The following is a 57,671-nucleotide window of genomic DNA, read 5'->3' on the forward strand; positions in this document are numbered from 1 at the left end:
GGCAGGTCAGCAGGTCCGGCTGCAGCGCAGCCATTAGAGCCAGCGGATCATGCAGCGGCGCACTGTTGATGAGATAGTTAGCTTCCCGGTAAAAATTAAAATAAAATGCCAGTGACTCATCCATGAATTGAATGATGTCTTTGCACTCCGGCCGCCCGAACCGCTTGAGAAGTTCCAGATGTTCTGTAGTAATACGAGTCTTCAGCGTAACGTCCAGTCCAACCATCAGCACCGGCAGCCCTGCAGTGAATACCCGGTCAGCCGCTTCGGGGTCGCCCCAAATATTAGCCTCTGCAACAGGCGTGACATTCCCTGGCTTGAAGATGGTACCGCCCATAACAGCTACCTTCTTCAGCTTGCCTGTAAGTTCAGGGTCCAGATCAAGCGCCAGCGACAGATTGGTCAAGCGTCCAAGCGTAACCAGCACAATCTCGCCCGGATGCTCATTCGCCAGTCGTACAATAAATTCTGCCGCTGTCTCGCTCACCGGGCGCTGGGTGGAAGGAGGAAGCTGAACTCCGCCGATGCCATTTTCGCCATGGACATGGGTGGAGAAGCCTGTAAGCTCACGGACCAAGGCCCGGGAAGCGCCGATGGCAACCGGAACTTCATACCCCGGATCCGCAAGCGCCAGAAGTCTGAGCGTATTGTCTGCCGCCTGGGCCACATCAATATTCCCAAAAACTGTAGTAATGCCTTCAACCACAACGCCCGGAGTCCGCAACGCGTACAGTATGGCAAGAGCATCATCAATTCCGGTATCGCAGTCTATAATCATTCGGGTTGTACTCATCGTTATAATCTCCACTCCTATTATGTCTCTCTATTTGTAGAACTTATCTACAAAAAGTCCGCCTACTCTCCTGAACATACCTGTTCCAGTGAGATTCAGCGGACCTATAAACAATCTATTCTTATTTTACATAAGGTGCAGCAGCCTGACAGAAACGCTCCAGGGCTTCAGCAAGAAGGGAACACGGACAAGCCAGATTAATGCGCAGATGGCCTTGGCCCTCTGTCCCAAATACTGAACCTTCGTTAAACGCGACCTTAGCCTCACGGTACATGAGCTTTTTCAGGCCGTCTGCATCCAGCCCGAGGGCACGGCAATCGATCCATAGCAGGTAAGTGGCTTCAGGCGTCATTGGTTTCACTTGGGGCAGATGCTCTCCAAGATAACCGATGGCATACTCCGCATTACCGCTGACGTGCTGCACCAGCTCGTCCAGCCACTCCTCGCCTTCATTGTAGGCTGCTTCTACAGCCTCAGGCGTAAAGAAAGCAGACATGTGCAGGCTGAGTGTCTTAAGCTTGTACTCAAATTTCCGTCTAAGTTCAGGATTGGAGGTTACGATGTAGGAGGTTTGCAAACCTGGCAGATTAAATGTCTTGGTCGCTGCCAGGGTGGTTAGTGTAATATCCGACAGCTCCTGCGACAAAGAAGCGAATGGAATATGCTTGTGGCCCGGCATCGCCAGATCACAATGGATTTCATCCGAGATCACGGTTACACCATACTGCAGGCATAGCTCTCCAAGACGCAGCAGCTCATCCCGCTCCCACACTCTGCCCCCCGGATTATGGGGACTGCACAGCAGCATCAGCTTGGCACCACCAGCCATCAGCTCTTCGAGCTGGACATAATCCATCACATAATGGCCGTCTTCAAGCTTCAGGGGGTTGATAGCCACCTTGCGGTCATTCATCCGGATCACATCATAAAAGGGATAATAGACCGGCGATTGCAGAATCACCTGATCTCCCGGATTGCTGAACAGTTCTACCGACAGGCTAAGCGAAGTAACGATACCGGGGGAATCGGTTATCCATTCCTTTTGGATCTTCCAGTCATGACGTCTGCGGTACCAGCCGGCAATCGCCTCTTTGTAGGAATCACTCGTCACACTATAGCCGTATATTCCCTCCTCCACGCGCCGCAGAATGGCTTCCTTCACGGCAGGCGGGCTCTCAAAATCCATATCGGCTACCCAGAGCGGAAGAATCTCCTTGTCTCCGAACAGCTTCTCGGACTGATCCCATTTGTATGAGCGGGTATTGCGGCGGTTAATGATACGGTTAAAATCGTACTTCAACTAAAATCACCCCATCCATTATTTTTGTTCATATATTGTAACATGGGGAGACGCTTCCGGCATCCCGATTCATTTTTCTGAAATTTATTGTTCTGCTATTTTACTTCCCCACCGGCGCCCTGCCAATGGCAGCGCCAACCTTCAGGAGAATCTCCTCCATTGAGCCCGGATCCAACACATCATAATCGTCAATATTCAGGCGCAGTACCGGACAGGCGCTGAATTCATTGATCCACTGGGAATAGCGGCCGTGCATGTGCTCCCAGTAGGAGACATCGGTCTGGATCTCCATCTCGCGTCCCCGTTCATGAATGCGGGACAGGATCGAGGGCAAGCTGCCTTCGATGTAGATCAGCACGTCCGGATGCGGGAAATACGGTGTCATCACCATAGCCTCATACAGGCTGGTATAGGTGTCATAGTCGGTCTTGGACATGGTACCCTGATCCGCATGCATTTTGGCAAAAATACCGGTGTCCTCATAGATCGAACGGTCCTGCACAAACCCGCCGCCCAGCTCGAACATCTTCTTCTGCTCTTTGAAACGTTCGGCCAGGAAATATATTTGCAGATGGAAGCTCCATCTTTCAAAATCATGATAGAACTTCTCCAAGTATGGATTATGGTCCACCTGCTCCAGCGAAGTCTGGAAGTTCAGACGCTCAGCCAGAGCCGCAGTCAACGTCGATTTACCGACGCCTACTGTGCCGGCTACCGTAATAATGGCGTTGTCCGGAATGTTGTATGGGTTCATTACATAAGCTCCTTTAAATGTCCGGCGATTGCGGCGAAGTCTTCCTGGTTCTCCACAAAATCGACCTGGTTTCCATCGATGGTGACAATGACGGTAGACGGCTCTGAAAGTGCCAGCGAGGCCATGGCTACATCATAATCCTCGATTAACTGCTGCAAATAAGCGGGTGCAATCTCCTCCTCGAATGAACGCCCGCGCTTTGCGATGCGTCTCAGTAAAGTATCGAGGTCGGCACGAATGTAGAGAATGATATCCGGCTTCGGAAGATCATCGGTCAGTACATGGTAGATTTCCCGGTATTTGTCCCGCTTCGTCCCCTTCAATGTACGTTCGCCAAAGATCAGATTCTTATAAATATGATAATCCGAAATGACCGCTTTTCCCTTATCTAAGTACTGGTTCACCGTATCTTCAAGCTGCTTGTAACGATTGCAGAGAAAAAACATCTCCAGCTGAAAGCTCCAGTCGTCCATATTCTGATAGAACTTGTCCAGAAAAGGATTCTCATCCACGATTTCTTTAATTACCGGAAGCTGTAGTTCACCGGACAGCATCGTGGCTAGTGTGGTTTTGCCGGCTCCGATCGGGCCCTCTACTGCAATAAAAGGTGCATGTTCCATTAACGCTGTTATCCTCCTCAAATACGGTCAATCCCGGAGTGGGCTCCAAGTAATGGATTGTAACTCCGAAGCCTGCCCAGATCCCTTAAAAAACAGACTAAATTATTGTATCACAGAGAGCTGTCCAGAAGTGTTTAAATTTCTGGAGAAACTTTTCACGCTTGCTGCGCGTCTAAACTGCAGATAATATTTTCCATTTTCTGAACATGCACCACCATATTCACTCTAATGAGATGAGGGATAACCGTATGAAAAGATGGATCATTACGCTCAGCCTGGCGCTGAGTCTGACAGCTTCCTTAAGTGTATCCTCCGCATTTGCCGAAGCTGCCCAGGACACTTCTACTGCATCCAGCATTGCTTCCTATGGCGCAGATTATTTGATCAAGACGGATGGAAGCCTGTGGGTCTGGGGCGACAGCAGGTCGGTACCGACTGAGGTACCGGGTATAGAGAATGTGCAGAGCTCGTTCAATATGCCACTCGACGGACTGTTCGCGGTGAGCCGGGATCAAACGGTCTGGAAGGTGGAGACCTCAGCATCCACTCTAGCGATGCAGTCCACCCCTCTCGAACAAATGAAGAATCTTTCGGACTATATTACTCTGGGAGATCGGACAATAGCTGTTACCGGGGATGGAAGCATTTTTAGTTCAACACATACGTACGAGAACAACCGGATGAACTCTACTGCCTTTACTCTGGAATCAGGCATTGATCAGGTGGCACAGATTGCCGGTTATTTTGAGGATAATAAGGACGGGCACTGGACGCGTTATCTCTTCCTTAAGAAGGATGGAACCGTGTGGTCCTCCTATGATAATCTTGCTACCTTTCAGCAGATTCCTGGTCTCAACGATGTCATTCAGTTGCAGAACAATTATGCACTCCGCAAAGACAAGACCGTATGGACCTGGCCGGTACAATCCCTCTATGAGCCAGACACAATGGGCGATCCGGCTATTCTTAAGCCTGTCCCATTATTTGGCCTCGCCAATATTAACAGCATCCGGTACAGCGGACATGCTCTGCTGGGCATTGACAGTAAGGCTCAGCTCTGGTTCTGGGGCCAGACGGTTACCGGGGTTTCAGACAGCACTACTTACCATAACCAGGCGGCTCCCGTCCTGTTCTCAGGCATCCAAAATGTGACCGATGCCTATATGGTTGAACGTTCTATCGTAGCGCTAACCTCAGAGCACAAGGTCTATACCGCCTCGGTTGAAGAGCAGTTGCTGTCTGCAAATGCAGAGTTCGGGCTGCTGGCATCAGATATAGAATCGATCAAGGGTGGCGGACGTTATGTGATTATGCAAAAAACAGACGGCACCCTCTGGGGCTGGGGCGTCAACAAAAATGCACAGTTCGGCAACGGGGAATATGAGTTCAACTACCATAAACCCATGCCGATGCAAAAGCCCATTTCAGTGTCGTTGAACGGCGAGCGGGTTAACCTGACGAATGGTGTGATCACACGCAGCAGCCAGAACTTTGTTCCGCTTCGTTCCCTCTTCGACAAGCTTGGCGCCAAGGTGGATTATCAGGAGAATGTTCAGGCTCTACCCGCTACCAAACCGGGAGCCACCAACTATAAAGTAGATAAAATGGTGATCATTACCCGAAACACCGCAGACAAACCGGCGCTGTCCATCACCATTAACACCGTAACCGGAGCGACATCGGTCAATAATAAAAGCGTTACACTGCCCACGCCGCCTTTTATCGTGAACGGAACGGTATATCTGCCCCTGCGGTTCATCAGTGAACAGCTGGGTGCAGTGGTGAACTGGCTGCCACAGGAAGAAACCATAGAGATCACAATGAAATAGCCCGAGCTGCGGCTGCTTTCTTCGGCTATGCTGCTGCAAAAGAGCCTCAGCCCGCCACTGAAAGTGGGGGCTGAGGCTCTTACGTGTTAGTGGTCGATAGCAGCATTCCATACCTGCTTCGTGCTGTTCATTCTCTACAGTTAGAGTTTCTTCCCGAACCGGATGCTCTTCGCTTTCAGTGATCCATACAGGCGATTCCGTAGAGTAATCAGCCATTCCGGCTCATGCTCCCACTGTTCCGATGTAGATCTGAGGATCCGGGCAAACCCGTACAGATTAACAAAACGTCGGCAAGCGGCCAATGACGGTCCATCATCTGGCAGATCATACCGGCTGGCGTAACCCTCCCCAAAGCAATCCTTCTTATGGTCCTGCTCCTCTGGTGCTACAGCTTCCAGCAAGCTGTCCAGGGCTTGCTCCATATCCACCACATACCAATGGTACATGGCATCGTCGAAATCGATGACATTAACCGCATCCTGAGTCTGATCATAAAAGACATTATCCAGCTCAAAATCATAATGGATCAGTCCGTAATTGGCCTGTGTCACCGGGATTGTGCTGAAATACTCCGCAAGCACCTCTGTCTCCGCCCATGCCGCCTTTTGTTCCGGGAATGACTTCATGACCCGGCGAATCCATTCCAGCACCTCTAGGTGTGTCCATCTTTTGCTCTGTACGGGGTTGTACTCACTGGATAGTCGATGAAGCTCCCCCAAAGCCTGACCGTAGCGGAATACCGCCTGATCATCCAGAGATACTTGGTCCATTCGTACCCCCGGGACACGCTTAAAGACTGTTGCATAATAAGTCCCCCAAGGCGTGTGCGCCTCTACAAGCTCCGAACCATCCCGGGAGGGTACGGCCTCTAGTACCCCATATCCGCGTTCACGCAGGTACGAGATGAACTCAAGCTCCGCCAGCAGATTGCTTCTGAGCTTCTCTGACTGTGGCGCGAACCGGAGTAGCTGATTCTTTCCACCATTCTCGAAAGGATATACCGCATTGGAGGAAATCCGGTAATACTGGAACAAATGCAGCGATTCCCTGTCATATGCCCAGTTTCCCAGCACCATTTCTGCTAACTCTTCATTATTGAACAAATATTTCAATTTCAGCACGCTCTGCAGCAGCTCCTTTATATCTTAAGTTTCATTCACCTTCACTGCAGCAGTTGTTCGATTAGCCCGGCGTTTCATGCCGATCACTCCTTTCCGGTTATACACTCATTTCAGGGTAACACTCTGCATCCCGCGGAGCTATGTACAGAATCGTTATAAAAATTTGTTCCGTGTCGAACCTTTTGGATCAATAACAAACAGCAAAAAGGCGTCCCAGCCGGCCTAATGGCCAGTGGAACGCCTCCAAATAATGGATTAAGACAAACGGTTGCTGAAGTCCTGGTATTCGAATTCACGGATCACTTTGAGACCCTCTTCATCATTGTAAGAAGCAATAGCCGGCAGGTTCACACCGTTGAACATATGATTCTTAACCATGGAGTAATGCGCCATATCGAGGAAAATCAGCTTGTCGCCGTACTTCAGCGGCTCCTTGAACGAATAATCTCCGATGACATCGCCCGCCAGGCAGGTCATACCGCCGAGTCTGTACGTGTACGGATACTCGCCGGGTTCACCAGCTCCGATAATTCCCGGACGGTACGGCATCGCCAGTACATCCGGCATATGGCATTCGGCCGAAGTGTCCAGGATGGCGATATCCATGCCGTTACGCATGGTATCCAGCACTGTTGCCACCAGGTATCCGGTGTTCAGTGCAACCGCCTCTCCAGGCTCCAGGTAGATCTGCACATCATAGGTTTCCTTCATATGAAGAATGCATTTGATCAGCGTATCCAAGTCATAATCGGGACGGGTAATGTGATGGCCGCCGCCGAAATTGAGCCATTTCATACCATGCAGGTATTGGCCGAACTTCTCTTCAACTACCTTGAGTGTACGCTCCAATGTATCCGAGTTCTGTTCACACATTGTATGGAAATGAAGTCCATCGATGCCGTCCAGTTCCTCCGGCCGAAAATTAGGCAGGGTCACTCCCATTCGGGAGTTATTGTAACAAGGATCGTACAGCGGCACTTCAATCTCGGAATACTCCGGATTGACGCGGATCCCGCAGCTGATATTCTTAGGCGCGTTCTGCACCCGTTCCTTGAAGCGGGCCCATTGGTCAAATGAATTGAACACAATGTGGTCCGTGTAGGTGAGTAGCTCGTCAAATTCACGGTCCATATAAGCAGGTGCATAGACATGCACCTCCTTGCCCATTTCCTCATAACCGAGTCTTGCTTCGAACAAGGAGCTGGAGGTCACGCCATGCAGATACTTGCCGACCAGCGGGTACAGCGCATGCATAGAGAAGCCTTTTTGCGCCAGAAGAATCTTGGCTCCGGTCTGCTCCTGCACGTAATTCAAAGTTTCCAGGTTCTTCGTCAGCAGACGTTCATCGACCAGATACGCGGGTGACGGCAGCTTGCTGATATCGATATCTATATCCTTCATTGCCTTACGCCCTAATCCAGCAGCGTCGGCGAGAAATCTTCTTGCCAAGGCAGCCCGTGTTTGTTAAGTGCATCCATGAATGGATCCGGATCGAATTCTTCCACGTTATATACGCCCGGTTTCTTCCAGATGCCTTTTATGATAAGCATGGCTCCGATCATCGCAGGTACGCCGGTAGTGTAGGAAATGGCTTGGGAGCCAACCTCTCTGTAGCATTCCTCATGATCGCAGACATTGTAGACATAATAAGTTTTGGGCTGGCCGTCTTTCGTGCCCTGAATGATGCAGCCGATGTTGGTTTTGCCTTTGGTTCTTGGTCCCAGGGAAGCCGGGTCAGGCAGGATAGCCTTCAGGAACTGCAAAGGAATAATCTCCTTGCCTTCGTACATAATCGGCTCAATGGAGGTCATGCCTACATTTTCAAGTACCTTGAGGTGGGTCAGATAGTTCTGCGAGAAGGTCATCCAGAAGCGGATTTTCTTCACGCCTTTGATATTGGCTGCTAGGGATTCCAGCTCTTCATGATACAGAAGGTAGATATCCTTCGGGCCGATCTCCGGGAGATCATAGACTTTCTTCTCGGACAATGGAGCCGTCTCGATCCATTCGCCATTCTCGAAGTAACGTCCATTGGCCGTGATTTCACGAATGTTGATCTCAGGATTGAAGTTGGTCGCGAACGGATAACCATGATCACCCGCGTTGGCGTCAACAATATCAATCGTATGGATTTCGTCAAAATAGTGCTTTTGCGCATAGGCCGTGAATACTCCGGTTACCCCAGGGTCAAAGCCACTGCCGAGCAGCGCAGTAATTCCGGCTTTTTCGAATCTTTCTTTGTAAGCCCATTGCCAGGAATATTCGAATTTCGCAGTATCCTGCGGTTCGTAGTTGGCGGTATCGACATAGTGCACTCCCGTTGCCAGGCAGGCATCCATAATGGTCAGGTCCTGATATGGGAGAGCGACATTAATCACGACATCCGGCTGGAAACTCTTGATCAGTTCGATGACCTCGTCCGTGTTATCTGCATCAAGCTGAGCCGTAGAAATTTTCGTCTGGCCTCCGGCCAATTTATCTTTCAGAGCATCACATTTCGCGAGGGTTCTGCTCGCTATGCAGATCTCTTCAAATACATCCGGGTTCTGGCAGCATTTATGAACAACAACGCTCGCTACACCGCCAGCGCCAATAATTAACGCTTTTCCCAAAATAGATTACCTCCTAAAATTACAATTGAAAAATCAACAAGGCTGATTATACATAAAGCAACACAATAAATCAATAAATAACGACAAAATTTGATGCCAAGACTGTAAAATCTCACGTTTACACCGTTAATACTCACGAACGCATGGAAATACACTGAAATGCTCTGTTTTCCTGCGTTTTTTTCTTCAACTTCCAGGGTGTGTAAAAGCTCTATAAGAAATGGGACTCCACGGACCAGGACAACTAGATAATTGTATCACAGGAGTTGCCTGCTTCATAATTTTTTTTGAAAAGCTATGAAATGGCTCACCTCCTTGTAGAGGATTTCTTATAAATATGCACTTTCGGCTTCCCGTATTTGTTCAGTCTCCAATCCATTCGCATTCAGGCTCCAATCCATTCGCAAGGATGCCCGGCTCAGGCAGATCGTTCATAACGGCGCAATATATTCTTTTACCCGTTTTCCTTCCTATATTAACTGTCATCGCACCGGCCAGCCTCTTTCCCGCCAGAATCACCCATTCCTTGGGGTTATTATATGTATTCCTGTTAATCCCATACCCGTCATCGACAATAGTGAATATTTTATCCTGTGGGGTGTAAATGGATCTGTGATATTTTGAACTTTATTTTGCATAGACCCAATAGCCCGGGGTATCCACAGCAACGAATAGGAACTGTTGTTACATGGCTCAGTACGTTACTAGGTACGCTGTTTTACAGCCTAGACAAGGGGAAGGCAAGACAGAAACAGCAGAAAAGTGTATTCTATATACACTTTTTTGGATACAGATATTTGCACAAGACAGATCAACAAAGAAGCCTCCGGTAGCCTGTAAACAGCTTTTCGGAGGCACTTTCTTAGTTGGTCAGAGGCATTAAAACTGCAAAATGGTCTCTTTGCCGTCTTTCTCCCCGCTCATGGTGCAATTCTCAATAATCAGCCAACAGTTTACATCATCCCAGCCTTGGACTGTGCCTTCAATGAGATAGTGCGGATACAGGAAGCTGCTATCCACCCGGGAACGAACAGCTTCATAACTTGTGACTGCAAATCCCCCATCAGATAGAGCAATATGAATACCATGAATCGTAAAAAACATAACAGCTCCAGTTACCTGCTGGCCTGTTGAATATCTCTGCCTAAGCCGGGCCCATTCCTCCTGATAGGAAGCCATCGCTGTGTTCCAAACGGCCTCAAATTCAGCACGTTCAATAGAAATATCCCCCTCCATCATCTCCACAGACTGATCCGTTAAATAGAAATCGGGGCTGCCCGAAGTTTTGTGGGTGCCTCCTTTACTGGCAACGATCTGCCGGTAAGCTGTCTGCTCTTCATCAATCTCAAAATAATATATCTCATCTTCAGCAATCGATTTAAAGTACTGAATATGGTACCGCTCCTTTCGAAGCTTGATTTATATTTCTCCCCAAATATCTCCGTTACAATATTCCGTCGTCCCTTACCCAGCTAATTCTTATTGCCCGAACCCAACCCGCGGACGCTCGCGTTCTTTCGTCTCCACAACTACGGCGCGGATGGAGGTAATGGGAATATACAGCACTTGATATTCCGTACGGTACTTCACGAACCGCTCGTCGACTTCTTCCAGAACCCCGCCTCTGACACTAGAACCATCCAGAAAATTAACGGTAACTTCTTGACCTACCAAAGCTTCCAGCATTTCAGAATCCGCTCCTCTGCTTACAATTTGGTAATCACTTTGTCGATAATTCCGTATTCCAGTGCCTCCTGGGCCGACATGAAATAATCCCGGTCCATATCCTTTGCTACCTTCTCAGCCGGCTGGCCCGTTCGCCCGGCGCTGATCTGCACAACCTTCTCCCTGACCTGCAGGATACGGCGGGCACTGATGGCAATGTCGCTAGCCTGGCCCTGAGCACCGCCATGCGGCTGATGAATCATAATCTCACTGTTTGGCAGGGCATACCGTTTGCCGGTAGCTCCAGCCAGCAGCAAGAGTGAAGCGAACGAAGCCGCAAATCCAGTGCATATCGTACTGACCTGCGGTTTGATTACCTGCATCGTATCATAAATGCCGAAGCCTGCGGTAGTCGAGCCTCCCGGGCTGTTGATATACATCTGGATATCCTTATCCGGCTCATCTGCCGCCAGGAAGAGCAACTGTGCAATGATGCTATTCGCCAGCTGATCGTCGATGGCTGCACCCACGAACACAATCCGGTCCTTCAGCAGCCGGGAATAAATATCGTAGGACCGCTCGCCTCTGCTTGTTTGTTCAATGACATAAGGAATAATGCTCATGTTCATGCCTCCTTGGATTTAATACTCTGCAGACGAATGGAGCCCTGGAAAAGATACGCTATTCTCTTTCAAAATAACTGTAAAAGCAGCGTATCCTTTACATTGAGCGGATCGTTTATATAATAGAGGCAACAGAAAGCTCAGGATAGTTAACAAAAAGGAGATGATCGCAAGTGTCGATCCTTGAAACGTTCAACACCGGAGAACTAACGGATAACAGCGGCTTGCTGTCACTTCGAGAGACTTTGTTCCGATATTGCCTGTCTTTGACTAGATCCAGCCTTGAGGCCGAGGATCTGGCCCAGGACACCTGGACCAAATCACTGGCGTATGCAAAATTCGCCGGCAACCCGAATCCCGAAGCACTGCTGCTGCGGATTGCCAAGAACACATGGATTGATAACCTACGGCGGAAAGCTTCACTAAGACGTGTGCTGGAACACGCGCATACATTGACGACAATCCATCTCACACAGATTCCCGGTCCATCGCCAGCAGGCGGGCAGTCTGAGATCGAGCTTGCTTTTCAGGCGTTGATCCGGCATTTGTCTCCGCTGCAAAGAACAGTGTTCGTGATGCGCGATGTACTGGGTTACTCCGGAGAAGAAACCGCAGAGAGGCTGGAGACTACCGAAGGAGCCGTAAAAGCAGCCTTACACCGGGCGCGCCAGGCGCTCAGCGCCGTTCGCAAAGATCTCGCAGATAACGAGGGTCCTGCGCTGACGCAGGACCTGGATCTCCGTAACCTGCTGCAAGCGCTGGCAGAGTCCTATGAAAAAGGCCAGCTGTCAGTAATGCTGGAGCTGCTCCGCCAGGAGACTAAAACGGAGATGACGATGGCAGTCGGTACTGGGATGGTGCAGGTACTACAATCAGGCGGGAATGCTTACTTCCCGGGCATGGAGGCTGGCTGCATGTCGGCTGGAAGCATGTCGGGGCTGTGGATGGCCGCGTAATTATTACAGAACTAAGTTTACGTTTCCGTAGATGGTTATTTACGAAGACTTTTCCAGGAAGCATTACTCACCAAACTTAAGGAGTGTATACCATGAGGAACATACTTGTACTCGGGGGAACCCGCTTTTTTGGCAAAAGGTTAGTGGAGCGCCTGCTCAGGGATGCAGATACCCAGGTTACCATTCTGACCCGGGGACTGACGGAGGATAGCTTTGGGGGCAGTGTGAAGCGAATAAACGTGAACCGCACAGATACGGAGGCACTTGCTGAAGCAGTGGGAGATACCGTCTGGGACGTAGTCTATGACAACATCTGTTATTCCCCGGACGAGGCCGCTGCGGCCTGCCGTATCTTCGCGGACACAACAGAACGATATATCCTGACCTCCAGCTTGTCCGTGTATGATCCAAGACCTGAAATTCTCAGCGAAACGGACTTTGATCCGGAGTCTTATCCGCTGCGGCTGGGTGCAAAAGAAGATTTCAGCTACCAGGAGGGTAAACGACTGGCTGAAACGGTCTTCTTGAGACAATCCGCTTTTCCTGTGGTAGCGGTCCGGTTTCCGATCGTGCTCGGGACAGATGATTATACGAAGCGGCTGCATTTTCATATTGAGCATGTGCAGGAAGGACAGCCCATCGGGATACCCAACCCGAGAGCACTGATCTCATTCATCCGTTCAGACGAGGCGGCAGATTTCCTGTATTGGCTGGGGTTCTCGACACTGACAGGTCCTGTGAATGCGTGCTCAGACGGAACACTGGCGATCGGGGATATCTTATCGATTATCGGGCAGGCAGCCGGACGGCAGGCGATCGTTCAGAGTGAAGCTGCCGATAAAGATATGTCGCCATTTGGAATCGGGGAATCCTGGTACATGGATACAGCAAAAGCCCGCGGGGCGGGCTTCCAGTTTCTAACGCTTGCAGAATGGTTCCCGGAACTGGTCCTCGAACTGGCCCGGGAGCGAAAGGCTTCACTCGGCCATCGCGAGTAGCTGGCCTGACGTCTCCACGTTCTCTCCTCTAGATTCATCCATTATTAATAACAGACCGGCCGGGGCATCTGCTCCGGTCTCTTCGTCAATTCTGAATACATGAATCTCCCGGAACAGCTGCTGCGAAATTTCATGGATCTCCACCGCCTGCCGGGCAATGTCACTGATCGCCTGATCCTGCTGGGTGCTGGATGCATTTACCTCCTGAACGCCCGCAGCAGTCTGCTCAGCTACAGCAGCTACTGAATGCACAGAATCTGCCAGACGGGTGTTGATCTTCCGGGTCTCATCCACCTTCTGGTGAATTTGTCCGATCTGGCGGCTGATACCAGAGATAGATTCATCAATAGCCTCGAAGGAAGCAAGGGTCTCTGTCACCTGATGGTCCTGCTCCTCCAGGCTTCTTTGGGTTTCCCGCATATAATCCTGAACATCCGCCATGCTGCTCTGCAGGTCATTAATGATCCGGCTGATATGAATGGAGGAATCATTCGTCTGAACGGATAAATGCCTTACCTCATCGGCAATAACGGCAAACCCCTTGCCCGATGCCCCTGCCCGGGCTGCTTCAATAGAAGCGTTCAAGGACAGGATATTCGTCTGCTTAGAGACTTCTGTAATCGACTGGGTGATGCGCGAAATATCGCCGGACTGCTGAACGAGCTTTTCTAATGCTTCATACATTTTGGTGATAGATGCACGGGATTGATAGGAAGTCTGACGCAGAGCAGTTACCGTCTCCGAGCCTTTGCGTGTATTCTGATTCGCTGCTTCGCTGGTTATGAGCATTCCATTGGTAAAATCCGTAATCTCATGAACCCCATGTTCCAGCTCCTGCAGCAGCAATGTGCTTTGCTCCGATTGTTCTGCCTGCTGTCCGGCTCCGACGGAAATTTCCTGGATGGTATGGAGGATTTCCTGATTGGTATGGGCGGTGATGAGTGATGACTGCTGGAAGGAATGCGAATAATCTGCCAAGGAAGAGGCAGCAGTCATAGTCTGCCGCAGCATGTCACGCACCCGGCACACCATATGGTCGAAATGGTGGCTGAGCCGCCCAAGCTCATCATGATAAGGGGAGTTGATCTGCTGCCGCAAATCACCATCAGCAATCTCACGCAGAGCTGCCTGCAGCTTGCCGACCGGCGTTACGAAAGAACGGATCAGCAGCCAGCCAAGAAGCAGCGTAAACAGGAACACTCCCCCTGCTGCGTAAATAATGATAGAAACCGTGTCGTCCAGCATCACAAAAGAATGATTTTGCGCCTGCTCGGCATTATCAGCAGCGGCGGCATACAGCTTGCTGTTCGTCTGCAGCATGGATTGACTAAGGGTTAATGCCTTTGTATGTAGGTCATCTATCTGTTCCAGCACCGCTAACGGATCCAGGCTGTCGTCGCCCATAGTCTGGATCAGTTGATCAAAGATCCCTTTATATTCCCCAGCCTGGGTACGCAGCAGTTCTAAGTTTTGGGAGGCAGGGGTAGCTGTCTCAAAATGAAGTTTGGCCAATTCAGCGGCAAGCTGCTGCTGCTTGTCCTTAAAGGCGCCCGCAAGTTCCAGATCACTTGATTCAGCAAGTGCCGTCTCGGCACGGTTCAGCTCCTGCAGCAACTGGGTAACCGTTGAGACAATGATTCGTTTCTCCATCTCTGTCTTTTGCTTTTCCATAGAAAGCTCCACTTGACCGATCTTGTTCCCCTGGTACAAGGCCACCCCCAGAAAAATTAGCGTAATGGCGGTGAAACTTAGAATCAGCTTCCATTTCATAGAAAAGTGCAACCGTTGTCCCTTCAAACGAATCATCCCTTCATATCAAGCTTCAAATCACAATAGGTATATTTTACTACCACACTCATTGTAGAAGCTGGATATTAACTGTTCTCGTAACTTTTGTAAGGGGTACGTAAAGGGCTGCGGCATTAACGGCTATCTGACTGCCATCCGGTTCAAGAAGCGGTTCATGAGCAGCGGCAGCGAGATGAGAATCGGCGGATCGTCCAGCCTTGGAGGATGCAGGGTTACCCGCTGATGCGGAACCAGTGTACCTGGTCCGACATGAATCGGAGTTCTCGACCGTGTACGCAGTGTGGTGTGTGGAAGGAGGAAGTCCATCGCGTGTGTTCCCCAGGATATGGAGGTAGCTAGCAGGTAATAAGTCCCAGGGGCAACATGATCGAAGTGAAAATGACCCAGCGATGAGAGCAGAGTACCGTATAGCGGCAGGCCCTCAGGAATAGGTTTAGCGAAAAGCCCGATCAGAATCACCCCGTCAAAAGGAGCTTCTGCAGATATCGTCCCATGCACAGAAGTAGGCATCCGGCTGATCGGATAAGAGAACCTCCAGTCCTGCAGCTTCCTTAACGAGCTCATCTGATCTCCGGCATATTGCACCGAATTGCGGAATTCTGCCGGAGACATACCTACCCGGGCTGTAAAGCGGGAGGTAAAGGTTCCGAGGCTCTGCTGACCGATCTCCAGGGAAATATCGCGGACTGTGAGGCCCGTGCGCAGCAGCAGATCCTTTGCCCGTTGCAGGCGGTGGGAGGACACATAGTACAGCGGAGACAGGCCAGTTCTCTCCTTGAAGATCCGCGCAAAGTGATACGGACTGTATCCGGCATAGCGGGCCAGCCTCTCCAGCGGCAGATGGTCATACATATACTCATGAATATAAGCAATAACTCCATCAATCTCTGCAAACCGTTCTGTCACCATAACGTCCACCCTTCATCAGGATTGATATCAGGAACGTAAGTTCGCATAGATATTACCACAAATTTTAATTAATTGGAACCATAATGTTCCATCACCCACAAAAAAAGCAGGCTCCGGCCACCCGGTAACCCGCCATTCACTGATAATCATTCCATTATGAAACATGAACTACGCCTGCTCAGGTGTACCCTCTTCCATATACATCGTTTCCCATAGATGACCATCGATATCCTGAAAGCTCCAGCTGTACATAAAGCCGTGGTCTATCGGATCGTTATACTTCTTGCCGCCTGCGGCCAGCGCCTTATGCACCAGCTCGTCCACCTCTGCCCTGCTGGATGCGGAGAAGGCCATGATCACCTCGGTGTGGCTGGAGGAGTCGACGATTTCTTTGGAAACAAAGGTTTTGAAAAATTCTTTGGTTAGCAGCATGGCAAATGTATTGTCGTTGATGATCATACAAGTCGCGTTCTGATCCGTAAACTGAGGGTTGAACCCAAAACCAAGTGCGGTAAAAAAGTTAATCGAAGCCTGCAGATCATTAACCGGCAAATTCACAAAAAGCTGGCCTGCCTGAAATCCCATTCTCTGATCACCTCTGCATGTATTTGTAGTATTACAGCCTGATTATAACAGGAAGAGAATGGATCAATTTCTTCCCGATTGCTGAGTATCCTTCCCCAGCACCGGGCAATATGGACCCCTTCAGACGGCTTATTGATATTAATTGGAGTGAGGAGTAATCTGAAAGGGAGAGGGGACGAATAACCTCACTTTCCTCCGTCCTTGATCAAGAGAATTACAATTCGCTTGAGTATTGTTCAATCTCTTTTAACACGAAACCTGTATGCTGAAGATAACAATGATCAGAGGGGTGAGAGGAATGCCTAACATTTGGATGCATCTGGAGTATGGGCAGCAGCTAGCGGAAGAGTTCAGCGATGAGTTCCCTTTTCTTGCGGAGATGAAGTCTCGTCCTGAGCTGTACCAGCTCGGCTGCCAGGGACCGGATTTCCTGCTCTACCACAGCTTTCTGCCCTGGAAAAAGGACACACGGGCGCTTCAGCTCGGTGACCTCATGCATACGGAGAACTGCGGTCCAGTGCTGGTTGAATTCTGGCAACGGGCCTTGGCTCTTCCCTCCGACGAGCTGAAGGAGACTCAGCAATATTTTCTCGGCTTCCTTACCCATCATCTGCTGGACCGCAACTTTCATCCCTACATTAACTGGAAAGCGGGATACAAGCACCGCAATCACCAGCGCTTTGAGATCGTCCTCGACACCTTGTTCATGAAGCGGCTGAAACAGCTGGATACGTGGCGCCATGCAGCCTGGAAAAAAATCAATGTAGGCTCCCATTTGCCCTTCCCTATCCACAACATTCTGCATGAAACCGCATCAGACTGGTATCCCGAAACCCGCCGGCTTCCCGCCGAGATCTGGCATGAAGCGTACCTGGATATGATTTTGGCACATAAATGTTTATTCGATCCGAAGGGTTGGAAGAAATCTCTGCTGAGGGGCAAAGCCCGCCGTCTATTCTCACAGCAGCTGTCCCCGGCCGAGGAGAAGCTTGATTATCTGAACGAAAAACACGGGGAGTGGCGGCATTCCGCACTTTACTCCGAAGTCCGGACTGAAAGTGTCTGGGACCTCTGGGAAGAGGCGCTTGCTGAAGGGCGGACCGTGCTGCGGGCTCTGGCTTCCTGGCTGAACAGCACGGTGCCGGCAGAAGCCGCCCACGCGCTAGAGCACTTTAAGTATGTACTGGGCAACCGTTCCTATGATACGGGCAAAGAGTGCAGCAGCAAGCTAAAGAATCTGTATGCCGAACCGATCTGGGAAGCAGGAATCATATCCTAAAGTATCAATGAAGGCTTCCCTTTTCTTACCGCATACCCCCCTTACAGATCTCCGGCCGGAGGTCTGTTTGTGTGCTGTCTCAGCCGCAACATACCTTTTCAATCCTCATCTGCGGTATTCATGCTCCACAACCACACAGGCTCCCCCTTCAGGTGTATTGCTCAACCGGATCGCCCCGCCCAGCTTCGCTGCCAGCTGTTGTGCAATATACAGTCCGAGCCCCGAATGACCGTCCCTGCTGCCCCGGGCATCATCGCCGCGGTAGAATTTCTGAACAGCCTTCTCCAGGTCTTTACGGCTGAAGCCCGGTCCTGTATCACAGATCTCGTATGAGATACGGCTGCCGAGCAAGTTGACCACCACAGAAATGGAGCCGCCGGTTGGCGTATATTCCATACTGTTCATCACCACATTATCAAGAATACGCTCCAGTAGCTCCGCGTCAGTATGCAGGGATATTCTTGCAGCCTTTCCCATCCGCAGAATAATCTGTATGTCCTTCCGGGCAGCCTCCACCGAATAAGCCGAAATCTTGCGTTCCAGAAACGGTGCGAGCTCAAATGTCTCCGTCTGGAGTAAGGAACCAGCTTTTTCCATATCTGATGTATATTGCATCTGCCGAACCCGTTCACTGCTTTTGTCCGCATTCTCCCGGATCACGCCAAGATAGCGAAGAAGCTTCCCGTCTCTGTGTTCCCCGGAGTCGATCAGCGCTTCGGAGTAGCTGTGGATGATGGACAGCGGAGCCTTCAGATCATGTGCCAGCGCTTCTACCATCTCTACACGTTCCTGCTCCATCCTCCACTGCGCCTCAAGCGAGCTCGCCAGCTCTGCCTTCATCTCGGCAAAAGCACTGCTAAGCTGGCCCAGCTCATTATCTGAATGATAGCCGATTTCGAAGTCGAGATCCTTTTCTTTGATCTTGCGTGCGGCCTCCATCAGCAGGCGCAGCGGCTTGTTGATATTGCCGGCAACCAGCCGCGAGAATAACAGCGAGAATAAGATGATGTAGAGAAAAGGCGACACCAGTGCACCTACAAATATCACGGTCAGCCACCCGTTGCCGGATTCATTCACATAAGTGGGTTTGAGTGCGTAAGACAGCAGTACCGCTCCTTTAACTACGCCTTCTGAATCGATGATCGGCACTGTGTGTACATATCTGCCTTGAAGTCCAGTGGTAGTGTTCAGCAGCTTGTACAGCTCCGTCCGGCCGTGAATATGCACATTATCCAGTGTGCCATATAGGATGTCCGCATTCCTGTCCACCACCTGGTAAGTGATGCCCTCACCCGGAATTGCCGCATCCAGCGCCGTTCTTGACGAGGTGGCAAGCAGCCCTGTTTGTTGCTGAAGAATATAACTTTCGATAGCAGGCAGACGTTTCTCATAATGATTAGCGGGATAGACCAGCTTATTCTCCACCCTTGTAAATAGCAGAGCAGCCAGAGCATAAGTGATTACCGTCGCTACGACGCTGGTTAGAATGATATAGATAAAAGCCAGTTGAACCTGCGTCTTAAGCGGTCTCTTGTTCATACGGCAGCTCCTTGCTTATTGAATGGTCCATTTGTACCCAATTCCCCATACGGTGGCGATATAATCCCCTGAGGGATCTGCCGCAGCCAGCTTGGCCCGGATCTTCTTGATATGTTCCACTACAGTCGATGCATCTCCTTCGGCATCATAGCCCCAGACCTTCTCGTAAATATGCTCGCGCGAAAAAACCTGTCCGCCGTGCAGCGCCAGCAGCTCGGTGATGTCATATTCCCGCCGGGTTAGTGTGACCGGCTCCCCTGCTACACTCACCAGCCGTTCCTTAAGGCTCAGCTCCAGCTTGCCGAACCGCAGCCGGCTGTGCTGCTGCGGCTTATGCCGCGTCCGTTCTTCCCTCCGCAGATTGGCCTCAATCCGGGCCATCAGCTCGCGGAGGCCAAACGGCTTGACCACATAATCATCTCCGCCCAGCGTAAGCCCGCGGACCCGGTCCGCTTCCGATTGTCTGGCGCTTAGAAAGATAATCGGACAGTTCACCTCGTCGCGGATACTGCGGCAGACTTCAAAACCATTCATCCCCGGCATCATAATGTCGAGAATGACCAGATCCGGCTCACGCTCCGCAAGCCGGACACCTTCGATGCCGTCATAAGCGGACAGCACCTCATGTCCCTTGGCCTCCAGTTCATCTGTAAGCAGTTGAACCAGGGCCTCTTCATCATCAATGATCACAATTCTGCTCAATGTATCCCTCCTGCCTTCGCTATTCGTAGCTGTCACGGCCTTCCCATCTATCCTCACTCGTTACTGTATGGAGACATCTTACCAAGAGAAAATAAAGATTTGATAATGTTAATGAATACTGTTTGTCCGCTTCACTTGTTTAACCTCCGGTTAACTCCTGTGTAATATTCGCCTGTTACGATCAAGGCAAGAAGACCACAGGGAGGGATTCTATGCGCCTGGCCTTATTTACGGACACATTTCTTCCGCAAACCAACGGTGTCGCCCGCACACTGGGCCGGTTGACCAGTCACCTAAACCGCAGGGGGATTGAACATGTGCTGTTCACTCCCAAATCTGCCCCTGAAGGCAGTTATCCCGATCCGGTTCGTCCTGTAGCCAGCATTCCTTTCTTTCTGTATCCGGAGTGCAGGCTAGCTCTGCCCAGCATGTCCTCCATTCAAAGTCAGCTGAATTCCTTCCAGCCTGATCTGCTGCATATGGCCACTCCGTTCAACATCGGTCTATGCGGCCTCCGTTATGCCCACAGGCAAGGCCTTCCTCATGTCGTCTCCTACCATACCCATTTTGACCGTTACCTGGAATACTACCGGGTTCGCAGAATTATCTCGCTATATTGGAAATACATGAAGTGGTTTCACCGTTCTTGCGATGCTACGTTTGCTCCGTCCCAGGAAACAATAAGAACATTGCAGGAGCAAGGCTTCGAACGGCTGCAGCTCTGGTCGAGAGGTATTGATTGCCAGCAGTATTCTCCGGATAAACGCAACGCCGCCGAAATACGGAGGCGTTATGGAATTACCGAACCGCTGGTGCTGCTCTATGTAGGCCGGATTGCTCCGGAAAAGGATATCTCCACTCTCCTGCAAGCCCTGCGGCAGCTGCCCGAATCCGTTGCGGCCCAGGTTCACTTGCTGGTGGTCGGAGACGGCCCCTTGCTGCCGGAGCTGCGGTCGCAAGCCCCTAATAATGTCACCTTCACCGGTGTAAAACACGGTGAGGAACTCGAAGAGCTATACGCCTCTGCAGATCTGTTCGTGTTCCCTTCCAGCACGGAAACCTTTGGCAACGTGGTGCTGGAGGCTATGGCATCAGGCCTGCCTGTCATTGCCGCCGGTGCGGGCGGGAGTAAGGAATTGGTCGTGCCTGGGGTTACTGGCACGTTATTTGAGCCGCATCAGCCAGATTCGCTGGTGGAGGAGATCTGCCGCATGGTGAGCAGCTCTATCCTGAGGGAGACTATGGGGAACCAGGGACGGAGACAGGCACTTGGCCGTTCCTGGGAACAGATTTTTGATGGTCTGATCCGCAATTATGAAGAAGTAATCGACAACAGACGCATCAAGACGAGAACGAAGATATTCACAGCCTAAGGGAAGAACAGGAGCCTGCCTTGCAGTTACCGAAGAACTACTCTGATCTCAGCAGTGTTTGATCAGAATCCGTTCAGCCTGGCGGCGCATCCGCTGCCTAAGACTCTCAGGCTCAAGCACGGTAACCAGGTGGCCGTATTGCAGCAGCCTTCCAAACCAGCCTTCTTCCGATTGCGGAACGCTGAAGGACATGATGATTTCATCCTCCCCAACCTCCCGGATCTCCGCATTCGAAAAAGCCTCTGCCAGCAGTACCCTGTTCGCTGCCTTGCTGACAAGGCGCACATGGACTTGGGCCCGTGTGTCTCCATGCTCTGCCAGCAGCATTTCCGCCTCCCTATGCGTGTGGCTAAACGGCTGGGAGGTAAGATGAATCTGCCGAACCCGGGAGAGGCGGAACAGCCGGTAATCCTCTTTGCCGCAGCAATAGGCGAACAAATACCAGGCATACCATTGGTAAGTCAGGAGCAGCGGCTCAACGCACCTCTCTGATACATCATTATGAGTATCTGTGTACTGCAAACGGAGCTGTGTATGCTCTTTGATCGCTTTTTCCATCATTGCTATATTCTCAGCTGTGTGTTCTCCCTCTCGCAGCACACCCAAGTCAAGCTGGAACGGAAGGCCCGGTGAAGACTTGCCCGCTGCGAGGGCGGTCATTTTCTCAACGGTATCCCGCGCCCTCATATTGGAATACCCCGATAGCAATCCCTTAAGCGATGTAAGAATATATGCATAATCCTCAGATTGCAGGAGCTGCCTGCTCATTTTGAAGCTGTCAAGAATATAGTAGCCCCCGTTCAACCCCTGCTGGGAACCTACAGGAATTCCCGCATGACCAATAGATTCGATATCACGCTGAATAGTGCGTTGCGACACTTCGAATTTCGCTGCCAGCTCCCGTGAGCTGACGGTTTCACGGTTCAACAGATAGATCACAATTCCCAGCAGACGGTCCATTTTCATCCCGTTATGCCTGCTGCTTATTGCTATCTGCCTGCTGGCTTCTTAGCCATTCACTTCTAAGCAAACCGTAGGCATAGGTATCGTGCCAGAGCGGATGTCCTTCAGTATCACTCTTGAAGTAGCCCGTCTGAAGCATATGTCCTTCCCTGCGCATCTGCAGACGCTCAAGCAATCGCCAGGAGGGGTGGTTGCAGGGATCACAATGAGCAGTCACTCTGCGAATATGCAGCTCACTAAAAGCATACTCCAGCAGCTTCAGACAAGCCTCTGTCGCATACCCTTGGCCCTGAAATCCACTGTTGAACACGTAGCCCAGTTCCCAGGTCTGGAAGGCCTGCGGCTCCTGCTGCTGAAAATATAAATTGCCTATCAGCTTACCGGACTCTTTCAGGCATACCGCCCAAAAGGCAGGATCCGACGATCGTCTTAACGCCTCAGCCTTACTAGCCGCCTCATCAAAAACCCCATAAGGCTCGTACCTCACCACCTCTTCCCGGGAAAGATATTCATGCAAGTCCTCCCAGTCCTCCGGTTTGAAACCTCTTATCGTTAACCGCTGCGTGTCCAGAACTTCCATAGTATAATCTCCTTCATCTCTTTTTCGCCTGTTTTAGAATCCCCCCAATAGTAGCAACATCCATCCAATATTTTCAATATCATTTGCTGCATTGGCCCCGATAGCCGAGTACAACAAAAACCACGGCAAGCGTCCGGTACGCCTGTCGTGGTTCCCTTTATTTCATGAATATCCTGCCTGACTTCAGGTTATGGATGCAAAGCTCCCGCTTAAGTTCAGCGTGATTTGTATAGTCCGGCAAGAGGGGCCCCTTGGGCAAAAAAACGTTCGATATTCCGCTCCACCGCAGCATCCGGGATTAATGGCGGCGCCTGATGCGGCTTCACACGGGCGTCAATGATCACATTATCGCAGAACCAATGCTTGTTCTCCACACCACTATTTACCCCATAGATATCATGTGAGGGATTGCTGCGCGTGAAGGTTGCCCAGAGGAAGTTATTTAACGTCTCACTCATAAATGTACTATCGTCGCACAGGATGATCATCGGGCAGCTATCGAGCACACCTTGCTCCTGAATCGCGGTACTCAATCTATCTGTTTCCTCCCGGGCTGCCGCATAATTGGTAAACTCCGGTCCCTGTAAGGCCACAATCCCCGGCATTATCATTTTCGCCTGTCCAAACGTCTGGAGATTCTCCAAAATCTCCGGTACCTCTGTACACAATGTTCTCTTCTGATCCCCCACCGCGGCAAAAACCACTTTACTGCCGCTGTTAATTCCTGTGCCGGAATAGTCCAGTGTGTCCATCGTAGTATTAGTCTGAAAATGAATGTCCCGGTGCAGATTGATCCGCTCCAGAATGTAGATTAGGAAATCCTCGATCTTGTGCGTGCTGACCGGCCGGTCTTCTTCTGCGGTAATGAACAGATACTTCGCCAGACTGAGCTGGCCTGTCCCGAGTATCCGGTTCGCGATGGTAAGCAGCTCTGCAGGCTGCTTTAACTGCTGGTATGGAGTGTAACGTTCGCTGCCTATAGCAAACAGTAAAGGATGGACGCCCGCTGCATCTATTGCATGCACCTCTTTGACTCCCGGCACCTCCTGCTTCACCGCACCGCCCGTCAGTTCATGGATCAATTCTCCGAAAGCTGTATCCTCCTGCGGCGGACGGCCTACAACGGTGAACGGGAAGATCGCCCCTTTTTTGGCGTAGACCTTATGCACTTTCATCACAGGGAACGGATGGGTCAGACTGTAATAGCCCAAGTGGTCGCCAAAAGGTCCCTCCGGTCTGGTCTCCCCGGGATGGATCTCGCCGGTAATGACAAAATCGGCGTCACTGCTGATGCAGAAGCCGTCTGCATAGCTGTAGCGGAAGTGCCGTCCTGCCAAAAGCCCGGCAAAGGTCATTTCGCTTAAGCCTTCCGGCAAGGGCATAACCGCAGATAAAGTATGTGCGGGTGGTCCGCCGATGAAGCAGCTGACCTTAAGCGGCTGGCCTTTCTTCGTGGCCTTGGTCTGGTGAATACCGATGCCCCGGTGAATCTGGTAATGCACACCGATCTCCTTATCGATCTCATACTCATTGCCGCTAAGCTGAATCCGGTACATGCCCAGATTGGAATTCATAATACCGGGCTTGTCCGGGTCCTCGGAATACACCTGGGGCAGAGTGATAAAAGCACCGCCATCCCCCGGCCAGTGCTTAATCTGCGGCAGATCAGATATCCTAATCTCCTCAAAACCTGCCGGAACGCCGCTCCCCTTCTTCAGCGGCAGCGCTTTTCTCGCTGCCAGCCCAGTGCCGACATATTTGAACGGCTGCTTGAGCGCCTTCATCGGATCACTGCGCAGAGCGATCACATCCTGGGACGACTCCCAGGTATCACGGAATATAAATTTACTGCGTTCTATGGTGCCGAACAGATTGGACACTGCGCGGTACTTCGAGCCTTTGACCTTCTCGAAGAGCAAGGCGGGACCGCCCGCTTCGTAGACCTTCAGATGAATCGCCGCCATCTCAAGGTTCGGGTCGACTTCCTCATGAATACGGACCAGGTGCCCGTGTTTTTCCAAATCGGTAATACATTCTTCCATATTGCGGTATCTCATGGTCTTACTCCAATCTCCAGAAGAAATGTGAACTTCTTTTATTATCAATGAGGGGAGGCGCGAGGTCAACGGCAAGCAAGGTTATGAGTAGCGCTAACGAGTGGAGTGTTCGTTTTCGTAATCAAAAAGAGGGCTTCTCCCCGCAAGACATTCTGCGATGAAACAGCCCCCCTACTGCAAAATATACAATTGCGTTCATAAGCCTTACTAGTCCAGTGTTCTCAGGGGCCACACCCCAGTAAATTCAACTTCATTATAAGCAAAAAAGGCACTCAGAATTTCTTCCCGGTCATCCGTGAATAGCTGGTCGGCCACCCCGGCCACAAGCTTCGGGACCGCATTCTTCATGCCGGAGATGGCGGATGCCGACAGCCCGCAGCTGGCAAGCGCGGAATAGTTGAAGACGAACAGTCCATGTACATGCTTGCGGCCCTCTTCATTCCGGGGCTGGAGCGCAAAGCCGGGGCTCAGATACGGATGCGCATCCAGCAGTGCGTTCGCCTCTGCAGGCGGCGCTTCATAACGGTCACTCCAGCGGGCGATATGACGCTCGACCAGCCGCAGCTCCGGACGCAGGCCTGGATCGCTAAGCAGACCGGTACTGACTACGAGAAAGTCGAAGGAAAATTCCCCTTTCGGCGTTGTCACCACTGTCATATCGCCGATCGCTTCCACCTTCAGCCAAGGCGAACCGAGATGAAGCTGGAAGCCCGGCCAAGCAGCCGCACGGGCAAAGGTATCATTGGTCGGGGGCTGATTATATTTGAAAAAATGCGAAATCACCGCATATTTCTCCGGGTCAGACAGCGTATGATACCGTTCAATCATTCCCGAGACTTCCATCTGACGGATCGGGTTGACATTCGGAAGCTGCTCGCGGCGGACAAACACATGGACTTCTGCTGCCCCCTCAGAGAGCAGATAATTTGCGTTGTCGAACGCTGAGGCTCCGCCGCCGAGAACGGCAATTCTTTTTCCCCGGAGGGCAGTATAGTCCATAACCTCTGAGGTATGGGCATACATGGCTTTCGGAAGATGGTCAGCCACCATCGGAGGGACATGCCATTCACCGCCGCCCTGAATACCTGTAGCCAGTACAACCTTGCGCGCCAGCAATTGTTCCTTCGGCGCTCCTGCACCTGAGATATGCAGGCGATGAATTCCATCATCGCCAGGTTCAATCCACTCAAGCCGGACCTCGTTGATCACGGGCAGGCCCAGAATCTTCCGGTACCAGCGCAGATAATTCATCCAGTCACCGCGCGGGATTTTGTCGACGGCTTCCCAGCTGTCAGATCCGTTCTGCGCCTCCCACCAGGAGCGGAAGGTCAATGAAGGAATCCCCAGATCCACCGATGTTAAATGTTTGGGGGTTCGCAGCGTAACCATCCGGGCGTAAGTTTCCCAAGGCCCTTCCAGCCCTTCACTATTCTCATCCATTATCAGAATATTCGATATCCGTTCACGCAGCAGTCCAAAAGCCGCTCCGAGGCCACTCTGCCCACCGCCCACAATCACAACATCATATACATGACCTTCCGGATGGTTCAGCGGCCGTACCCAGTCTGCGCCCCCATAAGCAAGATAGGAAAGATCAGTTTTCACTCGTTCGTTTAAGGTTTCCAGACTCATCATTCCTCAGACCTTTCGGGTAACCTGTTTAGGGCATATTATAACGTGTAAACCCCGTCTTTTGAATGGTGATGGCAGGTTTATTGTCATTGCAGCCAAAATCCTTAAGCCGAATTGTACCCGATCACTAACTTTTGGCGTATGCTGCCCTGTGATATTGACAAAAGCGACCCAACTAAAGCTCCGCTCTTAAGAACTCCAACAGCTTTTGCTTCTCTTCCTCGCCGATCGAACCCACATTGAGTTTACGCGCAGCAAGTGGGACCAGCCAATGTTCCACCTCACGGTACGCAAGTCCTGTCAGCCGTTCGTATTCTCCGCTAAATACAGAGATGATATGCTCTCTTATCGAGTCAAAGTAATCCGGCATATCCACAGGCAAACCCGGTGGCAAAACCGAATAGCGGATCATGATGATATATTCAGCGAGATCTGCTTCGGGATTCCCGGTCGAGGCATCCATCCAATCGATAACTACAGGCTCGCCTTTACGCATCAGAATATTACCCGGGTTGGGATCTCCATGGCAGAGCTGGTGCTTCACAGGCAGGCGGTCCAGCCGCTGAATGACACGCTCCTTCTCATCTGAAGTCAGGTAACGGGCCGAACGGATATGCCATTTCAGCGATTCCCTCTGTGGTGGCATCGTAGGAATTACATGGCTATGAATGTGGCTTAGGCAGCGGGCGGTGATGCGGATATTCTCATCATCACTATCTGACCACTTCCTGTCTGCAGGCGGCCGCATAAACAGCAGCATGAACCGTTCCATTAATGACTCCCCATAGATGCGCTCTGTAACCATCCCCGGACGGCCGTCGACTTCGATTAATTCGTAAGGGCGCGGTACAGGAATCCCTTTTTCCCAAGCGGCCTGTGTATTGCCGAATTCTTTTGCCAGGGCTTCCGTTGCGGTAATGCTTTTGGCTAGCTTGATAACTTTTGAGGTACCTTCCCATTCATAAATATCCCCAACTCCGCCTTCACCAAGCTTCATTCCCCGCAATCTATTCACAGCTCATTTGCCTCCTTTTTCGGAATAATCAACTCTCTGGATGAATGTTCCACTATACGCCTGAGCTGCTCCTGTACATTCTTCGTACACAACCCGCCATGATAGCAGACGATTTGGCCGATGTCGTAATCCAGAAATCTCCTTAGGGAGTTGAACGCCGCTGGCAGGTCAGGTGTGGTCTGATTTGTTGGAGGTTGCAACTCTCCATCTGCTGAAGGCAATGCATCACCGGCAATTAGTATTCTGCTTGACTGCACATACAAACTGATATGTCCCGGGGTATGCCCAGGAGTATAAATGACTTCAACTCCGCCGCAACAATCAAGCACATCCCCATCCATTAACGTATGATTCACCTTTACCTGATACGGAAGATCGAACATATGCTGGAGTTGTGGAGGCAGTTCTCTTTTTAAGAGCGGAACCGCCCCTTCAATATGTGGTTGATCCAGTGCGTGGGCATACACAGTCAGCGGCCTCCCTACTAATTCCATCAATTCTTGAACACCGCCAATATGGTCAATATCCTGATGGGTCAAAATTACAGCAGATAACCGTTCGGCTGGTACGCCGGCCCGCCTCATGCCTTCTAATATCTGTGGACCATGCCCGCAAAAGCCAGCATCGATCAGGATCGCCATGTGTTCATCCCACACTACTGTTGAATTTAGAATAATTCCTTCTATTAGTAAAGGTATGATGGCTGCACCTTCTGCTATGATCATCTTGCTTCCCCCTTGCCGATTAACAGCCCTTTCAAGTCTAAAATGAGTAAAATACCTCTTTTCCTGCAATAAAATCCTTGCATAGAGTACTACAAAGCTTGGCAGCACTCTGTTTGATCCAGTCGTTCCGTGCCGAATCACGTATGAAGAATAGATAGCTAATAAAGGTATCCATAAATATTTGTCCTTCAATATACCTTATTTGATCCCAAGAGAAGGCTGCTGCTGAAGTATAACCTTGTAAAAAAAGCTGCCTTAACTCACCCGGAAGAACAGTCCCCGCACTGCCCAGATCAAATAAATAATAGCCATACCCGCTAAACCCAAAGTCTATCAAACAAGGCCCGTTTTCGGTGATAATCACATTTCCAAGCTGCACATCCGCGTGTACAATCCCCCATTGATCTGGAAGGGTCTCCAGCACCCGGAACTGCTCTTTGATAATTCCAAGAACTTGGGTAATAATCTCATACTGTTCCTGACTGTACAGTTCTGACACTACGCCGTATTTCAACTCTTCAACCGCAGCATCGATTCTTTCTGCATCGTACACCGGCCTTTGCAAACCTGTAAGCTCAGTATGACGGGAGAACTGATGAAGTGCCGCGAGCTTTTCTCCCAGCTGATAAGCGATTTGTTCAATGTTATCTTCTTGTAAAGTAAGAGTAGAACCCACTATCCATTCCAGCAGGGTCGCATAACAAACATCTTTGCCAGAGGTCAAATATTCAGTTACCAGCCCGCCATTCCGGTTGGTTACCGGTTTTTGCACATGAAGTGTCCCGTCCTTGGACAGCTCCTGCAATATGTACATTTCTGACTCCAAGCCCTGGGGTGCATGCTGAATCCCGAGCAGGCCTGCTGTTGAAGGACTATGAATACGAAGCAAGTATAGCTTGCCATCGCTTTTATCCGTAACCTTAAACGTCATATTTTCATTATGTCTGATAAATTCAACCATCGGTTCCTGAAGCGAATAGAATGAGAGCACTTCTTCTGCAGCTTTTATTCTCAACATGGACGCCCCTCTTCCCTTTTCTTCTTATCTATTTCATCCAGCATATATCCGGCAAAAGTGGTCAATTCCCCGGGCTCGACCTGCCTAATGTCCGGTACTCCATTATATTGATCCAATAAAACTTGCACGAGTTCTCTGAACTCAGAAGGCAAGCTTGCAATCCCCCACTCCCCGCCTTCCCTCTTCGAAGCGATTTGACCTTCTTGTATGTAGTACAGCACCCGGCACAAATTCAATGTCATATACATGGGATTCTCCAAAATATCCGTTGCCGCATCTGCAATATCGTGCAGGATAGAGGATAAGTAGGCGCTATGGCCCACCGCTGGATAGCACTTGGCAAGAGGTTCCCCGTATAACGTTCTGCCCCGGTAGTAAGCGACTGCAATTTGTGAAGCAAGGTCTTCATCCTCATAGCCTCCGCATACATAATCCTCATCAGCCCGGTATCTCTCGAGATGGTAATCGGAGAAATGTAGCTCACAGGGCGTCGGGTAGGTTACAGGTGCGAGCGCAGCTTCCCGGACTACACTTATCTCCAGGCCGTTTGCCATCTCCTCACGCAGGATTACAAGCTTGCGCGCAATCTTTGCTGCACTTGCATGCGGCAGATTGTCTCGGATCACCACCAGGATGTCGATATCACTTCCGGCCGGATTGAAGCAGCCCATGGCCAAGGAGCCATGCAGGTATATCCCTGTCAGGCTGTCTTCCAACTCTTCCACAAAAATCGCTGTAAACCTATTCAGAATCTCCTCTATTTGCCTATCCATTTTTCCTGTACCTCCTTGCCATCATTAACCTCAATTATATGCAATTTACCAGGGGCTTTATAGGTAAAGAATAGGTAGAATATGCATATCAAAAAGCGCGCACCACCGGGTACACGCTTTTTGAGTTCATTTCAAGGAATCGTCCAGATTAAAATCTGGCAACAAAAAACTCGCGGTTGGCAGAGACGCTTTTGGTAGTTAAGAGATTGCCAGCTTCATCTCTGATTCTCAGAACATAAGAGACCGTTGTTAATGTGCTGATGGTAGGGAATCTGGCAACACCAAAATCGTCAAAATCAGCAGTTACCGTAACAGCACCACTTGTCAGAGAAGCTGTCCAACCCGTAGAATCCTTATTCACATTACCCAGACTTGTAGCAAGCACCACGAATCTGTTAAAGGTCTGTCTGATTCTGCGTCTCTTCACTACCTTCTTTGCATTTGCCTTGCGGGCCATCATTGCTTTTTTTGCCAGGATTGCTTTCTTGTCTGGAGCTTTCATCTGCTTCACCACTTTCTGATAGGATACAGTAGTAGATGCAGTCTGCGCTCGCTTTGAACCTCGTTCTTGCCTACTCTTCCAGAAATGTGGCATTGTCTTAATTTTATAGATATGTACCATCCTATCTTTCCGCGCATACCCTGTAACGGAGAGGTAGGGGATAGAGCTATGGGCGAAAAACTATGGATGAAGCAGTATGCTTCCAAAATGAACCGTCCGCTGAGGACCCGGATTCGAAAAACGTATCATTCCGGTAAGGGATCATCGGCTTTGCCAGTTATTATTCAATTCAAACACAAGTTGACCCTAGGCCGGATGCAAGCCTTGCACAAGCATTTAGGTTCTCACGTTTTGTCTGTCAAACATCGTATTCCAATGCTGAATGCGGTCTCTTCACACATTTCAATAAAGTGCCTGGAACGGATATGCTGCTGGGAGGGTGTTCACAAGGTGTACCTGGATGACATCAAGTCCATATCGCTGAATATTGCCACCCCTTCCATCGGTGCAACTGCTGTGGAGCGCTCAAGAGGGCTTACGGGAAAAGGGATTAACATCGCAGTACTCGATACCGGCGTGTTCCCTCATCCCGATCTGGTCCGGCCCGTGAACCGCATTGTGGCATTTAAAGACTTCATCAACCACCGCAAACGCCCCTATGACGATAACGGACACGGCACACACATTACCGGGGATGCGGCAGGCAATGGCTGGCTCAGCAAAGGGAAATATAGAGGCCCTGCACCTGAGTCGGGGATTGTAGGTGTTAAAGTACTGGACATCAACGGAGATGGCTACGACTCTACTATTATTAAGGGAATTGAATGGTGTATTGCCAAGCGTAAACTTCTGAAGCTGCGTATTCTATCCATGTCTTTCGGCGGAACTGCGGGCACATCTTGCGGAGATGACCTCCTCTGTCAGGCTGTTGAAAAAGCAGTCCACGCCGGACTTACTGTGGTAATCGCCGCTGGCAACAGCGGACCCGGACGCAAAACCATAGAGTCACCAGGCATCAGTCCGTCGGCTATTACCGTAGGTGCGGTTGATGACCGACGGACCCTCACTCAAAAGGATGACCGAATTACCTTCTATTCCAGCCGTGGCCCAACCCCTTGTGGCAAGATTAAACCCGATATTGTTGCCCCTGGAGAATCTGTTATTTCACTTCGTGCACCAGGCTCTCAGCTTTCCCGTAATTTCCCGTACCTGCGGTTTGGCAAACAATATTTCGTGTTGTCCGGCACCAGCATCTCTACTCCTATCGTCTCGGGGGCAGCTGCCCAGCTTCTGCAGAGCTGTCCTTCGCTCACGCCTTGCCAGGTAAAGGCCAGACTGAAGAAACACGCATTCCGTCTAGCCCTGAAGCCGAACACGGCGGGCAGCGGAGAGATCAATATGCGGTTTTTGAGTACGAAATGAATGGTACTGCAGGCAAATTACAGTTCTTCAGCAATTTGCTGCGCCCAGGTGATCAGCGCCTCATCCTCGCCATGGCTCCCGATACACTGAAATCCCAAAGGCAGGTTGTTTATGCTGGCCGAAGGAATGCTGATGGTCGGGCAGCCCGCAAAGGTCCAGATGGATGTCATCCCCGGCCAGCCGGTACCTTCTCCAAGCTTCGGTGCGGTTCCGCCCTGTGCGGGTGACACCCAGAGATCAATTCCCTCCGTAGCTTGGAGGGTTTTCAGCTCCTGCCGGAGACTGGATTGCTGCCTGCGGTAAGTCTCCAGCTCACAATCAGTGATTTCCCGGCCGCGAAGAATCGCTTCTCTTACCGGATTCCCGTATAACTCTGCATGCTGCCTGAACATTGAGGCATGCTCACGTGCCATTTCACCCTCCAGAAAACGCAGCATGGCATTCCCATAGATGAATTCATCTTCCCATGGCATTTTCACCTGCTTCACTAAATAGCCCTTCTGCTTGAGAACATCGATCTGGGCGGTAAAGACTGCCTTAACCTCGGGGCTCATCAATTCCATGTATACCCCACCCGGAATACCAAGTACTGGCTTTCTTTTAGATGCCTGCTCCCCCATCCTCCAATCCGGGATAAGCAAGGACGCGGCAACCTGCATATCTGACACACTTTGTGTAAAAAAACCAATGGTATCAAAAGAAGGCGCCAGCAAAATAACCCCATCCAGAGGTACTCTTCCATAACTTGGCTTGAAGCCGGTCACACCGCAGAATGAAGCAGGAGCAGTCACAGAGCGTAGCGTCTGCGTCCCTATTGCCAGCGGACAGATTCCTGCCGCAACTGCTGCTGCTGAGCCCGCACTCGAACCTCCCGGGGTATGGGCAAGATGGTGCGGATTGAGGGTTGCGATTGGACCGTTGTAAGCAAATTCTTCCGTAACTGTCTTTCCGGCAATAAGGACTCCCAGGGAGCGAAGGCGGGAGATCAATGAACCTTCAGGTCCGGTCAGAAGCTCAGCCGGTAAGCAGGAACCGGCCTGAGTAGGCAATCCCTTTACATTCAGAAGGTCTTTAATCCCAACCGGAATCCCGTACAGCGCAGGTTTTGTTGCTTCTGCACCATACATCCGTTTTAGACTGTTCATTTCCTCATTCAGCCGATTCTGGACATCAGGCTCCGGGACAAAGGCATGAATCTGCGGCTCAACCTGTTCCAGACGCTGTAGGTATAGCTCATATGATTCCTCAAGCAAGGATTCCGGGCCGTCTGTCTTATTAGGGTCTGCTGTACGGATTAACGAGGCTTTGGCTAATAGCATAAGTTCATCTCCATTGGAAATATATACAATCTTACTTATCTACGTCGGATATCATCAGTAAGTAGCAAAAAAGCAAAGGATCATTTCATCCCCTGCTTCTTCGAGCCGTTCCCAATGCAAAATTCCTTATGGCCTGCCACCGCTCTGATACTCGTTCAGCTTCTCATTTAGCTGTTTGGCTTCCTTCTTTCCATCAATATGCAACATCGCGTACACCATGCCCTTGACCACAAGGATGGTAATCATGAATGGGAGCAGCCGCCCATTTTCCCGGAACGGACCCGAGCTGAAGAGCCATAGCCATATAACCACATAAACATCTGCCAGCACAAAACAGATATAGAAGCAGAGCGTTTGCGCTTTTTGACCCAGTCCAGGTGTGCTCACTAATGCATATTTGAAGCAGATAAAAGCCGAAGCCAACAATATGATCTGCCATAATATAGAGGCTTTTACGGAACCGGTTGAGCTAAGGGCCATCACAATGGCCACCAGAATCGTCACACATCCACATGCCGCCAACCAGTCCTTCACCATATAGGATACGAATTTTCCAGTTTTCATTATGGAGCCCCCTTAGAGTCCTAATTTTTGCTTTAAGACAGGAACATATTGCCGGGAAATAACAATTTTCTCGCTATTGTACAACAAAGCTTCGAATCTTCCATAAAGGACCGGACTGACAGACTTGATCTTAGCAATATTCAGAATGGTTGATTTGGAAGCTCGAAAAAAGTCCCTGTGTGCATAATCCAGCTCAATCTCATACAGCCTCAGTCTGGATTCGTACACCTTCTCGGCACAATAGATAAAAACCTTGTGGTCCACAGCCTCGAAATAATACACCTCGTTCGGATCAATGATGTGCATTTGAAGTCCGGTTATCCCTACCAGCTTCTTGGAAGCCGCCATGGATGGAATGGAATGCAGCAGCTTCAACAACGCTTCATCTGGATCATTGCACCTCAAAATAATCTCAGGCTCGCTGTCTTCCGGTATACCCTCAATGGTGATTTTCATGTGCATCCCTCCCGTACTTCTGCTTACAAACACAGTATATTTTTGTAATAGTGCGGATTCAATAGGCTTTGCGCAAGCTGCTATCCCGGAGCATTAAGCTGCAGGATTTGAGGTGTAGGATGATTACATCCGCCGGATCAGCCCCAGCGGCTTCTCTTCGCCATGTACCAGCCTTACTAAATTTGACCAGTGGGCGATTACTGCCAATAGAAGATACACTGTGGCGAACATAGGAATCCACCAATGCCCTTCGAGCACTGTCAGCCAATAATAGAGTGCCTCCACCACAAAAAAAGTCAAAGCAAACACCGACATTCGATCCACAATGAGCAGCAGTACGATCCCGCCGAGTAATATTATTAGTGTAGACAGCGGAGTAAGCGCCATAAATACGCCTATGCCTGATGCAAAGCCCTTCCCACCCTTGAAACTGAGCAGCAGCGGATAATTATGTCCAAGGATAACAGCCGTTCCCGCCAGATATGAGGCAAGCACCCCAACATCCGCACCACCCACTAGAGTCATAGCTAAACAGCAGGTCAGTACACACAGGAGTGCCTTTAAAAAGTCTATCAAGAAGGTGACGATCCCATATTTAATACCAAACACACGGGTCATATTCGTCGTCCCTGCATTTTTACTCCCCAACCCCCGAATATCCTTGCGTATGAACCGCTTCGATACAATAACCGCACCACAGATATTGCCAACGAAATAGCTGATGCATACGACTAATAACATCTGCCACCAGTATGTATGTAAAATTGTCCCCCACTCCATTCCGTAAGTAGTACACGCCTTGAACGATATCACCAGCATACTACCACTCAATTCTTCAGGAAACAAAAAAGGACAACGATCCTTTTCGCGCATTCCCCAGTGGAACCCCTGCTGAATATCGCCTATACTAATTTAAGGAAGCGATTGCAAGTCTCTCACAGAACGGAAGGGGCGTATTTATGAAAATATCTGTGTTCTACAACCATATTCTTACCGCAAGCAAACAAGCTGGGATTCCGGTACCGGAGGTGCTCCGCCGGGTGCGCGAATGGGGGATTCAGGCCGTCGAGCTGGATCTGGACGAGGTGCAGCCAAGCCGTGAAGCCATGAAGGAGGATCTCAAGCAAGCCGGAATTTCGGTGGCTTCTATGTACGCTTTTTTTGATTTTGGTAATGCTCCCGCTGTGCAGCCCGGGCTGGAATTCATTGACACCGCTAAGTATTTGGGTGCGGATAAAGTATTGGTTGTCCCAGGATTTATTGAGGAATCTGCCGGCGAGGAGTTGCGGAACAGCTCGCTGCAACAGATGGCTGCGGCACTCCGGGAAATGTGCGAGTACGCTGAACAGAAAGGAATAAGGGTCACCCTGGAGGATTTCGATGACAGCCGTGCGCCTTTCGCCACCTCCGCTGAATTGTTGTGGTTTCTGGAGCAGGTTCCGAAGCTGGGTATTACCTTTGATACAGGCAATTTCATCTACAGCGGCGAGGACGAGCTGGAAGCCTTCGGGAAGCTGCAGACGAGAATTGTCCATGTCCATTGCAAAGACCGCTCTCTGAAGGAACACCATGCTGAAGCTCCGAAGATCTGTACCAACGGGATGAAGCTGTTTCCGTCTCCAGTCGGCTCGGGTTGCATACCGGTGCATCAAATTCTGGAGCGGCTAGAAGCAATCGGGTACCAAGATACGGTAGCCATTGAGCATTTTGACGCTGTGGATCAGTTAGACTACATGCAGAAATCGGCAGAATGGCTGCAGACCCAATTCAAATAGGACAAAAAGCAAGAGGGAATCGCTGTTCATAGTGACTCCCTCTTGCTGTGAATACCCGTACTACTGCTGTTGTACCGCATACGCATCCGCCGCTGCACTAAGGTAGTACGCCAGTCCGGTCTGCTGCTCTTCAAGCATGCGAAGATGAAAGTCATCGCTGAGAAAAAATCGGTTCTGCGCTGCGAAATCCGTCGCAGACACAAGATGCCTGTGCTCTCCCAGATAATCCAGATGACGGCGGATTAACTCTGCAATGCTAACGTCGCTGGCCTTCAGTCCCGACCGCAAGGCGTCAGCCATTGCCGTCATAAACGCTGCACCTTCCATTGCCATATCGTTCATCTTCTGAACATTAATAGGAACGCTAGCATCCATCAGGTCAAAATCCAACGTTTCTTTTAAGTGATCATGCTGCTCTTGCAGAGCTTCTTTCCATTCTTGCTCACTCGCAAGTCCTTTGAACATTTCCGAATCCTTCATAAGCTCGCCTCTTTCTCTGCTTGTTATCGATTTCTTCAAGGTTTCAATAATCGTGTCGAGCCTTTGTCTGCGCAGCAGCAGGAGCTTTTCCTGTTCCACAAGAATAGATAAACGCTCGGGCTCATCCTTCAGCAGCTGACCAATTTGCTCCAGCGTAAAATCCAGTTCCTTATAGAGCAAAATCTGCTGCAGGCGTTCCAGCTCCGGCATCCCGTACAGCCGGTATCCGGCTTCACTGACTTCCGCCGGTCTTAGCAGACCCATTTTGTGATAGTGATGCAGGGTTTTCACCGTAGTTCCGGATAGCTCGGCGACCTCCTTCACTGTGTATAGCATCTTGATCCCTCCTTTCCTTGATGAGTTTACAGGCTCCCCTTAGGGGAGAGTCAATAGGGTTAATATATATTCGTTTCATTCATGGAATACGAATTGCTATGCTTATCTTTATCTTATTAAAGGAGTGGACAAGATGGTAGATCGAATGAATGTTCGGATTGAGCCATGGACAGATGCCGATCTTCCTTTGCTGTATCGACTGAATGCACCGGAGATGCTTGAACATCTAGGTGGTCCGGAGAGCGAGGAACAGATCCTTGCACGCCAGAAGCGGTACGTCGAGATTAGCGGGAAGGGGACCGGTCGTATGTTCAGCATCATCCTTCTCCCTGAACGCGAAGCGGTCGGCAGCATTGGGTACTGGGAACGTATCTGGCAGGAAGAGACTATATACGAGATCGGTTGGGGAGTTCTTCCGCCCTTCCAGGGTAGGGGTATAGCATTAGCAGCTACAGCGGCTGCAATCGCAAGTGCCAGAGCAGAACAAAAGCACAGGTATATTTACGCTTTCCCGTCCGCCAGCAATCCCGCATCAAATGCAATTTGCAGGAAGCTCGGCTTCTCGTTCATCGTAGAGAGCGCATTCGAATACCCGCCGGGGAGCATGATGCGTTGTAACGTCTGGCGACTGGACCTCACTGCGTCCAGTATTTAACCTAGAAAGGATAAATCACATGTTAGAATCCATAAAAGAAGACTATATTTTATCAAATAAGAAGAGTGGCCCACAGAAAACGAATTGAACTTATTTGGTGATGTAGAGGATAAAAGAGTCTTAGACATTGGTTGCGGAAGCGGACACTCTTTAAACTTCATGGCCTCACGTGGCGCCTCAGAGCTTTGGGGAATTGACTTATCCGATACTCAGATTGAGACTGCATTGGATTTGCCATTGGTTGGACCGTTGATCTGCCAATGACGTTACATCAAATATATAGCTACCTCAAACCGGGTGGAACCTTCATTTTCAGCTGGGAGCACCCGTTACACAATCGAATATAACAGAAGGTGAGCAGTTTGTAATTCATAAATCTTATCATGAGGAGGGTCCTCAGCAGTCAGAAGCATGGGACTTGCCAGCTATGATCAATCAAATCAAACTCAGTACGTATATAAATGAGCTAATTCGGTCTGGATTTCAAATTGAAAAAGTAATTGAAGATGTTGTCATCACAGAGGAAAAAGAACCGGGGGAGCCTGCAGTGTGGTATTCCAATCAAAAGGCATCATTCATGCCTGCTGCTTTTATTATAAAATGCAAAAAAAATAAGGGTTTTTCGTAAAACTTAGATTGGCCGGTTTAACTTGGGCAGCAGGAACGATGGTTTTGATTAAAAGGATAGAAGTACTAATTGTTACAACTGACATAAATAAACGGTAGTCTAAAACGTCATTTCCTTGTTTTAGACTACCGTTTTATGCATAAAATCGGTTGGGTTTACAACATATTTTTCCGGAGCTAATTAAGACTTAGCCAAGAAATCGGATAGATTCCTTCGTTTTTCTTGCAAAGGCAACGGGATTATCGATGGACTCCCAGTGAATGTACATCAAACGCGGATTTTCGTTCAGCCAGTGATTATGGAGCGCCGTTACTTTTATTCCGTGTCTTTGCAGATTTCGAATCAGGCGATTTGCTTGATTTTGAAATACCGCCGTTTCACCCAGGCAAAGGGCGCGACCTGACGAGTCCAATGATTCGAACGAGAAAAGTTGATACCGCACTAACGGCGACTTCGTTCTTCTTCCTAAAATGCTTGCGTTAACTCGTCTGGACCGGCTGACAAAGCAAACAGGCCCTGGATCAATCTCATGTTCTCCACCAAGAATTCTCGAGAACTGATCACATAGCCTTTTAAACCGTTGAGTTACTTTTATCTGAGCCATAAGGCACCTCCCTTTTAGGTACGGTGATATCTTATGGAATCAGTTAAAAAATGATTGTATGATTACCTATTACTATCCACCCAATAAGTTCTCAAACTGATTGAAGATAATTCAACAATCGTAAGAACTTTGATTTAATTCTGACTAGCAAACTATCATTCCTTCTTCCACACCTCAAACTCCACATCCATCTCAAATCCGATACGCTGGTAAAACGGCTGCATGGGACCTGTATATACTTTTATCATACCAAGTGACCGCAATCGGTTGAGCGCTTCATAGATTACAATCCGGCCCAGCCCTTTCATTCTGTAATCTACATGAGTTCCCACAGGCTCAAGAATCCCAATCCGGTTCACCTCATCCATAAAAGCATTGCAGAAAGCGACCACCTCGCCCTGCTCATTGACCAGTGACAAATCCAGCTCTGGACGATAGTCTGGTGCTTGACGGATTCCCCCGTATAGTTGCAGCATTTGCTCTGCATGTTCGGTTCCCGGGTAGTTAAAGGCCATAATATGCCCTTGTGCTTTCGCAGGGTCCGGCACCTCTTCTCCGCTTTGAAGCATTAGGCCCGAAGGTATATTTACCGGAAAATCTTTCTCCAGCATGATGGAGATTATATTATCGCTCTCGTTCGGGAGAAGCGCATACCCTCTGCTCCGGGCCATCTCTTGCAGCTGTGTCATCCGCTTGGGCACGGCAAGCTTCACGGCAACCGGAACAGACCTCTCTTCGATGAATCCGAACATCTCACGCAGAAGCTCTTCCTGCGGATTCTCGCTATCCAGCTGGAAATAGAAATCTCCATCTCTGCAGACTACAGCAGCTAGCTCCCCATTGCTGTACTCCCATAGTCTGATATTCTGTTCCCATTCAGGAAGTCCCCCCGCTCTAAGTTGATAGAAAAAAATCTCAAATTCAAAACGGGCAATCGTCCAGCTGCTTGGCCGGTTTAACTTGGAATGGGCTTGAGACAGAAACTGGGTCACCTTTGTCATATCGTCCGAAGTATAGTCTCTATAATGGATGGCCATATGTATACATCTCCCTTATAATCCTCTTCCTTAATTGTAAATGTTTTACTGCTCAAGGCCAATGCCAAGTTCAACTATAAACCATTTTTGACCACCCGTGACATATCCATATTCTAGGAGTACAATGGAAGGAACATTTGTTCTTAGAGGGAGGATATCTGAAGCGGACGCAGGATTACCTTCATATGGAAATACAAGCATAAACTTAGTGATTTAACTTCTTCCAGATACTATAATAAAAGCAATATGTTTCAGTAAGCTACCCGAAAGGATGTTGATGATTACATGAAATTTAGCGAATACCGGTACGAACGGCCTGACGTAGAGAAGCTGAAGACTGGATTTACCGAGCTTCTGAAAGGTTTAAGCGCTGACAGTCTGGATGAGCAGAGAGCTGCTTTCACCGCGATTAATAAGCTTCGTAATGAATTTGGCACTATGGAGACCCTGGTTAACATCAGACACTCGATTAACACGGAAGATGAATTCTACAAGGCGGAACAGGATTACATGGATGAAGTTGGACCGGTGATTCAGGAGTACATAACGGACTACTTCAGAGCTCTCGTGAGCTCTAAGTTCAGAGCGGAATTCGAACAGGAATGGGGCACACAGCTGCTGCAGATTGCTGAAATCTCGCTTAGAACGTTCAGCCCGGACATTATCGAAGACCTGCAGCTGGAGAACAAACTGTCCACTGAATATTCCCAGCTTATCGCATCCGCCAAAATACAGTTCGAAGGAGAAGAACGGACCTTGTCCCAACTCGCCCCATTCGAACTGGCCACTGACCGGGATATGCGCAAGCGTGCATCCGCGGCCAGGTACCAATTCATGGCTGAACACGAGCCTGAATTTGACCGGATATACGACGAACTTGTCCAGGTGCGAACCCGTATGGCCCACAAGCTCGGCTATAGCAGCTTCGTTGAACTCGGCTATGACCGGATGCTGCGTACGGATTACAACGCTGAAATGGTCGCCAATTTCCGCAAGCAGGTGCAGGAGCATATCGTTCCCGCTTCCCGCAAGCTGAAGGAACGCCAGGCTGAGCGCCTGGGTCTTTCGCAGCTGAAATTTTATGATGAAAGTCTAAACTTTAACAACGGCAACGCAACTCCCAAAGGCGATCCCGATTGGATCATCGCTAACGGAGCCAAGATGTACCAAGAATTGTCCCCTGAGACCGATGAGTTTTTCAGCTTTATGTTGGAGAAGGAACTCATGGACCTGGTCAGCAAAAAGGGTAAACAATCTGGCGGATACTGTACCTACCTCAGTGAGTATGAGGCTCCATTTATTTTCTCCAATTTCAACGGAACCTCGGGGGATATCGATGTGCTGACCCATGAAGTCGGTCATGCTTTCCAAGTATACCAGAGCCGGCATATTCAATTGCCTGAGTATGCTTTCCCAACCTATGAAGCTGCGGAGATCCACTCGATGAGTATGGAGTTTTTCGCTTGGCCATGGATGGACCTGTTCTTCAAGGAGGATGCTGACAAGTACCGTTTTAACCATCTGGGCGACAGCCTGCAGTTCATCCCTTATGGGGTTGCCGTAGATGAATTCCAGCATTTCGTCTATGCCAACCCGGAGGCGACACCTGCTGAACGCAAGCTGGCTTGGCGGGAAATAGAGAAGAAGTACCTGCCTCTGCGCGATTATGACGGCAATGATTATCTGGAGCAAGGGGGATTCTGGCATAAGCAGGCTCACATCTTCCGCTCTCCGTTCTACTACATTGACTACACCTTGGCCCAGCTATGCGCTTTTCAGTTCTGGAAACGGTCGAATGAGGATTTCAACTCGGCATGGGCCGACTACCTGCGGCTCTGCAAGGCTGGCGGAAGCCTGTCTTTCCTACAACTGGTCGAGCTGGCCGGACTGAAATCCCCCTTTGAGGACGGCTGTATCAGCTCCGTGATTGGTGATATTGAAGGCTGGTTGAACAACGTTGACGATAAGCAGCTGTAACTGCATTTCAGCTCTATGAACTTTATTGCACAAGCGAAAAAGGAACCCTCTACATCATGTGGGTTCCTTTTTTGTGCCTGCTTTATGACGCGGTCTCCATTATTTTTTTAACTTTTCCGCCGCTTTTCCCTTATTCTCGGCCGCTCTGAATTTCACTATCCGGCTGATCAAATCGAGTGGAAGCGGCTCGTCCAGCGGAAACTGCACAGAACCCTTTGCCCCTTTGTACTGTGCCAGCTCCTCCTGGAAAACCTCAATTCCGCGCGGAGTCGGGTAAAATCCGATATGCTTCTTGAAAGCCGCGAAATGCACCAGATTGCCATGCAAGAAAAAGGTTGGCATCTGGTAGCTTATCTTCTCCACAGCCTCCGGCGCGGACTCATGAATAACCTTTCTTACCACTTCAAGCTTCCCCCGCACTTCAAGTGGCGCTTTGGCAATATAATCGTCTATCGATTCATAGGTGGTTTTAACAGGTTCCATTACCTGCTCCTTCCCGCTTCCCAAGTTTATACGTTGCATATGGAATCTATATGACTCGTCACGACGCTAAGAATCCGCTGCTTGTCCAGCCGCTCAGGATCCAGCATCGCATGCAGAGCCAGTCCGTCAACCAGCGCATACAGCCGTTCAAGTTCATTGTCCTTATCCAGGTCTTGCCTCAGCAGTCCCTGCTCATGCAAATAATCCACAAACTTTTGGATACCGGAGTATACCCCATCGTCTACTTCACCATAGTGCTTCCCCGCATACTTGCGATGAAAGACAAAAGCAAACCATACCTCCATCTCAGCCAGGGTACTGTCATCTACAGGAATCAACTCCATCAGAGCCCTCGTAATCAGCTGTTTGGGCGGGAGATCAAGAGCAAGCAGGGCATTGATTCTGATATCGACCCGGTCCTTAACAAGATTCATGGCAAAAGCAATCAGCTCATGCTGTGTTGAGAAGTAATGACGCAGCGCCCCCAGAGAAACTCCTGCTTCCTGCGCAATATTCCGTACTGTCGCCCCTTTCATCCCCTGATTCATGATGACGCGCCAGGTTGCTTCTGCGATATGCGATTTTCTCTCCGAATGATCTACAATTTTTGGCATGTCCATATTGTAGCACGAGAAAAACATTAAGCGCAATTTAAATAATACATTTGTATTATTTAAATTCAGCTGGTATAATCCAATGTGTTAAATACATTATTTTACACAAGGGGTGGAATATGAATCTGGTTGCCTGGGCGATTGTCGCCTGCGAGGTTTTGTTCTGGGTTGTCATTCTTGCCGGTTTCTCGGCGCGTTATTTATTCAAGCGAAGAAAGCTGGGGCTGTTTTTCCTCGCCTTAACCCCGGTTCTGGACTTCATTCTTCTAGTTATTGCAGGAATTGATCTGTACAACGGTGCTTCTGCCACCACGGCCCATGCTCTTGCAGCCATTTATATTTCCGTATCTATCGTGTTCGGCAAAAGCATGATTCGTTGGGCAGATGAACGCTTCCGCTATTATGTAACTAGGAGAGGACCTGCTCCAGTCAAACGATATGGTATGGACCATGCCAGGCATTACTTCAAAGGCTGGATGAAGCATGTGCTCTCTTTTCTGCTTGGGGCAGGGATTCTCTATGGTCTTATCCTCTGGATCGACGACCCCGCCCGTACAGAAGCATTCCTAAGCATCATTTCCATATGGTCTGTTGTCGTGGGCATTGATCTGATTATCACAAGCTCTTATTTCATTTGGCCAAGGAAAGCCAAGAGCTAAACCTCCAACCGCTTCAACAACCCCAATCTCCGGACACTTACAAAAAAGAACAGACCCCACTTTACATCGCTTAGTGTGGTCTGTTCCTCTGTTTCTCATAGGCTATTCAGCAAAGCTGCGCTCCATCATCCGTCTCAATACCGTAGCAACCTCGGCTCTGGTTGCCGTTCCTTTGGGATCAAAGAGATTACCCGCTTTGCCGCTGATTAAGCCATAGTCTTGAATCGTTGCGACAGCTTCCCTGGCCCAGGCTGAGATCTGACCTTCATCCGCAAAAGCAGAAGAAGTACTCAAATTCCCTACTGGCAGCTTCGAAAACTTCATATAATGATTCAGAATGACCGCCAGTTCTTCCCTCGTAACGGCCCGTTCCGGGTCAAAAGTATTGTTGCCTGTCCCCTGAACGATGCCTTTCGATGCAGCCCAGGCTACATAGGGTGAATAATATTTGTCTGACGCAACATCGGTGAAGGCCGCTCCGATAGACAGCTCCGCGCCGGACATTTTGCCCAGGATGGTGGCAAGCATTCCCCGGGTCACGTTCTGATTCGGTGCAAAGGAGTTACCTCCCACACCCGATAACCAGCCTCTCGCCGCAGTATAATCAATACTGTCCTTCGCCCAGTGATTCAAGCTATCGCTGAACCCCTCAGCATGATAACCAACGGCAAAGGTCGAGAAGTGACGGGTTCTGAACTCAACCGTTTGTGTAGCCTCCCGATATGTGCTGTCTACAGGTACAGCATTTCCACTGCTGTCTATATACCACACTACGACTGCATTAGCGTTCTCTGCCGCTTGTCGTGCATAAGGGACTTGAATCTTAACCAATTCTTCTCCAAAGCTTGTAATGCTGGTTGTCCCGCTGGTGATGGTGAACGCATACGCGGGTCTGCTGCCTACCAGATCCCGGGTATTGCTAGTCCAACCCGTCCCGGTAGCCTGTGCAACACTGAACTTAACCGATTGGCCTGAGGCCGCCTTGCTGATGGCTCCAATAACGTTGCTGTTAAACGTAATAGAAGCAAACCCGGTGCTTAATTTCAGATCAGCCTGTGTGTCAGATGACAGCTTCGCCAAAAACGCGCTGCTGAGCTCCAGCGTTCCTTTTAAGGCTCCCGGTAAAGCTTCTCCGCGAATTTCCACCAACGCTGGTTTCCCTGCTTTCCCGCTTGTCTTCGCATTATCCATCAGTTTCTGGGCAGCTTCATCTGTCAGTGTACCTGTTGCTTCCCCTGTCTCCGTATTCAACTTCATAGCTGCCACAGCTACCGTATCCGTAACGGATGCCCCGGCTTGCGGCGAAGCACTTGGGCTTGGGTGTAAGGTGACCGGTACTGAAGCTGGGGCAGGTGTAGGTGCCGGCATTGCCGATACCACTGGTGATGTCGATACCGCCGGACTTGGAGATGCGGTTGCTCCCGGGTTTGGCGTAACCGGCGCTTCTGGTTCTTCCGGTGTGTACTTACCTTCTGGTATCTCTATGATAGAGACCGTTCCCGATACCTCATTGGCAACCAGCAACAGCGGATAACCTGTCGGGCTATATGCTGCCGCTATGAAATTCTGGCCTTCAGGAGAGACATCCCCGGCAACCTGGTAGACTGGTTTGGTTCCGGATACATCTACCGAGTGCTCCAAATCTCTTGTATTCAAGTAGTCGTAAAAGACAGGACTACTAATGTCGGACAGGTCAAACATCATATTGCCGCCGACCCGCTCCAGTCCAATAAATGCATACGGCGTACCGTCCACAATACCAACCTTGACATCCTCGGGCTCAGGGCCTTTTTTGGCGCTTCTTTTCTCAAAGACAAAGTCGTCATTGGACCAGTTAAAACCCTTTGGAAGCACAGTCGCCGTTATTTTCTCGAAGTCCGCTCCACTGTCGTAGACCAGAGACATATCCTCCGCATTCCAGACCGAGAAGGAACGTGCGCCAAAAAGATAAGTTTTCCCGCTTACAAATCCGGTTCCACCCGTTCCCACTTCATAACCGGAAGTATCAAAAGTGGTTACCTTCATGCTTTTGGTGGCATCACCATCCTGGCCTTTACCCAGCGTAACATCCTTCTCATTGGTATAACCTTTCCAGTCCCGGGAATCCCCTTCATTCGCCGTAATCACATAGGTTTTACCTCCAGTGGCATAGGTGGCAATTCCATCAGGATTGTACATGCCGAGAACATTGGCTTCGGCTTTGATATCGATTTTGCCGTCTCTGCGCATATCCAGCTCGTTGCCGGGAACACTGTGGTCCTTAAAACCTAGCCCCTTTATTCTTATAAAAGCACCCGTCTCCAGATCCAGCGTAGCTAGGGAATTGGCTTCCTGCAAAGAAATAAACGCCTGCTTACTGTCAGCGGACACGGCTATATATTCCGGCTCAAGATCTACAGAAGGGGCAGTCTGCCTTTTGAGAATCACGTTATCCGCTAAAAGCGCATTCCGCGCTTCGCTGCCGTCGAAGCCGGTGAAATCAATCACCTTGGCTGTTTTTGCCTCCAGATTGATAAGTGTTACAGAGCCTTTCGGGTCAACAGCAGGGGAAGCATATCCTTCTCTGGGTTCCCCTTCATCAGCGGATAGCAGATAGTGGTGGTCCGGTGTGAAGGTGACCATATCCGGCTGAACACCTGCTGTATAGTGCGTAAGGTAATTCCCATCATAGTCGAGCAGCAAGACTGCGCCGGATTTCTTATAATCCGCTTCCTGGACAGCAATTGCAATCATGCCCAATTCTGTACTGATATCAATACTGGTAATATCTCCGAAGGTGAAACCGTTAATCATTGAACTGACGTCAATCCGTTTCTCCAGCACAAGCTGGGTTTCCTCTCCTGTCTTCAGAGGCTTCAGGCTGACAATATCAATCTGTTTCTCCTTGCCGTTAACCAGATAGAACTTCTGGTTATCGCTGTTGTATTTTACAATCTCCGCAACTCCGCCTTCCAGATCAGAAAAACCAGTAGAGTAGCTGCCGATTTTATTCATCGTCTTGCCATGCTCCCATACATAGGTAGCGGGTGTCACTGTAGCCGGGTCATACACTGCGCCTGTGGCAGTACGAGGGGATACATCTTGGAAAGAATCGGTTGTATAGATCACGTCCCCTTTTTCAATGGTTGCGGCGGATACAGCATGAACAGGATAGGATGCCGGTAGCGTCATCAGCATGACCGAACCCATGAATACGCTTAAAATCCGTTTTGGATGTTTGATTAACATATGTACCTCCCTAGTTTGTAATCTCTTTAACTTTAAGAGACATATGTAAAATCACGGGTAATACATTGTTAATTATCAATATATTTTATGTTAACAAAACCGTTGGCATTGCTTCCTGCAAGGATAAATGGCAACACAAAAACAGACCGCAACCCCTGAAAGGATACGGTCTGTTTCTTCAAATAGGATTCACTGGAATGAACCAGCGGGATTAATCCAACCCATGTTCTTTCCGGATGCTGTACAATCCCTGCAGCAGCAGTTCCGACGGATCGCGGTTCAACTGAAGATGGATTAAGAGCATATGCAGCGGAATGGCACAGACATTATTGCCTTCGGTTACCGCAGGGAATCCGGCTTCAAACACCGGACCGTGGGTCTCATTCCAGGCCAGTCCTGCGTGAACCTGCTCGGGAGCAAATTCTTCACGTACGGCTGCAATACAATGCGGCACAAGTAGGTTATCGATCATGGCCTTGGCCTCTTCTTCACTGGTTGGCGGCGGTATGAGGGCTTTGCCTCCCTTGACCTTCATCAAGTCGATGAAGAACGAAGCCATCCAAATATTCGGACTGTTGTTCGTCTGGAATCTGTTAATCAGCTCGCGCAGGAAAAACCCGCAAGAATAGACATCCTTCGCCTCGTCCATAACATGAAACACAAATATCGGGCCGTAAGCATCCAGATTCATTACCTGGCCCTGAACCTCATTGAAATGCATCTTCAGCGCAACAATGCCATTATGGTGAACAGCCTTTACAAGCTCAGCCATTTGTTCGTCAGTCATCGTTTGCTCTGTGCCGGTTGATTCTTCGCCTGTTTCTTCGTTGCTCATTGCTTCGTCAGTCGTTGACTTATTGTTCATTTCATATTCACCCCACTTCCTATCATACCATCCCAAGGCTGTAAGCGTCATCTTGTTATGGACAAGACATGTAATAGACAATATTGTAAATAAAAATGTAAATTTATGCTTTACCACACTCATGCATCCAGTGTATTTTCAGACACCATTATAATTACTGTGTGTTACTGGTTGTCTGCTTCCCAGCGCGCCACTTCCTCACGCACCCGGGGAGCCACTTCCGTGCCAAACAACCTGATCGCTTCCATCACCTCGGCATGAGGCATCGAACCATGCGGTACATGCAGCAGAAACCTTGTAACCCCTACATGCTTCCGTAAATGAATGATTTTATCTGCTACTGTCACGGGGTCTCCCACATATAAAGCTCCTTCGAAGCTGCATGCCGCGTCATAATCTGAACGGTGATACGGCGGGAGGCCTTTCTCCACCGCTCTGACATTTGTACGGGCATAGGTGGATGGATAGAACTGTTCCATGGCTTTTTGCGTATTCTCGGCGATAAAACCATGCGCATGGGCCGCAACTGGCAGCCGCAGACTATCATGCCCTGCCCGGACTGCGGCTTCTTTATAAGCCTGGACTTGCGAAGCAAACTGTAAGGGACGGACCGGTCCGATCATCGCCAGCGCAAAAGGCAGCCCGAGTGCACCTGCACGAACCGCAGATTCGGGACTTCCTGCGCTGGCGATCCATATGGGCAAAGGCTGCTGCACCGGACGCGGATAAATCTTCAGATTATGTATGGCGGCTCTATGCTTACCTTCCCAGTTCACGCTCCCGGACTTCTGGAGCTTCATCAGTAAATCGAGCTTCTCCTCGAATAAGGTTTCATAGTCTTTCAGATCACAGCCGAATAAAGGAAAGGACTCTGTAAAAGAACCACGGCCAACCATAATCTCTGCGCGTCCGTTCGATAGACCGTCCAGCGTGGCGAAATCCTGAAAGACACGCACCGGGTCGGCCGACGACAGGATCATCACAGCACTGGTCAACCGGATCCTGGACGTCAGGGATGCGGCTGCTGCCATCACAACTGCAGGTGATGATGCGGCAAAATCCGGACGGTGATGCTCACCCACCCCGTATACATCCAATCCCACCTGATCCGCAAGTACAATCTCATCTACCACTTCACGCAGCCGCTCCGCGTGGCTCATGGTTTCCCCTGTGATCACATCAGGCGTTGTTTCGGCAAAAGTGCTGATTCCAAGTTCCACTTTTTTGTTCCCCCAAGCTATTCTCGAATTATAATCACTATATTGTATATCTTCATGTTTGAATATTCAAAATTTAATTTTCGCCAGACTCCTCCAGTTCCAAACTTTCCCTCCGTTACTCCCTCCATATATTGGTTTGCACCTTCAGCTTAAGTAGACATACAGGCAGCAAAAAAAGCAGAGTGGGCTATGTCGTGAGGACTGCCCACTCTGCTTCTATTATACTTCTGATCAGGTAGCCTTAAGGCTTGGCGACCAACTCGGTTGCCAATTTCTCAGCCCCGTCAAATATGGAGTAGCTGTAGCCCCAGAACTGGTTAAAATCGATCTTATAAATCGCCTTGTTCTTGATGGCTTTCAGACTTTGCAGTGACGGATCAGCGTAAAATGCCTTTAACGTCTGCTCCGGATCTACGCCTCCCGTATACACGGAGAGCAGAAGCACGTCCGGGTTAGTAGCGATCAGCTGCTCTTTACTGATATCTCCGGTAACGGTACCGAAGCTGTTTTTGAGTCCCAGGAGACCTAAGACATCCCCTGCAAAAGTATCCACATTCCCGCTGTAAATGCCGATTGCCCCGTTTCCTCCGTCGTTCACATATGCAAAGGTCTTCTCACCACTCGCTGCAGTATTATCCTTAAGTGTCTGTGCACGCTCCTTCAATTCATTGATATAGGCGGCTGCATTCTCCTGCACATCAAAGATTTGACCGATCTGTTCAATATCCTTGTACAAGCTGTCAAGTGTAGCTCCCTTAACACTGGTGTTCTGCACGAACGTCTTAATGCCTAGTTCGTTCAAACCCTCTACAGTCCCAACGCCCCAATCCGCATCCGCATAGAGGTCACTGCGCCCCAGTACGAGATCAGGACTTGCTCCAACGACGAGCTCTTTACTGGCATATTCCTTGGAGATCACTGGAATCTTCTTGAATTCCTCTTGTACCGCAGGATCACCCGCACCATAAAGGGCAGCCACACCGACCATTTTGTCGGTCAAGCCCAGCTTGATCAGCAGTTCAGCGGCTCCCTGGGTATTGGCTACCACTTTTTCAGGTGCCTTGTCAAAAGTCTGTGATTTGGCCTTCCATTCCGTTCCTTCACCATTATTGGTGTAGTTCTCAATGGTGATCGGGTAGACCGTCTTAGTGCTTGGAGCAGCTTCCTCTGTGCTTGTTGGACTGCTTGCGGGTGCAGCCGATTCCGAAGCTCCATTCGCATTCTTGGTGCCCGATGAACACGCAGCTACCATTACCGCCATTACCAATACCGCCAATAGCGGCACATATCTTTTGAATACATTCTTCATTTCCCTAGTCCCCTTTTCTGTATGTACATTTGTATATCCTGCAGGTTTATTTACCGAGCTGATATCTGGCAGGTAGTACAAACGTAGAATATAGAATATGAGAACCATTGTCAATGATAATAATTCTCATTGACAATGGTTCTCAATATGGCTTATATTTTAAATTAAATATATTCAATAAGGAGCCCTATGAATGCCATGCACACTGAAGTAGCTGCGCAGTTCGAACCCAAAAAATCCATTATCCACACCCGCTATGGCTTTATGACCGTTATTGGCATCCTGGTTATAATTACATTATTGTCAGCAGGCGCGGCCGTCTCCTTTGGACAGGTAGACATTCCTGTGTCCCAATCCTACCGGATCCTGCTCCATCACCTTACAGGTATTCAAATCGGAGATGTACAGGAGCTGACCTCTGGTTCCTTTGTAGATATCATCTGGAAGATCCGCTTCCCCCGCGTCCTGATGGCTATGTTCATCGGAGCCGGACTCACGTTATGCGGTACCATCATGCAGGCGGCTGTTCAGAATCCGCTTGCTGATCCATATATTCTTGGTATTTCTTCCGGCGCTTCTCTCGGCGCAACCTTCGCCATCCTGATCGGCTTTGGTTCCATGGGATTGTTGGGTCAGACCGGGGTTGCCTTCTGGGCCTTCGCCGGTGCGGTCGGCGCTTCCCTTCTGGTCTTGATTCTGGCAAGCGCAGGCGGCAAAATGACCTCCGTCAAGCTCGTCCTGGCCGGCATGGTCATTAATGCGTTATGTACCGCCTTCGCCAATTTCATTGTTTATTTCGCCAATAATGCAGAAGGCATTAAGACCGTTACGTTCTGGACGATGGGCAGTCTGGCTGCGGCAAGCTGGGACAAACTCCCGCTCATCTCGATATCCGTCCTTCTTGCTGTCTTCTTCTTCCTCATGCAATTCCGCGTCCTGAACGCGATGATGCTGGGCGATGAGGCTGCGGTCACCCTGGGCATTCATCTGGGTGCATACCGCAAAGCCTATATGATGATTACTGCGCTGATTACAGGCGTGATGGTAGCAAGCTGCGGCATGATCGGATTCGTTGGACTCATCATCCCCCATTTGGTCAGAGGACTGGTTGGCTCAGATCACCGGAGACTGCTGCCTGCGTCCGTTCTGTTCGGAGCAATCTTCCTGATCTGGACAGATGTGATTGCCCGGACGATTGTACCCAATGTTGAACTCCCCATAGGGATCATCACCGCCTTAATCGGTGCACCGATGTTCATGTACATGCTGATCAAAAAAGGCTACGCGTTTGGAGGGAAAAGTTAATGAACTTGAGCGTTGATCACCTAAGCGTCTCTTTTGCCGATGCGAATATCGTAAAAGATGTATCCCTGAAGGTCAGAAACAAGCAATTTGTCGGGCTCATTGGTCCGAACGGCTGCGGCAAATCCACACTCCTCAAGAGTATTTACAAAGTGATCAAGCCGCGCCAGGGTGATGTATATCTCTCTGAAATGAATGTAATGAAATCAAGCCCCCGGATTGTGGCGCAAAAGCTGGGTGTCGTCGGCCAGTTCAACGAGCTCAGCTTTGACTTCACCGTGCGTGAAATGGTGGCAATGGGCAGAACCCCGCATAAAGGAATGCTGGAAACCGATAACCAAGAGGATTTCAACATTGTCTCAGGCGCTCTGCGCAAGGTCAATCTGGAAGGCCATGCAGGCCGCAGCTATAATTCACTATCCGGTGGCGAGAAACAGCGTGTCATCCTCGCCCGTGTTCTGGCCCAGCAGCCGGAATTCATGATTCTGGATGAGCCGACCAACCATCTCGATATTAAATACCAGCTGCAAATTCTGAATATCGTTAAAAAGCTCGACATCGGCATTCTCGCCGCGCTCCATGACCTTACCCTTGCAGCGGAATACTGCGATTATCTGTATGTCATGAAGAAGGGCCAAGTGGCCGCCTGCGGGAAGCCGGAGGATATATTGACGAAGGAATTAATCGGCCAGGTCTTTGATGTGGCCTGCGAAACTTACCGCAACCCTGTAACCGGGGCGCTTGGCATTGCTTATCTGGAGACACGGTAGTTGAAACAACCTTCTCAGCCCTTCAGCTTCCCAATCAGGAGCGGGAAGGGCTTATTCGTGTTTTGGGACAACCCCATCAGCATTAGAGCTGAATCTCCGTCTTAAATACAATAAGCGCTCTTCCCCCCAACTTCACCAGTGAAGGTTCTCCATGCTCCATTTCTACAGTTACACTAACAATGCCGCTCCGTCCGGTCGCTGACCCCTGTTCCCCCCGGAAAGAAAAGGAGGCACCATTGTGCTCAACCAATCCATGTTTGACCAGATATGCCCCAAGCGGACCATGGGCGTTACCTGTTACCGGATCCTCGTCGACCCCAACAGCGGGAGCAAACATTCTCCCATGCGTCAATATGCCGTCCATTTCTGAATCCAGAGTGAACACAAAATATCCGTTGGAGCCCATCCTGCCGCTCAGTTCAGTAAGTGCACGCATATCCGGCTGCAAATGGTCCAAGGTCTTTCTGCTTTTGATTGCAACCATCACTTTGGAATGTCCCGTGGATACGATCTGCAACGGACACCTTGGGTCCATATCCTCTTCCCGCAAACCTAAGGCTTTCATTAACTGTTCACGGTCACCGTTTGTAAAAGGCCCCGAGAACTCAATGCTGCCTTGCGTCATAATGACAGAATAATCATTGTCTTCCTTGATAATCTCAACCGGTAACACTCCGATAGCAATCTTGTGTATGACCATGCCAGACTCCAGTTTCTTCTCCTTAGCCCGGACGTAATGAGCTGCAACGGTCGCATGTCCGCATACCGGAACTTCGATTCGAGGTGTAAAATAACGGATCCGCACCTCATGATCCGGCCCGTCCGGCGCCATTACAAAAGCGGTTTCTGAATTGTTCAGCTCCCGGGCGATTTTTAGCATCTCCTGCTCCGAAAGTCCATCCGCGTCCAATACTACTCCCGCCGGATTACCTTTGAAAAGTTCAGTGGTAAACGAGTCTACTTGATATAGGTTGTAAGTTCTCAACTTTATCAGCCCCATTTCTGAAATATGGTAACAAAAAAAGAAACGGCATTTCTGCCGTTTCTCCAGTGATGGACTCTCAGGGGCTCGAACCCTGGACAAATAGATTAAGAGTCTACTGCTCTACCAACTGAGCTAAGAGTCCTCATTATTGGTCGAATCATATCGCCTTCAGGTAACCCGGGGAAGACTTGAATAATTCTCTCGTATAAAAGATTATATCACTTTCGTAAAAATAATACAAGGTTTTTTTCAAGAAATATCTTCTTTATTCGACAGAACGGTTGTATCTTATGCTCTAAAAACACCTACATAACTGAAGGGCCCTTCAAGTTAGTCACCTAGAAATCATAAAGGAGTTGGTTATTTTGGCTTATTACGGCATTGACAAAGAATCTTACCCTGGAATAACGGCTATGAAGAATTTTTATAATAGTGGTCTATTCTCATATACTGGATTTTATTTGCCAGGAACCCCCTTTCACTCCGACACTAGCTTTAACGCTCAGGCAAGAGCAGATATAGCTTCCATCGGCTATGGATTCATGATTTATTATGTAGGACGACAAACATCATCGGCAGCTACTTTGAAAACAAGAAGTCAAGGTGCCGCAGATGCTGCTTCTGCAATAGCCAAAGCAAAAGCTTGTGGGTTCACAAGAGGTATCATCTATCTAGATATTGAGGGCGATGTGAAAGGCGATACTGCAATGCTGGAGTATGCCGCAGGCTTTATGGTTGCTTTTCAAGACACGGCATTCCAAGGTGGAATTTATTGTTCTACTACTTCTGCAAATTATCTCAATAGCGTGCCTTATGTTACACGTTTTATCGTGGCTCGTTACGATTCCAGCTTGAATAACACCTATTCAGGAATTACTCCAGCGAATAGCGGTATCAGCTTTGCTTCCACTTGGCAATATGCTGGTAATGTGACTAAAACGTTTAATGGGAGTACTTTAAAAGTTGATCTCAACGTCTCTGACTATCGCAATCCTTCAGAAACTTAAAAATAAAAAGCCCCCTAAATTAGCGGGGCTTTTTATTTTTACATTACGGTTTCGTGACTCGCTCACAACCTCCAAGATCACATTCTGAGAATTTAGAATTATCCTTTAGATTATAATATTGGTCTTTATTGAAGTAATAAATAGTTGCCAGTTCCGTTCCCTGAAAATGTTCATTACCCAATACCCACGGCTCAATGTATACGATGTATGTCTCTCCTTTATTTAGACGAGCTAATTGTTCTGAGTTGATCTGGCTGGACACTTTGCTGTCATTCCTCACTTTTATAGTCGAAATAACATCAAGATTGTCTGTTGCTGGCTCTGTAATTGGATCTGTGGCTGTAATAATAGCCGTATGTGGTTTGAAATCTAAACTTATCAAAAAGTTATTTTCTACTGTATATGAGACCAGTTCCCCCTCAAATGGATGTATATGTGTACCCGCCGGTTGCCATATGTTATCATCAATTCCTGTTATCGTTTCGGAAGAAGTGGTTTCGTTCCCATTATCATTTGAAGATGCGTCATTCTCCTTATTCGATATTTCAGAATGTGTGGTTATAGGTTTGGCTCCGCCAGCTTTTGTTGAACAAGCAGTGACGATTAGTAGAAGCAGCAGTATAAGAAAATAAATGATCACTTTACCTTTCTTCATTATTTACTCCTTTCATATTTTCTTGCCAGAGGCAGATAAATTGTTATTTATTTCATAAATTATATTATTAAATCCATAAAATCTCAAGGCTCACAGAACCGAACGCAAAAACCTGCCCGTATGAGAGGCCTCCACTTCAGCCACTTGCTCCGGTGTGCCTTCGGCAACAACATACCCGCCGTCATGGCCGCCTTCAGGGCCCATATCAATGATATAATCTGCAGACTTCATCACATCCAGATGATGTTCAACAACGATAACGGTATGCCCATTATCCACCAGCTTGCCCAGAGACAGCAGCAGCTTTTGAATATCCGACAGATGCAGCCCTGTGGTAGGCTCGTCAAGGATATACAGATTGCGGGCGCCCCGCTTAATTTTGGACAGCTCATACACCAGCTTGACACGCTGCGCTTCTCCGCCGGACAAGGTCGTCGAGCTTTGACCTAACCGCATATAGCCAAGTCCGAGCTCATCCATAATCTCCAGCTTATGCTTCAGGTATTTGTGACCGCTGAAGAATTCACGGGCTTCCTCCACCGTCATCTCCAGGACATCGGCTATGCTTTTACCATGGACCTTAATCTCAAGCCCCTCTTCCGAGAACCGCTGCCCCTTGCACACCGGACAGATGGTCTCAATATCAGCCATGAACTGCAGATTGGTAACGATCACACCGTCTCCGGCGCATTGCTCACAACGGGTTCCGCCTGCATGGGTCAGACTAAAGTCAATTGGCTGGTATCCCCTGTCCACCGCCTCCGGCTGCATAGCAAAGAGATCCCGGATTTTATCATAGATGCCGATGTATGTAGCCGGGTTCGATTTGCTGTTTCTTCCGATAGGGGTCTGGTCAATGTTAATGACATTGTTCAGCAGATCCGCACCGAACAGAAAATCATGCTCACCCGCCACAATCCGCGCTGCAGTCTTGTCGATCTTCAGTTGTTTGAACAGAATCTCGTTAATCAGCGAGCTTTTCCCTGAACCGGACACTCCGGTAACACAGATGAACACACCCAGTGGGATATCCAGATCGATGTTCTTCAGGTTATTCTCCCGGGCACCTTGAATGCTGAGGAAATCATCTCCCAGGCTTCTGCGCTTCCCGGGGACGGGAATGCAGGCTTTTCCCGATAGATATCGGCCTGTCACGGACTGGGGCTCATTCATAATATCTTCGATGGTCCCGCAAGCCACGACCTGGCCGCCATGAATTCCCGGACCGGGGCCGATCTCGATAATATGATCCGCACTTTGTATGGTATCCATATCATGCTCAACCACAATTACGGTGTTGCCGATATCCCGCAGCTTCTTCATAGTGTCAATGACGCGGCTGGAATCGCGGGGGTGCAGGCCTATGCTTGGCTCGTCCATAACGTATAGCATCCCCATCAGCTCACTGCTGATCTGGGTCGACATTTTGATCCGCTGCATCTCGCCGCCCGAAATACTGTCGCTTCTCCGGCTAAGGCTGATATAGTGCAGTCCGATATCAATTAGCAGGGACACCCTGGTGCGGATCTCGTGAATGATCGAGGTGGCCACATCCTGAATCTCTGCTCCAAACGTCAGAGCTTCCAGCGAATGAAGCAGCTCCGGCAGCTGCTTGCGGCTTAACTGGTCTATATTCTCATCGCCAAGGGTAACCTGGAGGCGCTGCTGTTTGAGCCTTGCTCCATGGCATTCCGGGCAAATCTTCTCGATCATACAATCCTTAATAAATGTCGGTTCGAAGGCTTCCGAGGTAGAACTTTTCCGTATGTAATGCTTGTACCAGCTCTCCATTTCATGGACGAACCCCCAGAAAGGCCGGTCCCGCCCGATCATCCAGTTCTTCTTCGTAGAATTAGGGGGCTGGAGCATAGGGAGCACCTCGCCTTTAGTCCCGTAGAAGAGAAGATCATGAATTTCCTTCGGTAGATCGCAGAAAGGGGTGTCGAGACTGAATTGATATTTCTGGGACAAGCTGTACATCAGCACAGAACGGTAGCTGTCCTTGCCTGCAGGGCTGAAAACCGTACTTTTCAGAGCTCCCTTGTTGATGCTTTTCTCCGGTGCCACTACCAGAAAACGGGGCTCTACCACATAGGACATCCCTACCCCAAGGCAGGTATGACAGGCGCTTACGGGTGTGTTGAAGGAGAAATGGAAAGGCTGCATGTCGCACAGGAAGAAATGATGCTCCGGACAACCGAAGTCCTGATAGAAGGACGGGTCTACCCCTCCCGGAACCACCACTTTGATCATAATATCCTCTTCGAGGGCCAACATCGCTGCTTCGATGGATTTGGTCAGTTGAATATAGGTGTCTTTCTTCAGCTGAAAGCGGTCAATGACCATTTCTATATGGTATTCCTGTGCTTCGTCCAGTTCTCTTTTTTCCGCCAGTGAAAATGGCTCGCCATCCACCAGCAGGTTCTTATAACCCTTATCCCGGAGCTGCTGAAAAGTAAAGCTATATTCCTCTCCGTATACTTTATAGACGGGAGCCCGCAGCTCAACTACTGTTCCGATGGGCAGGGAGGAAATACGTTCAGCGATCTGGGCAGCAGACAGCTGTTTCAGGGAATGTCCGCATTCCGG

The 57,671-nt window shown here is 49.5% G+C and carries 56 protein-coding genes and 1 tRNA gene (2 of these 57 running past the window's edge); 15 read left to right on the forward strand and 42 right to left on the reverse strand.

Annotated features, from left to right (window positions below; genetic code table 11):
* The 4 genes from ACAN54_RS10870 to ACAN54_RS10885 all read right to left on the reverse strand — a co-directional run.
* Positions 1-793, reverse strand: partial view of a nucleoside hydrolase gene (locus ACAN54_RS10870; RefSeq protein WP_379153892.1) — the 5' portion only. 158 nt of this gene lie to the left of the window's left edge; only the first 793 of its 951 coding nucleotides appear in the window; it begins with the start codon at positions 791-793; its stop codon lies off the left edge, out of view.
* Positions 794-914: 121 nt separating this feature from the next.
* Positions 915-2,093, reverse strand: a complete 1,179-nt coding sequence (locus ACAN54_RS10875; RefSeq protein ID WP_379153894.1) for a MalY/PatB family protein — start codon at positions 2,091-2,093, stop codon at positions 915-917.
* A 100-nt stretch (positions 2,094-2,193) separates the two neighbouring features.
* On the reverse strand, positions 2,194-2,847 hold the full coding sequence (locus ACAN54_RS10880) for a deoxynucleoside kinase (protein WP_379153896.1): 654 nt from the start codon (positions 2,845-2,847) through the stop codon (positions 2,194-2,196).
* Complete coding sequence (locus tag ACAN54_RS10885) at positions 2,847-3,467, reverse strand: deoxynucleoside kinase (RefSeq protein ID WP_379153898.1); 621 nt, start codon at positions 3,465-3,467, stop codon at positions 2,847-2,849. The genes ACAN54_RS10880 and ACAN54_RS10885 overlap by 1 nt, the downstream gene beginning before the upstream one ends.
* A 248-nt stretch (positions 3,468-3,715) precedes the next feature.
* Between ACAN54_RS10885 and ACAN54_RS10890 the strand changes: the two genes are divergently transcribed.
* Complete coding sequence (locus tag ACAN54_RS10890) at positions 3,716-5,296, forward strand: stalk domain-containing protein (protein WP_379153900.1); 1,581 nt, start codon at positions 3,716-3,718, stop codon at positions 5,294-5,296.
* Positions 5,297-5,436: 140 nt separating this feature from the next.
* On the opposite strand, the gene ACAN54_RS10895 is transcribed toward ACAN54_RS10890, so the two are convergent.
* The 7 genes from ACAN54_RS10895 to clpP form a co-directional block, all read right to left on the reverse strand.
* Positions 5,437-6,417, reverse strand: a complete 981-nt coding sequence (locus ACAN54_RS10895) for a phosphotransferase enzyme family protein (protein WP_379153902.1) — start codon at positions 6,415-6,417, stop codon at positions 5,437-5,439.
* 255 nt (positions 6,418-6,672) lie between these two features.
* Positions 6,673-7,809 carry a carboxynorspermidine decarboxylase gene (gene nspC / locus ACAN54_RS10900; protein ID WP_379154221.1) on the reverse strand — a complete coding sequence of 379 codons (1,137 nt, stop codon included), beginning with the start codon at positions 7,807-7,809 and terminating at the stop codon, positions 6,673-6,675.
* Between the two features lie 20 nt (positions 7,810-7,829).
* Positions 7,830-9,029: a saccharopine dehydrogenase family protein gene (locus tag ACAN54_RS10905; RefSeq protein WP_379153904.1), complete on the reverse strand. Its 1,200-nt coding sequence runs from the start codon at positions 9,027-9,029 to the stop codon at positions 7,830-7,832.
* A gap of 363 nt (positions 9,030-9,392) precedes the next feature.
* A complete protein-coding gene (locus tag ACAN54_RS10910) occupies positions 9,393-9,515 on the reverse strand; it encodes a hypothetical protein (protein WP_379153906.1) in 123 nt (40 codons plus the stop codon).
* A 393-nt stretch (positions 9,516-9,908) separates the two neighbouring features.
* Positions 9,909-10,274, reverse strand: coding sequence for a hypothetical protein (locus ACAN54_RS10915; protein WP_379153908.1), 366 nt, complete (start codon positions 10,272-10,274; stop codon positions 9,909-9,911).
* Between the two features lie 234 nt (positions 10,275-10,508).
* Positions 10,509-10,715, reverse strand: a complete 207-nt coding sequence (locus ACAN54_RS10920) for a hypothetical protein (RefSeq protein WP_379153910.1) — start codon at positions 10,713-10,715, stop codon at positions 10,509-10,511.
* Positions 10,716-10,735: 20 nt separating this feature from the next.
* Positions 10,736-11,317 carry an ATP-dependent Clp endopeptidase proteolytic subunit ClpP gene (clpP, locus tag ACAN54_RS10925; protein WP_379153912.1) on the reverse strand — a complete coding sequence of 194 codons (582 nt, stop codon included), beginning with the start codon at positions 11,315-11,317 and terminating at the stop codon, positions 10,736-10,738.
* Between the two features lie 173 nt (positions 11,318-11,490).
* Between clpP and ACAN54_RS10930 the strand changes: the two genes are divergently transcribed.
* Together ACAN54_RS10930 and ACAN54_RS10935 are read left to right on the forward strand one after the other, a co-directional pair.
* Positions 11,491-12,273, forward strand: a complete 783-nt coding sequence (locus tag ACAN54_RS10930) for an RNA polymerase sigma factor (RefSeq protein ID WP_379153914.1) — start codon at positions 11,491-11,493, stop codon at positions 12,271-12,273.
* Between the two features lie 92 nt (positions 12,274-12,365).
* Positions 12,366-13,271 (forward strand): NAD-dependent epimerase/dehydratase family protein, encoded by a 906-nt coding sequence (locus ACAN54_RS10935; protein WP_379153916.1) that lies wholly within the window; start codon positions 12,366-12,368, stop codon positions 13,269-13,271.
* On the opposite strand, the gene ACAN54_RS10940 is transcribed toward ACAN54_RS10935, so the two are convergent.
* The 3 genes from ACAN54_RS10940 to ACAN54_RS10950 form a co-directional block, all read right to left on the reverse strand.
* Entirely contained in the window at positions 13,251-15,041 is a 1,791-nt protein-coding gene (locus tag ACAN54_RS10940; RefSeq protein WP_379153918.1) for a methyl-accepting chemotaxis protein, read from the reverse strand. The genes ACAN54_RS10935 and ACAN54_RS10940 overlap by 21 nt on opposite strands.
* 159 nt (positions 15,042-15,200) lie before the next feature.
* Positions 15,201-15,989, reverse strand: a complete 789-nt coding sequence (locus ACAN54_RS10945) for a helix-turn-helix transcriptional regulator (protein WP_379153921.1) — start codon at positions 15,987-15,989, stop codon at positions 15,201-15,203.
* 168 nt (positions 15,990-16,157) lie between these two features.
* The gene (locus tag ACAN54_RS10950) at positions 16,158-16,574 is read right to left on the reverse strand and encodes a VOC family protein (protein WP_379153923.1); all 417 of its coding nucleotides are present in this window, start codon (positions 16,572-16,574) and stop codon (positions 16,158-16,160) included.
* A gap of 298 nt (positions 16,575-16,872) precedes the next feature.
* Here ACAN54_RS10950 and ACAN54_RS10955 point away from each other — a divergent pair, with 298 nt between their 5' ends.
* The gene (locus ACAN54_RS10955; RefSeq protein WP_379153925.1) at positions 16,873-17,853 is read left to right on the forward strand and encodes a zinc dependent phospholipase C family protein; all 981 of its coding nucleotides are present in this window, start codon (positions 16,873-16,875) and stop codon (positions 17,851-17,853) included.
* A 105-nt stretch (positions 17,854-17,958) separates the two neighbouring features.
* Here the strand turns inward: ACAN54_RS10955 and ACAN54_RS10960 are convergent, their stop codons facing one another.
* Together ACAN54_RS10960 and ACAN54_RS10965 are read right to left on the reverse strand one after the other, a co-directional pair.
* A complete protein-coding gene (locus ACAN54_RS10960; protein WP_379153927.1) occupies positions 17,959-19,392 on the reverse strand; it encodes a HAMP domain-containing sensor histidine kinase in 1,434 nt (477 codons plus the stop codon).
* A 15-nt stretch (positions 19,393-19,407) separates the two neighbouring features.
* Entirely contained in the window at positions 19,408-20,094 is a 687-nt protein-coding gene (locus ACAN54_RS10965; protein WP_379153929.1) for a response regulator transcription factor, read from the reverse strand.
* A 212-nt stretch (positions 20,095-20,306) separates the two neighbouring features.
* Between ACAN54_RS10965 and ACAN54_RS10970 the strand changes: the two genes are divergently transcribed.
* On the forward strand, positions 20,307-21,467 hold the full coding sequence (locus ACAN54_RS10970) for a glycosyltransferase family 4 protein (RefSeq protein ID WP_379153931.1): 1,161 nt from the start codon (positions 20,307-20,309) through the stop codon (positions 21,465-21,467).
* Between the two features lie 48 nt (positions 21,468-21,515).
* On the opposite strand, the gene ACAN54_RS10975 is transcribed toward ACAN54_RS10970, so the two are convergent.
* The 9 genes from ACAN54_RS10975 to ACAN54_RS11015 form a co-directional block, all read right to left on the reverse strand.
* On the reverse strand, positions 21,516-22,433 hold the full coding sequence (locus tag ACAN54_RS10975) for a helix-turn-helix transcriptional regulator (RefSeq protein WP_379153933.1): 918 nt from the start codon (positions 22,431-22,433) through the stop codon (positions 21,516-21,518).
* Between the two features lie 4 nt (positions 22,434-22,437).
* Complete coding sequence (locus ACAN54_RS10980) at positions 22,438-23,010, reverse strand: GNAT family N-acetyltransferase (protein WP_379153935.1); 573 nt, start codon at positions 23,008-23,010, stop codon at positions 22,438-22,440.
* A 215-nt stretch (positions 23,011-23,225) separates the two neighbouring features.
* Positions 23,226-25,067, reverse strand: coding sequence for a UbiD family decarboxylase (locus ACAN54_RS10985; protein WP_379153937.1), 1,842 nt, complete (start codon positions 25,065-25,067; stop codon positions 23,226-23,228).
* A gap of 207 nt (positions 25,068-25,274) precedes the next feature.
* Entirely contained in the window at positions 25,275-26,699 is a 1,425-nt protein-coding gene (locus tag ACAN54_RS10990) for an NAD(P)-binding domain-containing protein (RefSeq protein WP_379154223.1), read from the reverse strand.
* Between the two features lie 175 nt (positions 26,700-26,874).
* The gene (locus ACAN54_RS10995) at positions 26,875-27,714 is read right to left on the reverse strand and encodes a phosphotransferase (protein ID WP_379153939.1); all 840 of its coding nucleotides are present in this window, start codon (positions 27,712-27,714) and stop codon (positions 26,875-26,877) included.
* Complete coding sequence (locus tag ACAN54_RS11000) at positions 27,711-28,439, reverse strand: MBL fold metallo-hydrolase (protein WP_379153941.1); 729 nt, start codon at positions 28,437-28,439, stop codon at positions 27,711-27,713. The genes ACAN54_RS10995 and ACAN54_RS11000 overlap by 4 nt, the downstream gene beginning before the upstream one ends.
* Before the next feature lie 37 nt (positions 28,440-28,476).
* A complete protein-coding gene (locus ACAN54_RS11005) occupies positions 28,477-29,457 on the reverse strand; it encodes a phosphotransferase enzyme family protein (RefSeq protein WP_379153943.1) in 981 nt (326 codons plus the stop codon).
* Positions 29,451-30,230, reverse strand: a complete 780-nt coding sequence (locus ACAN54_RS11010) for an aminoglycoside adenylyltransferase domain-containing protein (RefSeq protein WP_379153945.1) — start codon at positions 30,228-30,230, stop codon at positions 29,451-29,453. Before ACAN54_RS11010 ends, ACAN54_RS11005 begins: the two co-directional genes overlap by 7 nt.
* Before the next feature lie 148 nt (positions 30,231-30,378).
* Positions 30,379-30,741: a hypothetical protein gene (locus ACAN54_RS11015; protein WP_379153947.1), complete on the reverse strand. Its 363-nt coding sequence runs from the start codon at positions 30,739-30,741 to the stop codon at positions 30,379-30,381.
* 159 nt (positions 30,742-30,900) lie between these two features.
* On the opposite strand from ACAN54_RS11015, the gene ACAN54_RS11020 reads away from it, so the two are divergent.
* The gene (locus ACAN54_RS11020) at positions 30,901-32,154 is read left to right on the forward strand and encodes a S8 family peptidase (protein WP_379153949.1); all 1,254 of its coding nucleotides are present in this window, start codon (positions 30,901-30,903) and stop codon (positions 32,152-32,154) included.
* Between the two features lie 17 nt (positions 32,155-32,171).
* Here the strand turns inward: ACAN54_RS11020 and ACAN54_RS11025 are convergent, their stop codons facing one another.
* The 4 genes from ACAN54_RS11025 to ACAN54_RS11040 form a co-directional block, all read right to left on the reverse strand.
* Positions 32,172-33,473, reverse strand: a complete 1,302-nt coding sequence (locus ACAN54_RS11025; protein ID WP_379153951.1) for an amidase — start codon at positions 33,471-33,473, stop codon at positions 32,172-32,174.
* Positions 33,474-33,599: 126 nt separating this feature from the next.
* Positions 33,600-34,037: a hypothetical protein gene (locus tag ACAN54_RS11030; protein WP_379153953.1), complete on the reverse strand. Its 438-nt coding sequence runs from the start codon at positions 34,035-34,037 to the stop codon at positions 33,600-33,602.
* Positions 34,038-34,049: 12 nt separating this feature from the next.
* Positions 34,050-34,493, reverse strand: coding sequence for a LytTR family DNA-binding domain-containing protein (locus ACAN54_RS11035; RefSeq protein ID WP_379153955.1), 444 nt, complete (start codon positions 34,491-34,493; stop codon positions 34,050-34,052).
* A 123-nt stretch (positions 34,494-34,616) separates the two neighbouring features.
* Entirely contained in the window at positions 34,617-35,366 is a 750-nt protein-coding gene (locus tag ACAN54_RS11040) for a glycerol-3-phosphate acyltransferase (protein WP_379153958.1), read from the reverse strand.
* 86 nt (positions 35,367-35,452) lie between these two features.
* Between ACAN54_RS11040 and ACAN54_RS11045 the strand changes: the two genes are divergently transcribed.
* On the forward strand, positions 35,453-36,268 hold the full coding sequence (locus ACAN54_RS11045; RefSeq protein ID WP_379153961.1) for a sugar phosphate isomerase/epimerase family protein: 816 nt from the start codon (positions 35,453-35,455) through the stop codon (positions 36,266-36,268).
* A gap of 60 nt (positions 36,269-36,328) precedes the next feature.
* Here the strand turns inward: ACAN54_RS11045 and ACAN54_RS11050 are convergent, their stop codons facing one another.
* On the reverse strand, positions 36,329-37,084 hold the full coding sequence (locus tag ACAN54_RS11050) for a MerR family transcriptional regulator (RefSeq protein WP_379153963.1): 756 nt from the start codon (positions 37,082-37,084) through the stop codon (positions 36,329-36,331).
* Positions 37,085-37,217: 133 nt separating this feature from the next.
* Between ACAN54_RS11050 and ACAN54_RS11055 the strand changes: the two genes are divergently transcribed.
* From ACAN54_RS11055 to ACAN54_RS11065, 3 genes are all read left to right on the forward strand, one after another.
* Positions 37,218-37,739 (forward strand): GNAT family N-acetyltransferase, encoded by a 522-nt coding sequence (locus ACAN54_RS11055; protein WP_379153965.1) that lies wholly within the window; start codon positions 37,218-37,220, stop codon positions 37,737-37,739.
* 84 nt (positions 37,740-37,823) lie between these two features.
* A complete protein-coding gene (locus ACAN54_RS11060; RefSeq protein ID WP_379153967.1) occupies positions 37,824-38,003 on the forward strand; it encodes a class I SAM-dependent methyltransferase in 180 nt (59 codons plus the stop codon).
* A gap of 163 nt (positions 38,004-38,166) precedes the next feature.
* The gene (locus ACAN54_RS11065; protein ID WP_379153969.1) at positions 38,167-38,367 is read left to right on the forward strand and encodes a hypothetical protein; all 201 of its coding nucleotides are present in this window, start codon (positions 38,167-38,169) and stop codon (positions 38,365-38,367) included.
* A gap of 187 nt (positions 38,368-38,554) precedes the next feature.
* Here ACAN54_RS11065 and ACAN54_RS11070 read toward each other — a convergent pair whose 3' ends face one another.
* Positions 38,555-38,971, reverse strand: coding sequence for a DUF1259 domain-containing protein (locus ACAN54_RS11070; protein WP_379153971.1), 417 nt, complete (start codon positions 38,969-38,971; stop codon positions 38,555-38,557).
* Between the two features lie 155 nt (positions 38,972-39,126).
* Entirely contained in the window at positions 39,127-40,008 is an 882-nt protein-coding gene (locus ACAN54_RS11075) for a GNAT family N-acetyltransferase (protein WP_379153973.1), read from the reverse strand.
* A gap of 285 nt (positions 40,009-40,293) precedes the next feature.
* Between ACAN54_RS11075 and ACAN54_RS11080 the strand changes: the two genes are divergently transcribed.
* Complete coding sequence (locus ACAN54_RS11080; RefSeq protein WP_379153975.1) at positions 40,294-41,985, forward strand: M3 family oligoendopeptidase; 1,692 nt, start codon at positions 40,294-40,296, stop codon at positions 41,983-41,985.
* Between the two features lie 99 nt (positions 41,986-42,084).
* On the opposite strand, the gene ACAN54_RS11085 is transcribed toward ACAN54_RS11080, so the two are convergent.
* The gene (locus tag ACAN54_RS11085) at positions 42,085-42,468 is read right to left on the reverse strand and encodes an iron chaperone (RefSeq protein ID WP_379153977.1); all 384 of its coding nucleotides are present in this window, start codon (positions 42,466-42,468) and stop codon (positions 42,085-42,087) included.
* Between the two features lie 26 nt (positions 42,469-42,494).
* Entirely contained in the window at positions 42,495-43,082 is a 588-nt protein-coding gene (locus ACAN54_RS11090; RefSeq protein WP_379154225.1) for a TetR/AcrR family transcriptional regulator, read from the reverse strand.
* Positions 43,083-43,201: 119 nt separating this feature from the next.
* Between ACAN54_RS11090 and ACAN54_RS11095 the strand changes: the two genes are divergently transcribed.
* Positions 43,202-43,741, forward strand: a complete 540-nt coding sequence (locus ACAN54_RS11095) for a hypothetical protein (RefSeq protein WP_379153979.1) — start codon at positions 43,202-43,204, stop codon at positions 43,739-43,741.
* A gap of 102 nt (positions 43,742-43,843) precedes the next feature.
* Here ACAN54_RS11095 and ACAN54_RS11100 read toward each other — a convergent pair whose 3' ends face one another.
* The 4 genes from ACAN54_RS11100 to ACAN54_RS11115 all read right to left on the reverse strand — a co-directional run bounded on the left by ACAN54_RS11100 (position 43,844) and on the right by ACAN54_RS11115 (position 50,363).
* Positions 43,844-46,969 carry a choice-of-anchor I family protein gene (locus tag ACAN54_RS11100; protein ID WP_379153981.1) on the reverse strand — a complete coding sequence of 1,042 codons (3,126 nt, stop codon included), beginning with the start codon at positions 46,967-46,969 and terminating at the stop codon, positions 43,844-43,846.
* 211 nt (positions 46,970-47,180) lie between these two features.
* Positions 47,181-47,834, reverse strand: a complete 654-nt coding sequence (locus tag ACAN54_RS11105) for a hypothetical protein (RefSeq protein WP_379153983.1) — start codon at positions 47,832-47,834, stop codon at positions 47,181-47,183.
* A gap of 164 nt (positions 47,835-47,998) precedes the next feature.
* A complete protein-coding gene (locus tag ACAN54_RS11110) occupies positions 47,999-49,054 on the reverse strand; it encodes an LLM class flavin-dependent oxidoreductase (RefSeq protein ID WP_379153985.1) in 1,056 nt (351 codons plus the stop codon).
* 241 nt (positions 49,055-49,295) lie between these two features.
* A complete protein-coding gene (locus ACAN54_RS11115) occupies positions 49,296-50,363 on the reverse strand; it encodes an ABC transporter substrate-binding protein (protein WP_379153987.1) in 1,068 nt (355 codons plus the stop codon).
* Between the two features lie 264 nt (positions 50,364-50,627).
* On the opposite strand from ACAN54_RS11115, the gene ACAN54_RS11120 reads away from it, so the two are divergent.
* Both ACAN54_RS11120 and ACAN54_RS11125 read left to right on the forward strand, forming a co-directional pair.
* Positions 50,628-51,668, forward strand: a complete 1,041-nt coding sequence (locus tag ACAN54_RS11120; RefSeq protein WP_379154227.1) for a FecCD family ABC transporter permease — start codon at positions 50,628-50,630, stop codon at positions 51,666-51,668.
* Positions 51,668-52,435 carry an ABC transporter ATP-binding protein gene (locus ACAN54_RS11125; protein ID WP_379153989.1) on the forward strand — a complete coding sequence of 256 codons (768 nt, stop codon included), beginning with the start codon at positions 51,668-51,670 and terminating at the stop codon, positions 52,433-52,435. The genes ACAN54_RS11120 and ACAN54_RS11125 overlap by 1 nt, the downstream gene beginning before the upstream one ends.
* An 82-nt stretch (positions 52,436-52,517) precedes the next feature.
* On the opposite strand, the gene ACAN54_RS11130 is transcribed toward ACAN54_RS11125, so the two are convergent.
* Both ACAN54_RS11130 and ACAN54_RS11135 read right to left on the reverse strand, forming a co-directional pair.
* The gene (locus ACAN54_RS11130; RefSeq protein ID WP_379153991.1) at positions 52,518-53,420 is read right to left on the reverse strand and encodes a PhzF family isomerase; all 903 of its coding nucleotides are present in this window, start codon (positions 53,418-53,420) and stop codon (positions 52,518-52,520) included.
* Positions 53,421-53,489: 69 nt separating this feature from the next.
* Positions 53,490-53,562 (reverse strand) — tRNA-Lys (locus tag ACAN54_RS11135).
* Positions 53,563-53,785: 223 nt separating this feature from the next.
* Between ACAN54_RS11135 and ACAN54_RS11140 the strand changes: the two genes are divergently transcribed.
* Positions 53,786-54,427: a glycoside hydrolase domain-containing protein gene (locus ACAN54_RS11140; protein WP_379153994.1), complete on the forward strand. Its 642-nt coding sequence runs from the start codon at positions 53,786-53,788 to the stop codon at positions 54,425-54,427.
* 43 nt (positions 54,428-54,470) lie between these two features.
* Here the strand turns inward: ACAN54_RS11140 and ACAN54_RS11145 are convergent, their stop codons facing one another.
* Positions 54,471-55,082, reverse strand: a complete 612-nt coding sequence (locus ACAN54_RS11145) for a hypothetical protein (protein ID WP_379153996.1) — start codon at positions 55,080-55,082, stop codon at positions 54,471-54,473.
* Positions 55,083-55,172: 90 nt separating this feature from the next.
* Positions 55,173-57,671, reverse strand: partial view of an excinuclease ABC subunit UvrA gene (gene uvrA / locus ACAN54_RS11150; protein ID WP_379153998.1) — the 3' portion only. 369 nt of this gene lie beyond the right edge of the window; 2,499 of the gene's 2,868 nt are visible here — the last part of the coding sequence; the start codon falls outside the window, past its right edge; it ends in the stop codon at positions 55,173-55,175.

It is taken from the genome of Paenibacillus diazotrophicus, assembly GCF_042610465.1.

What these genes read in the sequence shown, in the direction of transcription:
- ACAN54_RS11100 (WP_379153981.1), bottom strand. Translation starts at nt 46,969, where the DNA reads ATGTTAATCAAACATCCAAAACGGATTTTAAGCGTATTCATGGGTTCG.
- ACAN54_RS11115 (WP_379153987.1), bottom strand. Translation starts at nt 50,363, where the DNA reads ATGAAGAATGTATTCAAAAGATATGTGCCGCTATTGGCGGTATTGGTA.
- ACAN54_RS11050 (WP_379153963.1), bottom strand. Translation starts at nt 37,084, where the DNA reads ATGCTATACACAGTGAAGGAGGTCGCCGAGCTATCCGGAACTACGGTG.
- ACAN54_RS10950 (WP_379153923.1), bottom strand. Translation starts at nt 16,574, where the DNA reads ATGGGATTTCAGGCAGGCCAGCTTTTTGTGAATTTGCCGGTTAATGAT.
- ACAN54_RS10985 (WP_379153937.1), bottom strand. Translation starts at nt 25,067, where the DNA reads ATGAGATACCGCAATATGGAAGAATGTATTACCGATTTGGAAAAACAC.
- ACAN54_RS10955 (WP_379153925.1), top strand. Translation starts at nt 16,873, where the DNA reads ATGCCTAACATTTGGATGCATCTGGAGTATGGGCAGCAGCTAGCGGAA.
- ACAN54_RS11010 (WP_379153945.1), bottom strand. Translation starts at nt 30,230, where the DNA reads ATGGATAGGCAAATAGAGGAGATTCTGAATAGGTTTACAGCGATTTTT.
- ACAN54_RS11120 (WP_379154227.1), top strand. Translation starts at nt 50,628, where the DNA reads ATGACCGTTATTGGCATCCTGGTTATAATTACATTATTGTCAGCAGGC.
- ACAN54_RS10940 (WP_379153918.1), bottom strand. Translation starts at nt 15,041, where the DNA reads ATGAAATGGAAGCTGATTCTAAGTTTCACCGCCATTACGCTAATTTTT.
- ACAN54_RS11030 (WP_379153953.1), bottom strand. Translation starts at nt 34,037, where the DNA reads ATGAAAACTGGAAAATTCGTATCCTATATGGTGAAGGACTGGTTGGCG.
- clpP (WP_379153912.1), bottom strand. Translation starts at nt 11,317, where the DNA reads ATGAGCATTATTCCTTATGTCATTGAACAAACAAGCAGAGGCGAGCGG.
- ACAN54_RS11105 (WP_379153983.1), bottom strand. Translation starts at nt 47,834, where the DNA reads ATGAACAATAAGTCAACGACTGACGAAGCAATGAGCAACGAAGAAACA.
- ACAN54_RS11145 (WP_379153996.1), bottom strand. Translation starts at nt 55,082, where the DNA reads ATGAAGAAAGGTAAAGTGATCATTTATTTTCTTATACTGCTGCTTCTA.
- ACAN54_RS10935 (WP_379153916.1), top strand. Translation starts at nt 12,366, where the DNA reads ATGAGGAACATACTTGTACTCGGGGGAACCCGCTTTTTTGGCAAAAGG.
- ACAN54_RS10945 (WP_379153921.1), bottom strand. Translation starts at nt 15,989, where the DNA reads ATGGTGACAGAACGGTTTGCAGAGATTGATGGAGTTATTGCTTATATT.
- ACAN54_RS10975 (WP_379153933.1), bottom strand. Translation starts at nt 22,433, where the DNA reads ATGAAAATGGACCGTCTGCTGGGAATTGTGATCTATCTGTTGAACCGT.
- ACAN54_RS11065 (WP_379153969.1), top strand. Translation starts at nt 38,167, where the DNA reads ATGATCAATCAAATCAAACTCAGTACGTATATAAATGAGCTAATTCGG.
- ACAN54_RS10980 (WP_379153935.1), bottom strand. Translation starts at nt 23,010, where the DNA reads ATGGAAGTTCTGGACACGCAGCGGTTAACGATAAGAGGTTTCAAACCG.
- ACAN54_RS11075 (WP_379153973.1), bottom strand. Translation starts at nt 40,008, where the DNA reads ATGGCCATCCATTATAGAGACTATACTTCGGACGATATGACAAAGGTG.
- ACAN54_RS11000 (WP_379153941.1), bottom strand. Translation starts at nt 28,439, where the DNA reads ATGATCATAGCAGAAGGTGCAGCCATCATACCTTTACTAATAGAAGGA.
- ACAN54_RS11020 (WP_379153949.1), top strand. Translation starts at nt 30,901, where the DNA reads ATGGGCGAAAAACTATGGATGAAGCAGTATGCTTCCAAAATGAACCGT.
- ACAN54_RS10920 (WP_379153910.1), bottom strand. Translation starts at nt 10,715, where the DNA reads ATGCTGGAAGCTTTGGTAGGTCAAGAAGTTACCGTTAATTTTCTGGAT.
- ACAN54_RS11040 (WP_379153958.1), bottom strand. Translation starts at nt 35,366, where the DNA reads ATGCGCGAAAAGGATCGTTGTCCTTTTTTGTTTCCTGAAGAATTGAGT.
- ACAN54_RS11035 (WP_379153955.1), bottom strand. Translation starts at nt 34,493, where the DNA reads ATGAAAATCACCATTGAGGGTATACCGGAAGACAGCGAGCCTGAGATT.
- ACAN54_RS10990 (WP_379154223.1), bottom strand. Translation starts at nt 26,699, where the DNA reads ATGAGTCTGGAAACCTTAAACGAACGAGTGAAAACTGATCTTTCCTAT.
- ACAN54_RS11125 (WP_379153989.1), top strand. Translation starts at nt 51,668, where the DNA reads ATGAACTTGAGCGTTGATCACCTAAGCGTCTCTTTTGCCGATGCGAAT.
- ACAN54_RS11055 (WP_379153965.1), top strand. Translation starts at nt 37,218, where the DNA reads ATGGTAGATCGAATGAATGTTCGGATTGAGCCATGGACAGATGCCGAT.
- ACAN54_RS10885 (WP_379153898.1), bottom strand. Translation starts at nt 3,467, where the DNA reads ATGGAACATGCACCTTTTATTGCAGTAGAGGGCCCGATCGGAGCCGGC.
- ACAN54_RS10910 (WP_379153906.1), bottom strand. Translation starts at nt 9,515, where the DNA reads ATGACAGTTAATATAGGAAGGAAAACGGGTAAAAGAATATATTGCGCC.
- ACAN54_RS11080 (WP_379153975.1), top strand. Translation starts at nt 40,294, where the DNA reads ATGAAATTTAGCGAATACCGGTACGAACGGCCTGACGTAGAGAAGCTG.
- ACAN54_RS10890 (WP_379153900.1), top strand. Translation starts at nt 3,716, where the DNA reads ATGAAAAGATGGATCATTACGCTCAGCCTGGCGCTGAGTCTGACAGCT.
- ACAN54_RS10880 (WP_379153896.1), bottom strand. Translation starts at nt 2,847, where the DNA reads ATGAACCCATACAACATTCCGGACAACGCCATTATTACGGTAGCCGGC.
- ACAN54_RS10960 (WP_379153927.1), bottom strand. Translation starts at nt 19,392, where the DNA reads ATGAACAAGAGACCGCTTAAGACGCAGGTTCAACTGGCTTTTATCTAT.
- ACAN54_RS10970 (WP_379153931.1), top strand. Translation starts at nt 20,307, where the DNA reads ATGCGCCTGGCCTTATTTACGGACACATTTCTTCCGCAAACCAACGGT.
- ACAN54_RS11045 (WP_379153961.1), top strand. Translation starts at nt 35,453, where the DNA reads ATGAAAATATCTGTGTTCTACAACCATATTCTTACCGCAAGCAAACAA.
- ACAN54_RS11085 (WP_379153977.1), bottom strand. Translation starts at nt 42,468, where the DNA reads ATGGAACCTGTTAAAACCACCTATGAATCGATAGACGATTATATTGCC.
- ACAN54_RS11070 (WP_379153971.1), bottom strand. Translation starts at nt 38,971, where the DNA reads ATGGCTCAGATAAAAGTAACTCAACGGTTTAAAAGGCTATGTGATCAG.
- ACAN54_RS11090 (WP_379154225.1), bottom strand. Translation starts at nt 43,082, where the DNA reads ATGCCAAAAATTGTAGATCATTCGGAGAGAAAATCGCATATCGCAGAA.
- ACAN54_RS11005 (WP_379153943.1), bottom strand. Translation starts at nt 29,457, where the DNA reads ATGTTGAGAATAAAAGCTGCAGAAGAAGTGCTCTCATTCTATTCGCTT.
- ACAN54_RS11095 (WP_379153979.1), top strand. Translation starts at nt 43,202, where the DNA reads ATGAATCTGGTTGCCTGGGCGATTGTCGCCTGCGAGGTTTTGTTCTGG.
- ACAN54_RS11025 (WP_379153951.1), bottom strand. Translation starts at nt 33,473, where the DNA reads ATGCTATTAGCCAAAGCCTCGTTAATCCGTACAGCAGACCCTAATAAG.